Annotated in this window: 33 protein-coding genes, 1 tRNA gene and 1 pseudogene (2 of these 35 cut by a window edge); 18 read left to right on the top strand and 17 right to left on the bottom strand. The window is 72.1% G+C overall.

The genetic code is table 11. From position 1 onward, the window contains the following. Both WMF31_RS31125 and WMF31_RS31120 read left to right on the top strand, forming a co-directional pair. Window positions 1-1,164 carry the 3' portion of a 4Fe-4S binding protein gene (locus WMF31_RS31125; RefSeq protein WP_436605417.1) on the top strand. It extends 684 nt beyond the left edge of the window, so only the last 1,164 of its 1,848 coding nucleotides appear in the window; its start codon lies beyond the left edge, outside the window; it ends in the stop codon at window positions 1,162-1,164. A 54-nt stretch (window positions 1,165-1,218) separates the two neighbouring features. Next, a complete protein-coding gene (locus tag WMF31_RS31120; RefSeq protein WP_436605416.1) occupies window positions 1,219-2,421 on the top strand; it encodes a hypothetical protein in 1,203 nt (400 codons plus the stop codon). A 186-nt stretch (window positions 2,422-2,607) separates the two neighbouring features. Here the strand turns inward: WMF31_RS31120 and WMF31_RS31115 are convergent, their stop codons facing one another. Then, window positions 2,608-4,284 carry an ABC transporter permease gene (locus WMF31_RS31115; RefSeq protein WP_436605415.1) on the bottom strand — a complete coding sequence of 559 codons (1,677 nt, stop codon included), beginning with the start codon at window positions 4,282-4,284 and terminating at the stop codon, window positions 2,608-2,610. Between the two features lie 180 nt (window positions 4,285-4,464). Between WMF31_RS31115 and WMF31_RS31110 the strand changes: the two genes are divergently transcribed. The 4 genes from WMF31_RS31110 to WMF31_RS31095 all read left to right on the top strand — a co-directional run bounded on the left by WMF31_RS31110 (window position 4,465) and on the right by WMF31_RS31095 (window position 10,163). Further along, a complete protein-coding gene (locus WMF31_RS31110) occupies window positions 4,465-6,369 on the top strand; it encodes a protein kinase domain-containing protein (protein WP_436605414.1) in 1,905 nt (634 codons plus the stop codon). A 52-nt stretch (window positions 6,370-6,421) separates the two neighbouring features. Next, on the top strand, window positions 6,422-7,804 hold the full coding sequence (locus WMF31_RS31105) for a CCA tRNA nucleotidyltransferase (RefSeq protein ID WP_436605413.1): 1,383 nt from the start codon (window positions 6,422-6,424) through the stop codon (window positions 7,802-7,804). Between the two features lie 648 nt (window positions 7,805-8,452). Beyond that, a complete protein-coding gene (locus tag WMF31_RS31100; RefSeq protein ID WP_436605412.1) occupies window positions 8,453-9,766 on the top strand; it encodes a vWA domain-containing protein in 1,314 nt (437 codons plus the stop codon). Window positions 9,767-9,896: 130 nt separating this feature from the next. Next, window positions 9,897-10,163: a hypothetical protein gene (locus tag WMF31_RS31095; RefSeq protein WP_436605411.1), complete on the top strand. Its 267-nt coding sequence runs from the start codon at window positions 9,897-9,899 to the stop codon at window positions 10,161-10,163. On the opposite strand, the gene WMF31_RS31090 is transcribed toward WMF31_RS31095, so the two are convergent. From WMF31_RS31090 to WMF31_RS31080, 3 genes are all read right to left on the bottom strand, one after another. Next, a complete protein-coding gene (locus WMF31_RS31090; protein WP_436605410.1) occupies window positions 10,154-11,440 on the bottom strand; it encodes a guanine deaminase in 1,287 nt (428 codons plus the stop codon). The two genes, WMF31_RS31095 and WMF31_RS31090, sit on opposite strands and share 10 nt — an antisense overlap. Beyond that, window positions 11,437-12,081, bottom strand: a complete 645-nt coding sequence (locus tag WMF31_RS31085; protein ID WP_436605409.1) for an SH3 domain-containing protein — start codon at window positions 12,079-12,081, stop codon at window positions 11,437-11,439. Before WMF31_RS31085 ends, WMF31_RS31090 begins: the two co-directional genes overlap by 4 nt. A gap of 86 nt (window positions 12,082-12,167) precedes the next feature. Then, window positions 12,168-14,555 (bottom strand): sulfatase-like hydrolase/transferase, encoded by a 2,388-nt coding sequence (locus WMF31_RS31080; protein ID WP_436605408.1) that lies wholly within the window; start codon window positions 14,553-14,555, stop codon window positions 12,168-12,170. Window positions 14,556-14,850: 295 nt separating this feature from the next. On the opposite strand from WMF31_RS31080, the gene WMF31_RS31075 reads away from it, so the two are divergent. Beyond that, on the top strand, window positions 14,851-15,438 hold the full coding sequence (locus tag WMF31_RS31075; protein ID WP_436605407.1) for a Uma2 family endonuclease: 588 nt from the start codon (window positions 14,851-14,853) through the stop codon (window positions 15,436-15,438). 203 nt (window positions 15,439-15,641) lie between these two features. On the opposite strand, the gene WMF31_RS31070 is transcribed toward WMF31_RS31075, so the two are convergent. Together WMF31_RS31070 and WMF31_RS31065 are read right to left on the bottom strand one after the other, a co-directional pair. After that, window positions 15,642-16,112 (bottom strand): DUF4345 domain-containing protein, encoded by a 471-nt coding sequence (locus WMF31_RS31070; RefSeq protein ID WP_436605406.1) that lies wholly within the window; start codon window positions 16,110-16,112, stop codon window positions 15,642-15,644. A 29-nt stretch (window positions 16,113-16,141) separates the two neighbouring features. Then, a complete protein-coding gene (locus WMF31_RS31065; RefSeq protein WP_436605405.1) occupies window positions 16,142-16,960 on the bottom strand; it encodes an NmrA family NAD(P)-binding protein in 819 nt (272 codons plus the stop codon). 138 nt (window positions 16,961-17,098) lie between these two features. On the opposite strand from WMF31_RS31065, the gene WMF31_RS31060 reads away from it, so the two are divergent. The 5 genes from WMF31_RS31060 (at window position 17,099) to trpA (ending at window position 23,401) form a co-directional block, all read left to right on the top strand. Further along, the gene (locus WMF31_RS31060) at window positions 17,099-18,091 is read left to right on the top strand and encodes an AraC family transcriptional regulator (RefSeq protein WP_129345907.1); all 993 of its coding nucleotides are present in this window, start codon (window positions 17,099-17,101) and stop codon (window positions 18,089-18,091) included. 673 nt (window positions 18,092-18,764) lie between these two features. Beyond that, window positions 18,765-19,808, top strand: a complete 1,044-nt coding sequence (gene trpD / locus WMF31_RS31055; protein WP_420878034.1) for an anthranilate phosphoribosyltransferase — start codon at window positions 18,765-18,767, stop codon at window positions 19,806-19,808. Then, complete coding sequence (trpCF, locus tag WMF31_RS31050; RefSeq protein ID WP_436605404.1) at window positions 19,801-21,294, top strand: bifunctional indole-3-glycerol-phosphate synthase TrpC/phosphoribosylanthranilate isomerase TrpF; 1,494 nt, start codon at window positions 19,801-19,803, stop codon at window positions 21,292-21,294. Before trpD ends, trpCF begins: the two co-directional genes overlap by 8 nt. A gap of 92 nt (window positions 21,295-21,386) precedes the next feature. Continuing rightward, on the top strand, window positions 21,387-22,580 hold the full coding sequence (gene trpB / locus WMF31_RS31045) for a tryptophan synthase subunit beta (protein ID WP_436605403.1): 1,194 nt from the start codon (window positions 21,387-21,389) through the stop codon (window positions 22,578-22,580). Beyond that, entirely contained in the window at window positions 22,577-23,401 is an 825-nt protein-coding gene (gene trpA, locus WMF31_RS31040; RefSeq protein ID WP_436605402.1) for a tryptophan synthase subunit alpha, read from the top strand. Before trpB ends, trpA begins: the two co-directional genes overlap by 4 nt. Window positions 23,402-23,588: 187 nt before the next feature. Here the strand turns inward: trpA and WMF31_RS31035 are convergent, their stop codons facing one another. Continuing rightward, window positions 23,589-27,188: a POTRA domain-containing protein gene (locus WMF31_RS31035; RefSeq protein ID WP_436605401.1), complete on the bottom strand. Its 3,600-nt coding sequence runs from the start codon at window positions 27,186-27,188 to the stop codon at window positions 23,589-23,591. A gap of 260 nt (window positions 27,189-27,448) precedes the next feature. Between WMF31_RS31035 and WMF31_RS31030 the strand changes: the two genes are divergently transcribed. Beyond that, on the top strand, window positions 27,449-28,252 hold the full coding sequence (locus WMF31_RS31030) for a phosphate/phosphite/phosphonate ABC transporter substrate-binding protein (RefSeq protein ID WP_436605400.1): 804 nt from the start codon (window positions 27,449-27,451) through the stop codon (window positions 28,250-28,252). A gap of 33 nt (window positions 28,253-28,285) precedes the next feature. On the opposite strand, the gene WMF31_RS31025 is transcribed toward WMF31_RS31030, so the two are convergent. The 3 genes from WMF31_RS31025 to WMF31_RS31015 all read right to left on the bottom strand — a co-directional run bounded on the left by WMF31_RS31025 (window position 28,286) and on the right by WMF31_RS31015 (window position 36,362). Next, window positions 28,286-32,740: a translocation/assembly module TamB domain-containing protein gene (locus tag WMF31_RS31025; RefSeq protein ID WP_436605399.1), complete on the bottom strand. Its 4,455-nt coding sequence runs from the start codon at window positions 32,738-32,740 to the stop codon at window positions 28,286-28,288. A gap of 119 nt (window positions 32,741-32,859) precedes the next feature. Further along, window positions 32,860-34,533: an energy-dependent translational throttle protein EttA gene (gene ettA / locus WMF31_RS31020; protein ID WP_436605398.1), complete on the bottom strand. Its 1,674-nt coding sequence runs from the start codon at window positions 34,531-34,533 to the stop codon at window positions 32,860-32,862. A gap of 170 nt (window positions 34,534-34,703) precedes the next feature. Beyond that, window positions 34,704-36,362, bottom strand: coding sequence for a lipopolysaccharide biosynthesis protein (locus WMF31_RS31015; protein WP_436605397.1), 1,659 nt, complete (start codon window positions 36,360-36,362; stop codon window positions 34,704-34,706). A 189-nt stretch (window positions 36,363-36,551) separates the two neighbouring features. Between WMF31_RS31015 and WMF31_RS31010 the strand changes: the two genes are divergently transcribed. Then, a tRNA-Asn gene (locus WMF31_RS31010) sits at window positions 36,552-36,627 on the top strand. Between the two features lie 326 nt (window positions 36,628-36,953). Here the strand turns inward: WMF31_RS31010 and WMF31_RS31005 are convergent. Further along, window positions 36,954-38,798, bottom strand: a complete 1,845-nt coding sequence (locus WMF31_RS31005) for a GmrSD restriction endonuclease domain-containing protein (RefSeq protein WP_129345925.1) — start codon at window positions 38,796-38,798, stop codon at window positions 36,954-36,956. Window positions 38,799-38,806: 8 nt separating this feature from the next. Here WMF31_RS31005 and WMF31_RS31000 point away from each other — a divergent pair, with 8 nt between their 5' ends. The 4 genes from WMF31_RS31000 to WMF31_RS30985 all read left to right on the top strand — a co-directional run bounded on the left by WMF31_RS31000 (window position 38,807) and on the right by WMF31_RS30985 (window position 43,751). Continuing rightward, window positions 38,807-38,962 carry a hypothetical protein gene (locus WMF31_RS31000; RefSeq protein WP_436605396.1) on the top strand — a complete coding sequence of 52 codons (156 nt, stop codon included), beginning with the start codon at window positions 38,807-38,809 and terminating at the stop codon, window positions 38,960-38,962. Between the two features lie 56 nt (window positions 38,963-39,018). After that, a complete protein-coding gene (locus WMF31_RS30995; RefSeq protein ID WP_436605395.1) occupies window positions 39,019-39,948 on the top strand; it encodes a hypothetical protein in 930 nt (309 codons plus the stop codon). Between the two features lie 247 nt (window positions 39,949-40,195). Then, window positions 40,196-41,182 carry an AAA family ATPase gene (locus tag WMF31_RS30990; RefSeq protein WP_436605394.1) on the top strand — a complete coding sequence of 329 codons (987 nt, stop codon included), beginning with the start codon at window positions 40,196-40,198 and terminating at the stop codon, window positions 41,180-41,182. Between the two features lie 22 nt (window positions 41,183-41,204). Further along, window positions 41,205-43,751 (top strand): S8 family peptidase, encoded by a 2,547-nt coding sequence (locus tag WMF31_RS30985; RefSeq protein ID WP_436605393.1) that lies wholly within the window; start codon window positions 41,205-41,207, stop codon window positions 43,749-43,751. Window positions 43,752-43,901: 150 nt separating this feature from the next. On the opposite strand, the pseudogene WMF31_RS30980 reads toward WMF31_RS30985, so the two are convergent. The 6 genes and pseudogenes from WMF31_RS30980 to pglX form a co-directional block, all read right to left on the bottom strand. Next, a pseudogene (locus WMF31_RS30980) lies at window positions 43,902-43,955 on the bottom strand (transposase domain-containing protein); the annotation flags it as partial. Window positions 43,956-44,185: 230 nt separating this feature from the next. After that, a complete protein-coding gene (locus tag WMF31_RS30975; RefSeq protein WP_129345931.1) occupies window positions 44,186-46,330 on the bottom strand; it encodes a DEAD/DEAH box helicase in 2,145 nt (714 codons plus the stop codon). Next, window positions 46,327-47,640, bottom strand: a complete 1,314-nt coding sequence (brxD, locus tag WMF31_RS30970) for a BREX system ATP-binding protein BrxD (protein ID WP_129345933.1) — start codon at window positions 47,638-47,640, stop codon at window positions 46,327-46,329. The genes WMF31_RS30975 and brxD overlap by 4 nt, the downstream gene beginning before the upstream one ends. Then, window positions 47,637-50,411 carry a BREX-2 system phosphatase PglZ gene (gene pglZ, locus WMF31_RS30965; protein ID WP_436605392.1) on the bottom strand — a complete coding sequence of 925 codons (2,775 nt, stop codon included), beginning with the start codon at window positions 50,409-50,411 and terminating at the stop codon, window positions 47,637-47,639. Before pglZ ends, brxD begins: the two co-directional genes overlap by 4 nt. Continuing rightward, window positions 50,408-54,106 carry a hypothetical protein gene (locus WMF31_RS30960; protein ID WP_436605391.1) on the bottom strand — a complete coding sequence of 1,233 codons (3,699 nt, stop codon included), beginning with the start codon at window positions 54,104-54,106 and terminating at the stop codon, window positions 50,408-50,410. Before WMF31_RS30960 ends, pglZ begins: the two co-directional genes overlap by 4 nt. Next, window positions 54,103-57,671 carry the 3' portion of a BREX-2 system adenine-specific DNA-methyltransferase PglX gene (gene pglX, locus WMF31_RS30955; protein ID WP_436605390.1) on the bottom strand. It continues 268 nt past the right edge of the window, so the window shows 3,569 of its 3,837 coding nt (coding positions 269-3,837); its start codon lies beyond the right edge, outside the window — the gene reads right to left on this strand; its stop codon occupies window positions 54,103-54,105. The genes WMF31_RS30960 and pglX overlap by 4 nt, the downstream gene beginning before the upstream one ends.

The following is a 57,671-nucleotide window of genomic DNA, read 5'->3' as shown; positions in this document are numbered from 1 at the left end:
GGCGTGGTGACCGGCGCCGCGACCTCGACCGGGAGCCGGCCGGTGCAGTTCGCCGCGGATCACGCGCAGGACTTCCTCGCCACGAGCGTCTGGCAGACCAGGCAGTTCTATTTCCACCAGACCTGGTTCATCGGGATCCTGCTCGTCGCGATCCTGTTCATGAACCGGTTCATCCCGCGCTTCTGGTGCCGCGTGCTCTGCCCGCTGGGCGCCTTCCTCGGCGTGTTCGCGCGCTTCGCGCTCTTCGGGATGCAGAAGGATCACGCGAAGTGCACCGACTGCAACCTGTGCCTCGTGCACTGCCAGGGCGCCGACTCGCCCCAGGGCGGGGTGAAGTGGCGGCAGGACGAGTGCCACATGTGCCTCAACTGCGAGAACGCCTGCCCCGAGGACGTCATCAAGTTCCGGTTCCTCCCGAGCCGGACGAGCGCGATCGTGAAGCCCGACACGGGCCGCCGCACCGCCCTCGCGACCGCCGCGGCCGGCGCGGTGATCGTCCCGACGGCGCGCATCGCGGACGTGCTCGACGCGAACTACGACCACCGCGTCATCCGGCCGCCGGGCTCGGTGGAGGAGCGCGAGTTTCTGGAGCGCTGCATCCGGTGCGCCGAGTGCATGAAGGTCTGCCCCAACAACGCGATCCACCCCGCGTTCTTCGAGGCGGGCATCGAGGGCATCTGGACGCCGATCGTCATCCCGCGCATCGGCTACTGCGAGCACTCCTGCGTCCTCTGCGGCGACGTGTGCCCGACCGGCGCGATCCAGAAGATCACCGAGGAGCAGAAGATGGGCGTCGGCCAGAAGCCCATCTCGATCGGCACCGCGTTCTACGACCAGGGGCGCTGCCTGCCGTGGTCGATGAGCGTGCCGTGCATCGTCTGCGAGGAGTTCTGCCCGACGTCGCCCAAGGCGATCTGGGTCGAGGAGGTCGATATCCCGAAGCGCGAGCCCGTGGCCGCGGAGCACGGCAAGGAGCCGCCGATGAAGATGGTGCACGTGCAGCGCCCGCACGTGGACCCGTCGCTCTGCATCGGCTGCGGCGCGTGCGAGAAGGTCTGCCCGGTGCAGGACAAACCCGCGGTCTACGTGACGAGCGTGGGAGAGACCCGCTCGAAGACGAACGTCATCCTTCTCGAAGACACGGATTATAACAAGCCCTCGTGAGCCGGACGCGGGGAGGACCCCGCGCGGCGGACATCACGACAGGAGGCTGCTCGGGTGCGCACGCTTTGCTTGGTTGGGAGGGCCCTCTCGCTGGCCGCCGTGTGGGCCGGGACGGGCTGCGGCGAGCCGTTCACGGCGGCCCCCGCGGGCGCCCCGTCGACGTCGGCGAGCTCCGGCAGCGGCGGTGCGGGCGGCGACGGTGCGGGCGGCGACGGCGGTGCGGGCGGCTTCGGCGGTGCGGGCGGCTTCGGCGGCGCCGTCGGTGCGGGCGGCGCCCCGGCGACGTCGTCGTCCTCCTCGACCACCTCGTCCTCGGCGTCGGGCGGCGGCGGCCAGGGTGGCTGTGACGCCTGCGGGGAGGGGGAGTTCTGCACGGGAAGCAAGACGTGCCTGCCGTGCAACGGCCGCAGCGGCGCGCTGTCGTACGGCGAGCTGACGGAGATCGCGCTCGAGGGGACCGCGCCCTCGTTCCCGCGGGTGCGCGCGGAGCCCGGCGAGGACGGGGCGGCTCTGCGGCTCGTCTACGTGGCCCGCTTCGGCTCGGGCGGCACGGGGATCGGCACGGCCACCGGGCGGCCCTGGAGCGCGGGCGCGGTCATCCCGAGCGAGGACGTCGGCGCCTCGGAGTCGGGTCCGCTCCTCCTCCCCGTGGACGTGCGCTCGCCGGTCCGCGGCGACCCGCCGGGGGCGCTGCTCTTCGATCGCCCGCACCCCGGGCGGGATCGCGCCCGGCGGCTGTTCGCCGCGGCGACGCTCGAGGCGACGGACTGGACATCGCTCGGCGCGCTCAACGTGGGCGTCGCGAGCTACTCGGTCGCGGTGGCCCACGCCGCGCGCCCGTACCGGTACTGGTTCATGAACGAGCAGCAGGAGGGGGGGCAGCAGGTCATCCGGCTCGTCACCAAGCTGGGCGAGGTCGGGGAGATGCGGTCGCTCCGCATCAACCTGCCGGGCGGCTGCCCGGCGCAGGGCGACGATCTCGCCCCGTGGGTGACGCCCGACGGCCGCGTGCTCTTCTTCCAGGCGCCCTACAACGCGCACGGCGACTGCGCGCAGGCCGCCGTGCTGCGGAGCTTCTACGTGAGGCTCGGGCCCGACGGGCTGCCCGCGGACGACGGGCCGGCGACGATGCTCCTGCCGAACCTGGCCCCGAGCATCGCCGTGCAGACGCCGTCGCTCTCCCCCGACGAGTGCACGCTCTTCGTCGCGTCCGACAGGGACGGGCAGCAGAAGATCTACTCGGCGATGCGGCGCTAGCGGTCCCACGTCACCAGGGGCCGTCCCTGGGCGCGCGGAAGGCCTCCTCGGGCCTGCGGATCTCGCGGAACCAGGGAAGGCCCCCGGCGAGGGGGCCGGGCAGCCCGGCGAGGCCCCACCTCCGCCGAGGCATCGGCGGCACACCCCCCCGGGGCTCTCGCGCGCGAGCCCCGGCGAGCGCCCGGATCACTGCGAGCGGAAGCCCTCGGCGGGGCGCAGCCGGGCCGCGTACAGGCTCGGCACGATCGTGGCCGCGAGGCAGATCAGGATGGCGATGGCGCCGGTGATCAGGAACTCCTGCGGCCGCGCCTGCACGGGGAGGCGGGAGATGAAGTAGACCTTCGGGTCGAGCGGGAAGCCGTAGACCAGGAGCCCCTTGCACACCGCCACGCCGAGCAGGAGCCCCAGCGTGGTGCCGGCCAGGCCGATGATGCCGCCCTGGTAGAGGAAGATGCGCAGGATCGCCGAGTCCGTCGCGCCCATCGCCTTGAGGACCGCGATCTCCTTCTTCTTGTCGAGCACCACCATGATCAGCGTCGCGATCACCGTGAACGCGGCGACCACGATGATGAGCGCCAGCACCGCGCTCATGCCGATCTGCTGGATGCGCAGCGCGGTGAAGAGCCCGTGGTTCAGCTCCTCCCAGTCCATCGTGTAATAGAGCCCGTTGCTCAGCATCTTGCTGATGTCGCGCGCGATGCTGCTGGCGTTGTCGATGTCGTCGACCTTCATCTCGACGCCCGTCACCGTGTCGCCGTGATCGTAGAAGGCCTGCGTCTCGTAGAGATCCGCGTACGCGAGCTTGGTGTCGTACTGCTCGAACCCGGCCTCGAAGATCGCGATGACCCGGAACCGCTTGGCGACCGGCGGCTTGATGGCGCCGTTCGAGACCGAGAAGCCGATCGTCGGCGAGGTGACCGTCACGCACTCGCCGATCTCGAGCGACAGGTTCTTCGCCAGCGCGGCGCCGACGACGATGCCCGGCATCCTGGCGATCTGCTCCTTGTCCGCGCAGGGATCCGGATCGACGTCCGGCGGCAGCACGTCGTCCTCGGGGAGCACGCTGTCGTAGCCCCCCTCCGGCTCGATCGCCCCCCGCGGGGCGCCCTCGTCGAGCGCGCCCTCGGCCGCCGCGACCGCGCCCTCGCCCTCCGCGACCGCGCCCTCCTCGGCCCCGGCCGGTCCCCCGAAATCCGCCCCCTGCGCGGCGGGCTCGTCCGCGGCTCCCCGCTCGGCGGCGGCGCGCTCGTCCTCCTGGATCCGCGCCTCGAGCGCCCGCAAAAGATCGAGGTTCCGGCCCTCCTCGTCGCGCTCCGGCTCGAGCGCGCCGCGCGCGCCCGCGTCCTGCTCCACGGGCGGGACGGGCGGCAGCGCCGGCGGCGCCGCGCGCTCGGGAGGCCGGGCGCCCGGGCGCCGCAGGCCGCTCAGATCGCCGCCCGGGAGGATGTGACGCGGCAGATCGAGCACGGGCGTGACGGCGCCGTCCGCCCCCACACCGAGGCTCCTGGCCGGGTCAACCCCCTTGACGAGGACGCCCGTCGCCGTCGCGTCGCCGTGCGTCAGCATCATGGGGTTGATGCTGAAGGGCGCCGCGCCGACCACACCCGGCACCTTGGCGACCTGATCCATGATGGTCCGGTATTCCCGGAAATCCGTGGAATATTTGATCACGAGGACGTGGGCGTTGACGCCCAGGACCTTGTCACGGAACTCGGCCTGGAAGCCCCCGGTCACGCTCATCACGGTCGCGAGCGCCGCGACCCCGAGCGCGACCCCGAGGATCGCGAACGTGGTGCCGACCGAGATGAACGCCCGCTTCTTGGAGCCGAGATATCGCAGCGCGACCTCGATGGGGTAGCTCATCGCGGTGCCCTCCTAGCAGAACGCGGCGCGCGCGGCACCCTGCCGGTCGCGAGGGCGACGGCGCGGTCTTTCTCGAGGCGCCCTCGCACGATCTCGCTTCCCGGACGGGACGCCTGCTAGAATGCACTTCTGCCGCAAACGACGGCGGTGTGGCGTGCACCTCATGCCCGCGAGCCTTTCATGAGCGCCACCAAGAACGAGCACCAGACCGCGCGCAGGAGAGCTGGGAACGACGACGCCGACGACGCGCTCGACGAGGCGCCGTCGTCGCGCCGGCCTGTCGAGGGCGGTCTAGATCGCTCGTCGGTCGTCAAGGCGGCCGTGAAGGCGGCGTCCTCGACGCCCGCGCAGCCCGAGGGCGAGGACGATGACGTCCCGGTGGAGCCCGAGCCCCGCCCGTCCCGGTCGGGCTGGGTGGAAGGGCCGGCGAGCGAGGAGATCCCGAACCTCGCCGCGCCGCCACCGCTGCGCCAGAGGGGCCCGCGGCTCGCGGGCCAGAGCGAGCCGGACGCCGACGAGATCGGCGCGCGCGTGAGCGCGCCGCCCATGAGCGAGCCGTCGCTGGAGATCCCGCCGCCGGACGAGGTCGAGCCCCGCGAGCGGCGGCCGCCCGGCGCCAAGGACCCGTACATCGGCACGACGTTCGACCACCGGTACAAGATCGAGCGGCTCCTCGGCGAGGGCGGGATGGGGTTCGTCTACCTCGCCCGCCACAAGGTCATCGACAAGCGCGTCGCCGTGAAGGTGCTCCGCGCGGAGCTCGCGCGGGATCGCGAGATCTTCGAGCGCTTCGTGCAGGAGGCCCGGGCCGCGTCGAGCATCGGCAACCCGCACATCGTCGACATCTCCGACTTCGGCGACCTGCCGGACGGCTCGACGTACTTCGTGATGGAGTACCTCGAGGGCCTGAGCCTGGCGCAGATCATCGACTCGCCGGACGAGCTGCCGATGGATCGCGTGTGCCACATCGCGCTGCAGCTCTCGGCGGGGCTCGCCGCCGCGCACGAGGCGGGCATCATCCACCGCGATCTCAAGCCGGACAACGTCTTCGTGGTGCCCCGCGGCAGCGATCCGAGCTTCGTGAAGATCCTCGACTTCGGGATCGCGAAGGTGTCGACCAGCACGACGACCAAGCTGACGCGGGCCGGCGCGGTGTTCGGGACGCCGCACTACATGTCCCCGGAGCAGGCCGCGGGCGCGCCCATCGACCACCGGACGGACATCTACTCGCTCGGCGTGATGCTCTACGAGCTCGTGAGCCGGCAGCTGCCGTTCAACGCCGACAACTTCATGGGGATCCTGACGCAGCACATGTACAAGGCGCCGGTCCCCATCCGCGCGCTGGTCGGCGGCCCGGACTGCCCGCCGGGGCTCGAGGCGGTGATCCTGAAGTGCCTCTCCAAGAAGCCGGAGTCGCGCTACCAGACGATGAACGAGCTGCACGCCGACCTGGAGCGCGTGCGGTCGGGCGGCGTGCCGGACGCGGTCGCGGAGATGATGGCGCGCTCGGGCGGCTTCAACGTCCCGCACGACTACTTCAAGACGTCGAAGGTGATCGTCCCCGCGGCGCCGCCGTCGCCGCCGCGCTCGCCGTGGCCGCGCTACGTGTGGGTCGCGGGCGCGGCCGCGGCGGTGGGGATCGTGACCGCCATCTTCGTCATCGGCGCGAACGGGGCCGCCAGCCACAACCGTCCGGCGCAGGCCCCGGCGCCGAAGCCCGTCGCGGCGCCCTCGATCCAGGCGCCCGTCGCGCCCGCACAGGTCCAGGTCCAGAAGACGACGGTCGCGCTCGCCGCCGTGCCCGAGACGGCGGTCGGCTACCGCGACGGCGTGCCGTTCACGCTGCCCGCGAGCATCGACGTGGAGCAGGGGCAGACGATCACGGTCGACATCCGGGCCGAGGGGTATCATCCGAGCACGGTGGTCCTCGACGGCTCGGAACGGAGCAAGCTCGTGAAGCTCGTCGAGATCGAGGACAAGGGCAGGGCGAGGCCCGTCGCGACGAGCCGGCCCCCCGTGGCGCCGGCCCGGACCACCAAGGGCACGGACGTCCGGGATCCCTGGGAGAAGCAGAAGCCGAGGTGAGCGATCGCTCCGGGCGCCTCCCGCGTCGCCGGCGCCGTGATAAGCCGCGGGGGTGAACCGGATCGACCACCTCATCGACCTCGTCCCCGAGGACGTGCTCGGCATCTGCCGCCGCCTCCGCGAGCGCGGCAAGCGCGGCTGGATCGTCGGCGGCTGCGTGCGCGACCTGCTCCGCGGGGAGCCCGCCAAGGACTGGGACGTCGCGACCGACGCGCGGCCCGAGGACGTGATGGCCGCGTTCCGGAAGGTGATCCCGACCGGGATCCAGCACGGGACGGTGACGGTGCTCGTGCGCGGCGTGCCGTACGAGGTCACGACCCTGCGCGGGGACGGGACCTACAGCGACGGCAGGCGGCCGGACCGGGTCGAGTTCGTCGACGACATCACGGCCGACCTGGCGCGGCGGGATTTCACGATGAACGCGATCGCGATCGATCCGGTCGACGGGCACCTGATCGATCCGTTCGGCGGGCGGAAGGACCTCGAGGCGCGGGTCATCCGGGCGGTCGGGGATCCGAGCGAGCGCTTCGCCGAGGACGGCCTGCGGGTGCTGCGGGCGGCGCGCTTCGCCGCGACGCTGGAGGGGACGCTCGATCCCGAGACCGAGCGCGCCATGAGCACGGCGCGGTCGCACCAGACGTTCCGGTGCGTGAGCGCGGAGCGGGTGCGCGACGAGTGGCTCAAGGCGATGCGCGCGCGCCGCCCGAGCGTGGCGTTCGAGATCATGCGGCGCACGGAGCTGCTGGCGATCACGTGCCCGGAGATGCTCGAGTCGGTCGGGTGCGAGCAGAACCGGTGGCACGCGTACGACGTGTGGGGGCACGCGATGGCCTGCCTCGACGCGTGCAGGCCCGATCCGGTGCTCCGCATCGCGGCGCTGATGCACGACATCGGCAAGCCGAGGACGCGCGCCTTCTCCGAGAAGACCCGCGACTACACGTTCTACGAGCACGAGCGGGTCGGCGCCGAGATGGCCGAGCCGATCCTGAGCCGGCTGCGCTTCTCCAACGACGAGCGGGCGCGGATCGTGGCGCTCATCCGTCACCACCTGATCTGCTACGACGATAGCTGGACGGACGCCGCGGTGCGCCGCTGGCTCCGACGGGTGACGCCGGCGCTGGCGCCGGATCTCTACGACATTGGGGTGGCCGACGCGATCGGGAAGGGGCGCGACGCGTCGGAGGACATCGCGTCGATAGGGCGGCTCCGGGCGCGCGTGGAGGCGCTGCTCGCGGCGGGCGCGGCGCTCTCCGCCAAGGATCTGGCCGTGAACGGCAGCGTGCTGATGAAGGAGCTCGGCATCCCGCCGGGACGGCTGGTCGGCGAGATCCTGGAGCGGCTCGTCGAGCTCGTCACCGAGGAGCCCGAGGCGAACACGAAAGAGCGCCTTCTGGCCGCGGCGCGCGAGATCGTCGCCTCGAAGCGCGCCGGGTAGGCCAATGGGCAGGTCGAGGTCGCCGAGGGGGCCCTGGTGTGCGCGCGGGGGGTTTGGGTGAGCTGCCCGGCCCGAGGAGAGGGGGGCGTCGCGCGGGGCGGGGCGCCGCCGAACTCGCCTGAGCCATCCCTCCTCCGGCAGCGTCGGAGGAGAGATGGAAAACGGGCTCAGACACGGCCCGTCCCCGCCCCGCGCGACGACCCCCCTCTCCTCGGGCCTACCATGGACTCCATTTCAACCGGACATGAAGCCGTCCCCACGTCGCGCTCGCAGCTCGGGCCTACCGTGGACTCCATTTCAACCGGACATGGGGCCGTCCCCACGCCGCGCTCGCAGCTCGGGCCTACCGTAGGCTCTTGTCCAACCAGACCGGACATCGGTCCTCACCGCGCTCGCATCGCCGCGCTCGGCACACCCTCGCTCCGTATGGAGGCGCCAGAGCGCGAGTCGATCGGTCGTGGACAAGGTACATGGACCGACAAGGGTGGTTCGTTGTCTACCTCCGGTCGGGCTCGAATTGTTCATGATGTCTGGATCGTCGTGAGGTGTCTCTGGTAACATCTCTCGTTGCGCACTGTCGCGCCCCCCAACTGGAAGGTCCATTTGAAGCTCTCGACGAAGACGCTTGTTGCGCTGTGTGGTCTGGGTGTGGTTGCGGCGGCATCCCTCGGAGGATGCTCCGGCGGCAATGGTGGGGAGAGCTCCGGAAACGACGCCTCTGGCAGCGGCAGCGGGGGCGACGGCGGGGGCGGCGGGACCACCGGGAGCGGTGAAGGCGCCGGGGATCTGGGGACCGGCGGCGGGCTCGACATCGGCGGGACGAGCGGGACCGGAGGGCGGCTCGACGAAGGATCTGCGTGCGTCGCCACGAAGCTGCAGGCCAACTACGAGCAACGGCCGGCCGACATCATCTTCCTCATCGACAACTCCGGGAGCATGACGGAGGAGATCGAGAGCGTTCAGCGGAACATCAACAAGAACTTCGCCGACATCATCGAGGCGAGCGGGATCGATTACCGCGTCATCATGATCTCGCAGCACGGGAGCCACTCCGCCACGCAGTCCGTCTGCATCGAGGCGCCCCTCGGCAGCGGCCCGTGCGATCCCCTCCCGGCGACGCCGAACTCCAATCCGCCGCATTTCTATCAGTACAACGTGGAGGTCGAGAGCCTCAACTCGCTCTGCCTGGCGCTCGATACCCTGAAGGGCGCGATCCAGCCCAAGGGCGAGGCGGTGCCGAACGGCTGGTCGGAGTGGCTCCGGCCCGACTCGCTGAAGGTGTTCGTCGAGATCACCGACGACGGCGTGCAGTGCGAGACGACGTCGCTCGGCGAGAACAACATCGCGCTCGAGGATGTCTATGACGACGAGAACCAGGACGTCGAGGGAGGGACCGCCTCGGCGGCGCGCTTCGACGCGGCGCTGACGCAGGTCGCGCCGGAGTTCTTCGGCACCCCGGACGCGCGCAATTACATGTTCTTCAGCTTCGTGGGCATCGAGGTGAACACGCCGGCGACCGAGCCCTGGCCGGCGGACCAGCCCGTCACCTGGAGGCAATGCCGGCCTGGCTCGGTCGACCCCGGGACGACCTACCAGGCCCTCAGCGTCATGACGGGCGGGCTGAGATACCCCATCAACCAGTTCGCGACCTACGACGCCGTGTTCAAGGCCATCGCGAACAGCGTCATCTCGGGGGCCAAGCTGGTGTGCGAGATCGAGGTGCCCAAAGCGCCCGGCGGGCACTCGCTCGAGCTGGACAAGGTGCAGATCGAGTTCACGCCGAGCGACGGCGGAACGAAGCAGATCTTCACCCAGGTGAAGAGCCCCGAGGAGTGCTCGGCGATGGCGTTCTACGAGCAAGACGGCGTGATCAGGCTCTGCGACGACACGTGCGTCGCCGTGCGCCAGGACAACGCCGCGCGCATGGAGCTGCTCTACGGCTGCTCGGTCAACCCCGACTGAGCGAAGGGGCGGCCCCGGGGCGCGGCGCTCCGGGGCTCACCACCGGGCGAGCGCAGGCGGAGCGCGGGAGGCGGGCTCCCGCGCCGGCATCTCCAGCATCCGCTGCTAGGATGGGTGCACGGGGTGGCCGATGCGGGTCGATGTGGCGTGCCGTGCGGGCCACGGCGGTTGTGAGGAGCCGCAGGCGCTCACGCTGGGCGAGCGCCGCGTGCGGGTGACGGAGATCCTCGACCGCTGGCCGGGCGTCGATCACCTCTACTTCAAGGTGCTCGGTGACGACGGGGCACGGTACATCCTGCGGCGCGATCTCGAGATCCCGGCCTGGGAGCTCGAGGTCTACGAGGCCGCGGAGGGGAGCCCGGCGTGGGCTGGCGGGGACGGTCCGCTTCAGGGATAGACCAGCTTGCCGCGCACGAAGACGCGCTGGATCGCCGCGGCCTCGGGCGCGAAGACGAGGTGCTGCAGCGTCTCCGCCTCGCCGTGCACGTACTCGGGGAGGCGGATAGCGAGGAAGTCGGCCTCCTTCCCCGGATCGAGGCCGCCGATGACGCGCCCGAGGCCGATGGCGTCCGCGGCGCCCTGCGTGGCGGTGACGAACAGCTCGGCCGGCGTCACGCGGTCGCCGAGGCAGAGGGCGTTGTCGAAGGCGCTCGACATGCTGCGCCGCATGTCGAAGCTGCGGCCCGCGCCGACGTCGCTGCCGAGCGCGACCGGCACGGCGCGGGCGCGCGCCTCGGCGAGGCGCATGCGCCCGCTGCCCAGGAAGAAGTTCGAGTCGGGGCAGTGGACGAGCGCCGCCCCCGCCGCCGCGATGCGGTCCCACTCGCGCGGCGAGAGGTGGATGCCGTGCGCGAGCACGGCGCGCCCCGTGAGCAGGCCGACGCGGTCGTAGATGTCGATGTAATCGCGCGCCCACGGGTGCTCGCGCAGCGCCGCCTCGCCCTCCGCCGGGGTCTCGGCGACGTGCGTCTGCACGAGCAGCCCGTGATCCGCGGCGAGCCTGGCGGCCGCCTCCATCAGGGCGCGCGAGCAGGTCGGCGCGAAGCGCGGCGTGATCGCGAACTCGAGCAGGCCGGAGCCCTCGCCGTGCCAGCGCTGCGCGAGGTCGCGGGCGGCCGCGATCGCCTCGTCGCGCGGGACGCAGAGCTCCGCCGGGCAGCGCTGGTCCATCAGCGTGAGGCCGGCGATGCCGCGGAGGCCGGCGCGCTGCAGGGCGCGGAACAGGCGATCGGTCGCCGCGGCGTCCGAGCTGGAGAAGACGACGCACGTGGTCGTGCCCGACGCGAGCAGGCGACCCGTGAACTCGCCCGCGACGAGCGCGGCATAGCCGTCGTCGCGGAAGCGGGCCTCCTCCGGGAAGACCGACCGCTCGAGCCACTGGAGCAAGGGGCCGCTGGCGCTGCCGATGATGCGGGTCTGCGGGAAGTGGACGTGCGCGTCGATGAAGCCCGGCATCAGCACCGCGGGGCGCAGGTCGAGCACCGGCCCGGCGAACGCGCCCGGCGCAAAGGGCGCAACCCGCACGACCCGACCGTCGCCGCCCACGACGAGCAGCGCGTCGTCCAGGTAGCGGACCTTGGCCCCCGGGGAGCCGGCCCCGTCCGCGGGCGCGGCGGCCGGGGTGAGCAGGCGACCGCGGTAGGCGCGCGGCGACTCGGGGCGCGGCGCGCTCATCGGACCGCGATCTCGCTCCGGCGCGCCCAGCCCATGACGAGGCTGTCGCCGTGGTGCTGCGCGACGAGCGCCCACCCGCCCGCCTCGCGCACGATCATCACGAACTCGCCGGCCGCGATCGCGCCGACCCGGGAGCCGTCCGCCCGCGGCTCGTCGCGCAGCGTGATGCCGCGCGCGGCGATGCCGAGCTGCAGGCGGCCGGTCGTGCCCGGCTCCTCGCCCTCGTCGTCGAGGCCGGGGAGCTCCGCGCCGGGCGACGGCCGGTCGTCGGTGTCGGCGCCCTCGTCGAAGCGGAAGCGAGGAGCCGCCGGCGAGCGCCGGTCGAGGAGGTGGGCGAACCGGCTCGCGCTCGGCATCGGCGACCGCGTCCCGCCCACGCCCGCGGCGCGCAGGAGGGCCGGCGCCGCCGGGAACAGCACGATCGCCGCGGCGAGCAGCAGCAGGAGCCCGGTCAGCCGATCCAGCCGGCGCGCGCGCCCCGGGGCAGGGGCGGCGTCCGGGGCGGCGGACGACGGCTGCGCCCGCGCGCCCGCGCGGCGCGCGTCGGCGGGCGGCGCGGCGGCGGGGCCCGCGTCGGCGGGCGGCGCGCGGGTGTCGCGAGGGCCGGGCGAGGCGTCCTGTCCGGCGGGGGGGTCGACCATCAGCGCAGAGGATACGCGCTGCCGGGAGCCCGGTCGACCGCATGAGATCCGCCGGCCGGCGCGAGGCGCCGGCGTCGCGCGGCGATCTACGGCGCGGGGGACTCGAGGGCGGACATCTTTTCCCGGAGGCGCGCGAGCGCGTCGGGGCGCTCGCCGGACAGGTCCCGGCGCTCGCGCGGATCGGCGGCGAGATCGAACAGGAGCAGCCGGTCCCGCTTCTTCCGCTTGAGCGCGATCAGCTTGAGATCGCCGTCGATGAGCGCCGCGCGGCGGGCCGTACGGGCGAACACCGGCCCGCGGGGCGCGCGCCCTTCGCCGGTCGCGATCGCGACGAGGGACTCGCCCTCGACGTCGGCGGCCTCCGCGCCGCCGAGGCCGAGGACGGTGGGCGCGATGTCGGCGGTGCTCACCGGGTGCGGGTAGCGGCCCGGGGCGGCGCCGGGGAGGGCGACGACGAGCGGGACGCGGATCGCCTCCTCGTAGAGCTCGAGGCCGTGCCCGAGGGAGCGGTGCTCGCCGAGCGCCTCGCCGTGCGAGCCGTGGACGAGGATCGCGGCGCGGCCGGCCCGGGGGCCCCTGGCCACCGCGTCGAGCAGCGCGCCGAGCTGCCGGTCGACGTAGGCGATCTCGCCGTCGTAGGCGGCGGTCCTGCCGTCACCGAAGTGGATGCCGGGGTGCTCGACGTAACGCTCGTGGGCGTCGAAGAGGTGGAGCCAGAGGAAGATCGGCTCGGCGCGCTGGGCGTGGCCGTCGAGGATCTCGATGGCCTTCCTGACCGCGAGGTGGCCGGTCGCCTTGCGCTCCGCGTGGGCCAGGTCGTAGACGGTCTCGAAGCGGTCGAACCCCTGGGCGAAGCCGCGCTCCGGGCTGATCCAGGTGAACGAGCTCACGGCGGCGGTGAGGTAGCCCGCGCGCTTCAGGCGCTCGGCGAGGGTGTCGTTCTCGGGCAGCAGCGTCGGCCACGCGCGGCGGTCGCGCGCGGCGCGGCTCAGGCGCCGGCCGGTGACGAGGGGCGCGATGGACCGCTGGGTCTCGCTCGAGGTGGCGTAGGCGCGCTCGAACACCACGCCGCGGGCGGCGAGCTCGGCGAGCCGCGGGGTCGTGTCGCGGCGATAGCCGTAGGCGGAGGTGTGGTCGGCGCGGACCGTGTCGAGGGTGACGAGGAGGATGTCGGGGCGGTGCTGGGCCGGCGAGGCGGGCGCGGCGGCCGGGGCGCGCGAGGCGGAGGCGGCCGCGGCGGGCGAGGCGGAGGCGGGGGGGCGCGTCAGCGCGGCCGGGACGACCGCGCCGCGATCGTCCTGCGCTGCAGGCGCGGACGCGACCGAGCGCGCGGCCGGTGCGGCGGCGGCCGGTGCGGGCGTGGCCGGGGCGCGCGCGGCCGCCACGGCGAGCAGGATCGTGCCGCCCCCGAGCGCGCCGCTGCAGTCCTGATCGACGCCGCCGCCCGCGACGCTCGGCGCGCCGGGATACCGGGTCGGGTCGCCCTCGTCGCAGTCGAAGCCGCCGAAGTGCGAGCCCGTCCCGTCGCCGTCGCGGTCGGTCCATCGCTCGAGCGCGCCGAAGAGCGTGGCCGCGAGCCCGCCGCCGGCGCGCAGCGCCTGGCCGAGCGGGGGGAACGACTCGATCCGCGCGGTGGCGGCCATGAGGACCAGGGCCGCGAGCGGGACGCCCGCGAGGCTGGCGACGCGCCCGACCGCGGCGCCGAGGTCGATGCTGGAGACGAGCGCGGTCGCGACGAGCGCGATGGCGCCGTCGACGAGGGCGGCGCGCACGGCGGCGCCGGCGTCCTCGGTGGCGCTCCCCGCGAAGGCGGCGAGGGGCGCGAAGGCGGCGATGAGGGGCAGCGCGCCGATGGCGGCGCCGGCGACGGCGAGGATCCACGGCTTCACCCCGCGGGCGGCGAGGCGGTCGCCGAGCGCGACGAGGCGCTGGGTGAGGAGCGCCGCGGCCGCGACGCCGGCCAGGCCGAGGACGCCGAAGGTGGCGCCGGCGAGGCCGCGGTGGTGCGTGGCCGCCTTGAGGAGGGCGGCGAGGGCGGCGAGGACGGGCACGGAGACGCCGATCCACAGGGCGATGCGGAGCACCGCGAGCCGCTCGGCGCCCGCGCCGACGATGCCGCGGAAGCCGCGGCCGGCGGCGCGGGCGAGGATGAGCGCGAGCGTGACGAGCGGGAGCAGGACCGCGGCGCCGACGAGGAGGCCATCGAGGAAGGACGCGCCGGCGCGGGCGGTGCGCAGCGCGGTCGGGACGGCGGCGAGCGCCGCGACGCCGAGGCCGAGCACGCAGGCCTCGCCGAGGCGGGTGGTCCAGCCGCCCGGGCGCGATGGCGGAGGGGCGGGGCGCGACGGCGGGGGGACGGACCGCGCGGGCGGCGCGCTCGATCGGGCAGGCGGCCCGCTCGGCCGCCGGGGCGGGACGCTGTCATGGGAGCCGGCGGCGCTCGGCGGCGTGGGACCTGGTTCGGCGATGATCATGGGCACACTGGGAGGGCCGCGCGGGGGCCTCGCGAGGGGCCGGTCGCGCCTGGCCGCGAGGTCGTGCGCCCTGTGGGGAGATGAAGGGCCTACCATCGGCGTGCGGGGTCGCAAAGTATCCGGCGGGCGGAGCGGGGGGCCGGAGCGGGGGAGCGAGCGCGGCGCGCCGGGCGGGGGCGCGGCGGGCTCCGTGGCGCGCCCGGCCCTGAGGTCGACCGCGGGGGAGGGCGGGGAGGGGGCGTCGCGCGATCGCGCGCTGGCGGGATCCGGGCGGCCGCGGCACCATGGAACGGCCGTGTCGCTCCCTGCGCGCAAGCTCGCCACGATCGCGGATCTGCTGGCCATCCCCGAGGCACAGCGCTTCCATGAAATCATCGACGGCGCGCTCGTCCCGAAGGCGATGCCCTCGCCGAAGCACGGCGCCGCCCAGGCGTCGCTCGCCGGGATCGTGTTCCGGCCGTACAACCGGCGCCCGGGAGGTCGTTGGCCCGGCGGGTGGTGGTTCGCCACCGAGGTCGAGGTCCTGTTCGAGCAGCACGAGATCTACCGCCCCGACGTGGCGGGCTGGCGGCGGGAGCGCCTCCCCGAGCTGCCCGAGGAGACACCGAGCGTCGTGCGGCCCGACTGGGTATGCGAGGTGCTGAGCCCCTCGAACACGCGGCATGATGTCGTGAAGAAGCTGCGCACGTACCAGCGCTGTCAGGTGCCTCATTACTGGATCATCGATCCGATGAACGAGGTGCTCACCGTTCATCGCTGGATGCAGGATGGATACCTGAACGTGCTCACCGCAGAGCGGGGCGAGCGGGTCAGCGCAGAGCCGTTCGATGCGATAGAGCTGCCTGTCGGGGTGCTCTTCGGGGACGATCCGGACGAGGAGTAGCGGAGATCCTCCGCGGCCTGGCCCGACGATCGCCATCGGCCGACGAGGGAGAAGACAGCAGGGGCGCAAGGGACACAGGGAAGAGGAGGCCCTCTCTGTCCCTCGCGCCCTTTGCGGTCTCTCTTCCTCCGGCATCCGCGCGCCTTCCGCTCCCTCACCGGCGGATCCAGCGGGCGACACGACCTGTTGAATCTGGACGAGCTTCAACCCATGCGGCGCTCTTCCTTGGGCCGCCGTTCGCGACGCCAGACGAGCGCCGCCACACACGAGAGGCCGAGAACGAGCTCCACGACGGTCGCCAGCACGAGCGCCTGCGCCGGCATTCCGTCGACGGCCATGCTGAGGAGGCGAGAGAGACCGTAGGAGACGTACGTCACCGCGCCCACGATCGTCGCGGTGAACGCCAGACGCGAGGCGAATGCACCGAGCATGATCAGCACGCCGGAGCCCAGGAGCGAGCCGCCCGCGGCCCGTGTCTCGCTGAGCAGGCTGCGGCTGTCGCCGAGCTCGATCCCGCTGGTCGCATGGAAGGCGGCGGGCGCGAGGAGCGTCGCGCCGCCGATCCCGAGGAGCACCAGACCGGCGATGAGCAACGTGACCGTCTCGACCCGCCAGCGCTGCATGCTCGCCGTTCCCTTCGATACGGGCGTCGTCACGACCTCGGGCGCGGTCATCCCCGGCGCCGCTCGGCCAGGAAGGCGCGTCACTGCCACACACCGGACGCCGCCGCGGCACGGCAGAAGTCGCCGAAGTCGCGGGGCTGCCGGCCCAGGGCGTCGAGGACGCCGCTCCCGAGCGACGCGTTGCGGCCGTCGAAGACCTCGACGCAGAGGTTCGTGAGAAGGTCGGCGTAGTCGGGCCCGACAGCCTCCGTGAGGGCGGTACGGAATGCGTCCGGTGAGAGGGCGACATAGTCGACCTTCCGCCGCGCCGCGGCCGAGATCTCGGCCGCCGCCTGGCCGAACGTCAGGAGGCGCGGTCCGGTGAGCTCGTAGAGCCGGCCGGCGTGGCGGTCGTCGGTGAGCGCGGCGACCGCGACGTCGGCGATGTCGTCGACGTCGACGAACGGCTCGTGGACGTCGCCCGCAGGCAGGGCGATCACGCCCTGATGAACCGATTCGAGCAGGTGGCCCTCCGTGAAGTTCTGCGAGAACCAGCTTGCTCGGAGGAGCGTGAAGCTCGCGCCCGACGCCCGCACGATGCGCTCGCACCGCTCCGCGTTGGCCTCACCCCGACCCGAGAGCAGCACCAGCCTCGTGACGCCCGCGTCGACCGCCGTCGACGTCAGCGCCTCGATCGCCGCCGTCGCGCCGGGCGCTGCGAGATCCGGGAAGTATGAGATGTAGACGGAGTGGATGCCCTCGAGTGCCCTCCGCCACGTGGACGGGTCTTCCCAGACGAACGGCGGGTCCGAGCGTCGCGAAACACCCGTGACGGGGTAGCCTTGCTCCGCGAGCCGGCGGACGATCCGCCGACCGGTCTTGCCGGTCGAGCCGATGACGAGAACGGGATCTGAACGCATGGATAGGGTCCTCCTGGGCGGGTGCCCAATCCACCGTGCGGCGTCCGCATTGGACTGACAATCATCGAGCGTCCGGCAATCTTTGCCGATCGTCCAACCCGGCTGGACGCAGGGTCGAGACACGGCCATGCTGGAGCGGTGTCGAGCGCATGCAACCTCGCTCCTGCCACGGACCCGCTCGGCGAGTCGCTGCACCTCCTGCGGTTGACGGGCATTCTCTACTGTCGCGCCGAGCTCTCCGCGCCGTGGGGCGTCGACGTGCCCTCGCTCGAAGGGTTGATGACGCTCCAGGTGATCACCGCGGGGCAGTGCTGGATCGAGGTCGACGGGGCTCCCCCGCGGCGCCTCCAGCAGGGGAGCCTCGCGCTGATCCCTCACGGCACGCCGCACCGCCTCCGCAGCAGCGTCCACGCGCGCACCGAGCCGCTCTTCGAGATCCCGGTGGAGCAGGTCAGCGATCGATACGAGATCATGCGCCACGGCGGCGGCGGCGAGGTCACGCACGTCACGTACGCCGCGATGCGCGTCGAACACTTGGTCGCCCGACGTCTCGTCTCGCAGCTTCCGGACGTGCTGCAGATCGACACGTGGGACGACGACGACGCGGGCTGGATCCACAGCACGCTGCGCCTCATGTCGCGTGAGGCCCTCGCCCTCCGCCCGGGCGGGGAGACGATCATGACCCGACTCGCCGACGTCCTCGTCGTCCAGGCGATCCGGTCATGGCTCGTCTCGGCGCCTGAAGCGGGCCGGGGCTGGCTTGCCGCCCTGCGCGACGAGCACGTGGGACGGGCGCTGTCCGCGATACACCGCTCGCCGGAGCGCGCGTGGAGCCTCGCGTCGCTCGCCCGCGAGGCTCGCATGTCCCGCTCGGCGTTCGCGGCGCGGTTCACCGAGCTGGTGGGCGAGCCCGCCATGCATTACCTCACCGAGTCGCGGATGCAGCTCGCCCGCACGCACCTCCAGCAGACGTCGGAGCCGCTGGCGGACATCGCGCGGCGCGTCGGCTACGGGTCCGAGGCAGCGTTCTGCAAGGCGTTCAAGCGGACGTTCGGCGCGCCGCCAGGCAGCGTGCGTCGCGCCGCGACGACGACGCCGGAGCACGCGCCGAGCGCAGGTGCCCGACCGTGAGCCGATGCGTCGCGATGCGCAGAGAATCCTCACCCGGATGCACGTTACTCTTGAATCAAGGCGTCTGCGCGGGCAGCACGATGCCTCGTCGTCCGCCGATCAGGGCATCGGGCAATCGACAGGTCGTGTCTGGCCACGCAGCCGCTGACGCTGAGGGCGCTCTGTCCCGCTCACCCGCGCATCGACCGCGCGGCCCTCCGTCCGGGCACCTGGCGCCCGGCGCCGGACGGGCGACAGAACAGCGCCGCGCAGCCGCCGCGCGCCGGCGGCCAGTCCGGCAGAACTGGTAGAACCCGCCAACGAGAAACGCCGCGAACCCGCTTGACCCCCCGCGCGAGCGCAAGCTATGTTCGCCGCATGCCCCGCGCGCTCCCCGCGCCCTGCGCTCGCTCCCTCCGCTCCGAGGCGGTCATCCTCGGGAGCGTCGAGCGTATCGCCGCTCAGGTGGGGTTGCTCGCGGCTGGGTTCTGCTGGTGGTGCTGGTGGCTTACCGCGGCGGGCCCCTACGACGGGTGACGCGCCTCCCCCGCGGAGGCCGACCTGGAAGGAAGAAAAGGAGGCCCGCCGAACAACGGTGGGCCTTTTCGTTTTTGTCCGCTATTCAGGGCGCCGCAGATCGAGTCTGAAGGAGCAGTGTTTGCCAGAACGGCCGTGAGATGAGGAGCGAACCATGATGCATGCCGTGATCGATGCGCTCTGCGCGGGCGTGGACCTCTCCGTGGAGCAGGCCGAGGCGCTGTTCCGCGACGTGGTCGCCGGGGCGCTCACCGAGGTCGAGCTCTCGGCCCTGCTCGTCGCGCTCAAGGCGAAGGGCGAGACCCCCGCCGAGATCGCGGGCGCCGCGCGCGCGCTCCGGGCGGCGTCGGCGCCGTTCGAGCGGCCCGCCTACGTCTACGCCGACTGCTGCGGCACCGGCGGCGACGGGCAGCGCACCGTCAACGTGTCGACCGCGGTCGCCTTCGTGACGGCCGAGGCCGGCCTCCCGGTCGCCAAGCACGGCAACCGCTCCGTCTCCTCCCAGTGCGGCTCCGCCGACGTGCTCGAGGCGCTCGGCGCCCGGCTCGACCCGCCGGCCGACGTCTCGCGCAGGGCCCTCGACGAGGCCGGCTTCTGCTTCCTCTTCGCGCCGCAGTACCACGCCGGGCTCCGCCACGCGATGCCGGTGCGCCGCGCGCTCAAGGTGCGCACCATCATGAACCTGCTCGGGCCGCTCGTGAACCCGAGCGCGCCGTCCATCCAGGTGATGGGCATCTACGACCCGGAGCTCGTCTCCCACGCCGCGCGCACGCTCGGGATGCTCGGCTGCCAGGCGGCCCTCGTCGTGCACGGCGGCGGGCTCGACGAGATCGCGCTGCACGCCCCGACCCGCGCCGCCCTGCTCCGCGACGGCGTCGTCGAGGAGCTCACGCTCGAGCCCGCGGACGCCGGCGTCACGCCCGCGCCGATCGAGGCGCTCCGCGGCAGCGGCCCGGCCGCGAACGCGGCGTGGCTCCGCGGCATCCTGGAGGGGCGCGGGGAGCCCGCGCACATGGACGCGGTCGCGATCAACGCGGGGGCGCTGCTCTGGATCTCCGGGCGCGCGGCCACCCTGCGCGAGGGCACGGCCGCGGCGCTCGACGTGCTCAGGTCGGGGCGCGCAGGCGAGCGGCTCACGCGGTTCGTGGCGCTGAGCCGCGAAGGCGCCCAGGACGCGGCGAAGGAGGCGAAGCATGGCTGAGCAGGGCAGCAGCGTGCTCGCGCGCATCGTGGCGCGGAAGCGGGTCGACGTGGCGGAGCGCGAGCGGCGGACCCCGCTCGACGCCCTCCGCGCGAAGGCCGCGCCCACCTCGCGCAGCCTGCGGCGCGCGCTCGCCGCGCCGGGCGCGCGGTTCATCCTGGAGTGCAAGAAGGCCTCCCCGTCCGAGGGCGTGATCCGGCCCGACTTCGACCCGCACGCGGTCGCCGCGGCGTACTACGGCGTCGCCGACGCGGTGAGCGTGCTGACCGACGAGCCGTTCTTCCAGGGCAGCTTCGCGTACCTCCAGGCGGTGCGCGAGGTCGTGGACGTCCCGATCCTCTGCAAGGACTTCGTCGTGACCCCCTACCAGGTGGTCGAGGCGCGGGCGCACGGCGCGGACGCGATCCTGCTGATGATGTCGGTGCTGGACGACGCGACCGCGCTCGCGTGCCTGCGCGTCGCCGAGGAGCTCGGCATGGACTGCCTCGTGGAGGTCCACGACGAGGCGGAGCTCGACCGCGCGCTCGCGCTGCCGGCGCCCGTGCTCGGCATCAACAACCGCGATCTGAAGACGCTCAAGGTCGACCTCGCCGTGTCCGAGCGGCTCGCCCCGCGCGTGCCGGCCGACCGGATCGTGATCGCGGAGTCGGGCGTCGAGTCGCGCGCCCACGTGGAGCGGCTCTCCCGCGCGGTCGACGGCTTCCTCGTGGGCACGTCGCTCATGCGCCGCCCCGACATCACCGACGCCGCGCGCGCGCTGGTGACCGGCCGGGTGAAGATCTGCGGCCTGACCCGGCCCGGGGACGCGCGCGAGGCGGAGCGCCTCGGGGCGCGCTTCGGCGGCCTCGTCTTCGCCGAGGCGTCGCCGCGGCGGGTCACGCGCGCGCAGGCCGAGCCCGTGATCGCCACCGCCGCGGGCCTGCCCTTCGTCGGCGTTTTCCTGAATCAACCCGCGAACTTCGTCGCCGACACCGCGCGCGGCCTCGGGCTCCGCGCCGTGCAGCTCCACGGCGACGAGGACGCCGCGTTCATCGAGGCGCTGCGGCGCGCTCTGCCCGAGGGGTGCGAGGTCTGGAAGGCGGTCCCGATGGCGCCGTCCGGCGAGGCGACCTCCGGCGAGGCGACCGACGCCGCCGGAGCTCCGGGGGGGGCCGGGGCGCTCGCCGCGGCCCCGGGCGGCGCGGACCGGCTCGTCTTCGACACGCGCACGGCCGAGGCGCGGGGGGGCACCGGCCGGACCTTCGCCTGGAGCGCGATCGAGGGGCACCCGGCGCGCGACCGGAGCCTGCTCGCGGGCGGGCTCAACCCGGGCAACATCGCCGCGGCGCGCCGGGTGGGGACCTGGGCGCTCGACGTGAGCTCGGGCGTCGAGCGCGCGCCCGGCGAGAAGTGCGCGGACCTGCTCGTGCGCCTGTTCGACAGCGCGCGCGGCCCCTCGCGCCACGACCCCGCCCCGGCGGCCCCGGCGGACCGCGCTTCCCCCTGACGGCATCACCGAAGCAACCGCATCATCGAAGCAATCGAATCACCGGCGTACCGACGTACGCACCACGCACAACGACGATCGAGGCAATCACCATGCAGCAAAGCGGCCGCTTTGGCGCCTTCGGCGGCGCCTATGTCCCGGAGATCCTCGTGCCCGCGCTCGAGGAGCTCGAGCGCGCCTACCTGGACGCGCGCGGCGATCCGGCGTTCACGGCGGAGTTCAACGCGCTGCTCGAGCGCTACGCGGGCCGGCCGACGCCGCTCTACCGGTGCCGCAACCTGACCGGCGATCCGCGGGTCCGGGTGTACCTCAAGCGCGAGGATCTGCTCCACGGCGGCGCGCACAAGACGAACCAGGCGCTCGGCCAGGGGCTGCTCGCCCGGCGCATGGGCAAGCGGCGGCTCATCGCCGAGACCGGGGCCGGGCAGCACGGGGTCGCGACCGCGATGATCGGGGCGCTGCTCGGGCTCACGACGCGCGTCTACATGGGGGCGAAGGACGTCGAGCGGCAGCGGCTCAACGTCTTCCGGATGCGGCTCATGGGCGCCGAGGTGGTGCCGGTGGACTCGGGCTCGCAGACGCTGAAGGACGCCATCAACGAGGCGCTGCGCGACTGGGCCGAGAGCTACGAGGACACCCACTACCTGCTCGGGACGGTCGCCGGACCCCACCCGTTCCCGACGATCGTGCGCGATTTCCAGTGGGTGATCGGCCGCGAGGCGCGGGCGCAGATCCTCGAGGACGAGGGGCGCCTGCCCGACGCGGTGCTCGCGTGCGTGGGCGGCGGCAGCAACGCGATGGGCATCTTCTCCGAGTTCATCCCGGACAAGGACGTGGCGCTCATCGGCGTCGAGCCCGCGGGGCACGGGCTCTCGACCGACAAGCACGGGGCGACGCTCCTCAAGGGGCGCCCGGGCGTGCTGCACGGGTCGGAGACCTACATCCTCCAGGACGAGCACGGGCAGGTCGCCGAGACGCACTCGGTGTCGGCGGGGCTCGACTACCCGGGCGTGGGGCCGGAGCACGCGCACCTCATGACGTCGGGCCGGGCGAGGTACGTGGCGGCGAGCGACGCCGAGGCGCTCGACGCGTTCCAGGAGCTCGCGCGGAGCGAGGGCATCATCCCGGCGTTCGAGTCGGCGCACGCGATCGCCCACGCGCTGAAGCTCTCGGCGGAGGCAGCGCGGGAGGGGAGGGAGACGGTGCTCGTCGTGAACCTCTCCGGCCGCGGAGACAAGGACATGGAGCAGGCGCAGAGGCTGCTCGATCCCGGGAGGTCGACATGAAGCGGGAGACCATCAAGACGCGCTACGATGGCGCATTCGAGCAGCTCGCGAGGCGGAAGGAGGGGGCGTTCATCCCCTTCCTGATGCTCGGGGACCCTGATCTCGAGACGAGCGCGCGGCTGCTGCGCGCGGCGGTGGAGGGCGGCGCGGACGCGCTCGAGGTCGGCATCCCGTTCTCGGATCCGATCGCGGACGGGCCGACGATCCAGGCGGCCGCGGTGCGGGCGCTCGAGGCGGGGGTGCGGCCGGCCGACTGCATCGAGCTCCTCGCGAGGCTCCGGGCGGACGCGAAGGACGTGCCGATCGGCATCCTGACGTACGCGAACCTCGTGAAGCACCGCGATTTGAAGGGGTTCTACGCGTCGGTGGCCGCGGCCGGGGTCGACAGCGTGCTCGTCGCCGACGTGCCCGTGCGGGAGTCGGAGCCGTACGTGACGGCGGCGCGCGCGGTGGGCGTGGCGCCGGTGTTGATCGCGCCGCCCAACGCGCCGGAGGCGACGCTGCAGATGCTCGCGGAGCGGTGCTCCGGGTACACGTACTGCGTCGCGCGCAAGGGCGTGACCGGGGCCGACGAGCAGGTGCAGCTCGGCCACGGGGCGCTCTTCGAGACGCTGCGCCGGTTCGGCGCGCCGCCGCCCATCCTGGGGTTCGGGATCTCCAAGCCGGAGCACGTGCGCGCCGCCCTGGAGGCGGGGGCGGCGGGCGTCGTCAGCGGGTCCGCGGTCGTCCAGAGGGTCGCGGCGCACCTCGGGGATCCCGAGGCGACGGCGCGCGCCGTGACGGGCTTCGTCCGGGAGATGAAGGCGGCCACGGCGCGCTGAGCGTCAGGCGTGCGCGACGCCCGCCCCCTCGCGGGGGGAGGGGCCCGCAGGGGGCTCGCCTCCGGGGCTTGCGTTCCGGCGAGCCCCTGTCGTGGCTCGCCTCCACTCCAGCCCCTCCGGTGAGCCCCCTGCGGGCCCCTCCCCCCGCGAGGGGGCTCGACCTACATGCCGTCTTCGTGGGCGCCTGTCAGAAGAGGCCCACGGAGAAGTGGAGGGCGCCGGTGCCCTCTTGCAGTTCCTCGCGGGGGACCAGGTTGAAGCCGTAGTCGAGCGCCAGGGGGCCGATGGGGGTGTTCACCCGCAGGCCGGCGCCGAGCGCGTAGCGGAGCGTGCGCGGATCGAGGTTGACGTTCCTCGCCCTGACCCAGAGGTTGCCCGCGTCGAGGAAGAGACCGAGCTGCAGCAGATCGGTCAGCGGGACGCGCAGCTCCGCGCGCGGGTTCAGCACGACCGTGCCGCCGCGAGGGATGTCGTAGAGCTCGACGTTGCCCCCAGATCCCACGGCCCGTCGCGCCTCGTCCAGGCCGTCCTCGGGGTAGAGCGACTCGGCCAGGTGGGAGCGGAGCGAGTCGACGCCGCCCAGGAAGAACAGGCGGTCGGGGTAGGTCCCGCTCTCGGCGACGAGCGGCTGGATGTACCCGCCGGACAGGCTCAGCGCCAGGACGAGGCTCGGCCGCTCCGTGAACGGGATGTAACCCGACACGCGGCCGGTGAACCGCAGGAAATGGCTCTCGCGGAAGGCCGCGCCGGTGTCGTCCCGGTCGAAGGCGTCGACGTGCTCCACGCCGCCCGAGAGGAGGAAGCCCTCGGTCGCGGCGAAGGGGCTGTCCCGCGTGTCCCAGGACGCGTCGAGCCGCTGCGCCAGGGCGATCGTCTTGCCTTCCGGCATGCGGAGCTGGTTGAGGATGTCGCTCTTCTTCTCGCGGTCGGTGTCCTGGAAGAAGCCGACGTCGTTCAGCTCGGTCGACACCGCGAGCTGCGTCGTCACGGCGCGACGCGGCCGGTACGTGATCGCCGGGATGAGCGCCTGCTTCGTGAAGCCGAAGTCGAGCTGGTTGTCGCGCACGTCGATGCCCGAGAGCGACAGGCTGACGAGGGGGCCGAGGCCGATGTCCGGGAGCGTGATCGAGACGGTGTTGCGGCGCTCGAGCTGCAGGTCGCCGCTCAGGTTCTCGTAGTGGCGGCGCGCCGTGGCGTCCGGGATCATGAACTCGAACAGGTAGCTGAGCTGGATGCGCATCGTGAGGCCGATGGCCAGCCCGCCGATGTTGCGGTGCCCGTACTCGAAAGCGAAGCGGATGCCCTCGCCGGTGGAGAAGCCGATCTGCGGGTTGAGGTACTGCGGGAGCTGCTCGACCACGCTGATGATGACCCGCTTGTCCTTCTGCGGGACGTCCGGGTCCTCCAGCGCGATCGAGACGCTGGAGAAGGGGCCGAGCGTGGCGATGCGCTCCTCGCTGAGGCGCGCCTGCGACTGCCGGAACGGGGCGCCCTCGCGGAGCAGGACGCGGCGGAGGATCAGCCGCTCGTCGGTCCGGGTGGCCCCCTTGACGACGAGGCCCTTGACGGTCACCCGGTCGCGCTCGGCGATGATGAACCGCGCGCGGGCGCGCGTGCGGTCGGGCGACGGCTCGATGTCGGTGCGGACCTCGGCGAACGCGTACCCGAGGTCGCGGTACGCGTCGAGGATGCGCAGCCGCGCGGCGTCGAGGGCGAGCGTCGAGAGGGGCTGGCCCACCTCGAGATCGGCGATGGCGCCGAGCCAGCGCTCGCTGAACGGCGCGTCCTCCGCGCAGAAGCGACGGTCGCGCGCGTTCAGGTCGGCCTGGCCGCAGAAGCCCTTGTTGCCCTCGAACGCGAGATCGTAGAGCTGGGTCTGGGGGCCAGGGTGGACCGGGATGCGCAGCGTCACCTCGGGGGCGCACGTGATGTGCTTCGCCGGGTCGGGGCGGCACGTGAGCGCGGGCGGGACGGGTGGCTCGGGGAGGGGGAGGCCGAGCGCGTCGGTGCGGCACTGGGCCGTGACGCGCTCCTTGACCGGCTCCGGGAGGCAGGCGCCCTTCGGCGAGCGGCGCGCGCAGGTGGCGCGGAGCACGGAGACGGGGCCGACCACGGCGTTGAGGTAGCCCTTGCTGAAGTAGAGATCGCGCAGGTGCTTGAGGGCGCGATCGTACGTCTCCTGGACGTACGTCATCGCCGGGTTGAGCTCGATCGGCCTGGACCGGCCGCCGGCTCCCCGGGTCGGGCCGAAGAGGTCCGCGACGACGCGCGGGTCGGGGATCGAGAAGCCGTCGGCGCCGGGCAGGTCCTCCTCGAGAAAGCTCTCGATCTCCTGGCCGAGGTCGTCGGCGCTGAGCTCGCCCGTGAGGCAGGGGAAGACGCGCTTCGTGACGCGCACCTGCTCGTGCTCGCGGATGGTGAACATGAGGTAGCGGACCGGATCCGCCGGGGTGCCGCCGAGGGAGGGGGTGACCTCGGCGTCGAGGAAGCCGCGCTCGATGTAGAAGGAGCGGAGCCGATCGGCGAGATCGCCCGGCCGGGTCGCGGTCGCCTCGCCGAGCTCGAGCGCGGCCTCGAGGGCGTCGTCGTCGAAGGCGCGGTTGCCGTCGAAGGCGGGGACGATGCGCGAGCCGGGATCGAGGTAGACGTAGAGGTAGTTGTTCGGGCCGACCGCGAGCACGCGGTGGGAGACCTCGGCGTAGTGGAAGCCGTTGCGGCGGAGCAGGTCGGCCATCTCGCGGTCGGCCTCGGCGAAGGCGGGCTCGTCGATGCGGGCGCCGACGCCGAGGCGGTAGCGCTGCTTGAGCGCGCCGAGCTCCCGGTCGGCGCGCGGATCGACCACGAAGACGCGCTGGGAGACGGTGCGCGGGGCGCCGGCCTCGATGTCGAGGGCGAGGACGATCTGGGCGCCGTCGTCGGTGTCGACCGCGCGCACGGCGACCCGCGCCGCGGGGTAGCCGTGCTGCGCGTAGAAGGCGCGGATGCGGGGGGCGACCTCGGCGAGGCCGGGGGCGGTGATCTCACCGCCCTCGGAGACGCCGGCGGCTTCCAGGGTGTCCTGCCGGTCGAGGGCGCTGCCGGTGATCTGGATGGTCGCGATGCGCCGGCGCGGCAGGACGCTGATCCGGAGCACGGCGCCGTTCGCCACGAGGTGCGCCTCGGCCCACGCGCGGCCGAAGCGGCCGCTGCCGAGCAGCTCGCGCATGGCGCGGCGCGCGGCGTCGGCGCTGAGCGGCTCGCCGCGCTTGACGCGGGTGATCGGCGGGGGCGCGGCCAGCCAGCGATCGCCCTGGACGACGATTTCGATGTCGACGATCGGCTTGCCGGCGAGCGGGCCAAGGGCGATCGGCTCGCGGAGCGCGGGCACGTCGGTTGCTTCGGTCGGCGCAACCTGGGTGGGGGTCGGCGCAACCTGGGTGGGGGTGGCCGCAACCTGGGTGGGTCTGGCCGCAACCTGGGTGGGGTTGGTCCCAACCTGGGTGGGGTTGGCCGCAACCTGGGTGGGGTTGGCCGCAACCTGGGTGGGTCTGGCCGCAACCTGGGTCGGGTTGGTTCCAACCTGGGCGGGTCTGGCCGCAACCTGGGTGGGTCTGGCCGGGGTGGGTCTGGCCGCAACCTGGGTCGGGTTGGTTCCAACCTGGGTGGGTCTGGCCGCAACCTGGGTGGGGTTGGCCGCAACCTGGGTCGGGTTGGCCGGTCTGGCCTCCGCGCGCGCGGGGAGGGCGGAGGCGCCGAGCGGCGCGAGGCCGAGCAGCAGGGGGGCGAGGGCGTGGCGGAAGCGAGCCATCAGGCGCGGAGCGCCGGGGGACGGAAATAGAGCGAACCGGCGCCGGCTTGCACGAGGTGCGCAGCGTAGCCCGGTTGGGCGGCCATTTGGCAAGAGCCCGTCCGCGCGGCGCTCGCCCCAGGTGTTTCCACGCCTTCCCGCCTCTCCGCGAGCTCCCCCCGCGGACCGGTTCACCCCCGCGCTCGGGAGGCCGATGTGCGCGACGTGGGATCTCGGCGACCGAAGCTCGTGCTAGCGTCGCCGCCCGTGCGAGGCACAGGATGAAGGACCTGGCGATGCTGGTCGGCGCCGTGGCGCACGACTCCAAGGTGGTCACGCTGTGGGAGAGCCTGCGCGAGCACTTCCGCGAACATGGAATCCTGATTGATTTCGCGCTGTTCTCTACGTACGAGCGCCAGGTGGAGTCGCTGCTCCGCGGGCACATCGACGTCGCCTGGAACAGCGCCATCTCCCACGTGCGGGTGAAGCGGCAGACCGAGGGCCGCTCCCGCTCGCTGGCGATGCGCGAGATCGACCGCGACTTCCACAGCAAGCTCCTGGTCCGCCGCGACGCCGAGGTCGGGGCGCTGAGCGACCTCGAGGGCAAGCTGCTCGCCGTCGGGAGCGCCGACTCGGCCCACGCGCGCATCCTGCCGCTCCACTTCCTCCGGCAGGCGGGCGTGGCGGTCGACAAGATCCAGCTTTTGCCGTTCGAGGTGGACCTCGGCAAGCACGGGGACACCGCGACCAGCGAGGTCCAGGCGCTCGCCGCCCTGCACGAGGGCAAGGCGCAGGCCGCGGCGGTCGGGGGCGCGGTGTGGCACGCCGAGCAGGCGAACGGCCACATCGACCTCCGCCGCGTCGATGTGCTCTGGACCACGCCGGCTTACGACTTCGCGATGTTCGACGCGCTGCCGACGCTGTCCGAGGCGAAGGCCGAGGCGTTCCAGCGCGCGCTGCTCGGCATGACGTGGAAGAACCCGAAGCACCGGCGCATCTTCGAGATGATGGGCCACAAGCAGTGGGTCTCGGGCCGCGACGACCGCTACGGCGCCCTCGACGCGGCGCTCGCGGCCGCCTCCTGAGCCCCGGCGGGCCCCGCCGTTGCCGGGCGCCCGCTACTCGAACTCGAGGCGCCACCGCAGATCGGCGCCCACGTTGCCGAGCGGCGAGCTCGCCGCGTCGTTCGCGTTGTCGTAGGACCCCTGCACGCTCATGCGATCGCTGAGCTTCACCTCCACGCCCGCGCGCACCTGGCTGCCCTGAGAGAGCCCCGTCGTCACGTTGGCGCGGACCGCGTCGGTGATGCGCTTGCCGAGCGTCACCGTCGGCTCCGGCGCGCCGGTCTTCGACGAGTAGCCGGTGCCGAAGCGGAACTCGTCGATGATGGGCACGATGGTCTTCACCGCCTTGTCGGCGCCCGTCAGCGACGACAGCGCCTCGAGCCCCACGGTCTCGCCGATCGACGACATGAGGCCCTGGTTGAGCTCGGCGCGCGTCACGCCGAGCGTCAGGAGCAGGACGATGTCCTCCTGGCTGAGCGGGGGATCGCTCGTCAGGTTGAGCCGGAGGTTCTCGGCGTCGCCCTGCGCGTGCAGCTTGATGCGCCAGTGCCCGCCGGTGCTCGCGCTGGCGCTCAGGCCGGCGCTCGCGGGCTCGGCGCCCGGGTCCGCCGCCGCGGCGCTGCTCGATGACGTGTAGCGGCGGTACTCGCTCTCGGCGCGCACGTCGACCTTCGGGGCGATGCGGAACGGGTCGTCGAAGCGGACGAAGCCCTCCCGCACCTCGAACTCCGTGCTCCGCAGCATGAGCTTCGACGCGGGCAGGATCCGCAGCGTGCCGAGCGCGCCGAAGCGCTGGTTCGTGCCCGCCAGCTCGAGCCCGCCGGGCGAGACCTCCAGCCGCATGTCCGCCAGGTTGTTGGAGAAGCGCAGCGGGTTCGGCGACACCACCGTGACCTCGAACCGGACCAGGTCGGCCGCGGGATCGTACGTCTGCACCGACGTCCGCTGGCGACCCGTCAGGTCGCCGAGGTCGACGCTCATGACGATCGGGCGCGTGTAGTTGAACGACGTGAGCGTGATCCTGCCCGTGACGCTCGGGAGGTTCCGCTCCCCCATCCCGTCGTCCTCGATCCCGGGCTGGAAGGTCGCCGTGAGGTTGGCGTTCGCGGTGAGGTTCACCCCGTCCGCGATCGGCAGCTTCACGCCGGTCGCGAGGATCGAGGCCGTGGCCGTGCCGAGCGAGAGGCCGCGCACCGGCATGCGCCCCGACGCGGTCACCCGGCCCGAGCCGACCGTCGCCTCCGCCCGCGTCAGGCGCACCATGTCGCCGCCGAGCTCGATCTCCGCCTCGACGTCGTCGAGCGAGACCGGCAGGCCCACGAGGTCGAGCTCGCCCTCCTTGAGCGTCGCCGAGCCTGTGTAGCGCAGCCCCGACAGCGGCCCGGTCACCTGGACCGCGGCCTCCACCTTGCCGCGCGCGCGCATGTCCGCGCCGACCTGCGACACGTCCGTCGGGCTGAGCCGCAGCGCGACGTCGAGGTCGGGCGCCGTGAGCGCCTTCTTGACCGCGCCGGAGGCGGTGAACCTCGCGGACAGGCCCGAGGCGGCGCCCTCGAAGCGGAGCTCCGGGAGCGTCACCGCGTTGTCCGCGAGGCGGATCGGCCCGCTCGGGCTCGCGAGCCGGAGCTGCTTGCCCTGCCGCTCCAGCTCGAGCTCCGCGATGGCCAGCGTGAGGGCCGCCTGCCGGGGATCGGCCATCGGGAGCCGCTCGACGTCGAGCGTCGCCGTGAGCTTGCCCTTCGGCGGCGCCGCCGCGAACGGGACGCCGGGGATCAGGTTCGCGAGGGTGCCGAGGTCGAGCGCGTGGATGCGCACCCGGCCGTCCACGATCTTGCGCCGCTGGCGCGTGGTGCGGAGCCCCTCGAGCGCGATCTGCCCGCCGAACAGCGAGCCGTTCGCCACGAACGACCCGTCCGGCAGGTCGCGCTCGAACTCCGCCGGATCGAACGGCGCGCCCTGCGGGTTGCCGCACCGGGTCGTGCCGAGGACCCTCGGCGGCTTGCCCTCGGGCAGGATCGCGACCTCGACCCGCGACGGGGGCAGGCTCGCGTTGTGGATGCGGATGCGCGAGACGTGGACGTCCGCCACGCCCGCCATCCGGCTCACCGTGCCGCCGAGGCTCGCGACGCCCGACACCGAGCCGTCGAACAGCGGGCCCGCCGGCCCCAGCGCGTCGAGCCGCCGGAGCGGGATGCCGCTCGCGATCACGCTCCCCTTCAGCGCGCCGCCGTGGCGCACGGACACGGACGCCAGCACCGAGCCGGTCCCCTTGCGCAGCGACGCCGAGCGGACGTCGAGCTGCATGCCGTCGGCGCCGGCGGTCTGGTCGTCCCACACGAAGTCGACGTCGACGTCGCCCTCGTCGAACCGCTCCTCGAGCAGCTCGATGTCGTCGAGCCGCATCCCGGCCTGCACGGACAGGTAGCCCCCGCCGCACCGGTCCTTCGGGCCGCCGAGCGCGAAGTGGGCCCGCGCCGTCCCGCTCGCGACCGCCTTGTAGCCGGCGAACCGCGGGTCCTTGTCGAGGCGGAGGATCTCGAGCAGGTCGCGCGCGGCGAGGTGCGGCGCCTCGCGTGTGTCGACGGTCGCGTCCACGACGACGACCCCCGCCGCGCTGTCGAGCGAGCCGCCCCTGGCCAGGCTGTTCGACGGGTCGAAGTCGATCTTGATCGACGGGACCCGGGCCCGGCTCGCGCCGTGCCGCACCCGCGCGTTCTCGAGCGAGAGCAGGAGCGGCTCGAACGCGACCTTCGACGGCTCCACGTCGCCGATCGGGAACCCCGCGAACACGAACTTCTCGATGCCGACCTCGCCGGTGAGCTTCGGGTGCGCGTACGGGCCGCGCAGCGTCGCCCTCAGCGTGGCGACGCCGGCGAGCTCGAGCGCGCTGAGCGGCGAGATCTCCGCGAGATCCACCCGCGAGCCCGCATAGACGTCGACCCCGAGCTGGTCGTTGAAGCCGAGCGAGACGCTGGTCTCGATGTGCGAGCTCGGCGTGTCGATCTCGAAGCCCGAGAGCACGACCGCGGTCGGCCGCACCTGGAACTTGCCGCGCACCGTGCCCTCCCGGACGCCCATCATGCGCTGGCGGGCGGGGTCATGGGTGGGGCGATCGAAGATCTCGAAGCCGCGCGTGTCGACCTCGAGCGGCCCCTCGAGGTCGAGCGGGACCAGCGTGCCGCCGAAGCGCGCGAAGCGGCCCTCGCGCAGCGTCCACGCGACGTGGGCCCGGGGGTGCACGGCGAGGTCGCGGAGCAGGCCGGGCAGCTCGACGCCGAGGACGTCGATCGGCCCCGCCTGGAGCGGCAGGCCCTCCTCGAACGGCCTGAGCTCCGCCGTGGAGATCTTCAGCTTGCCGTCGGCCCAGGCGACGTCGGCGTTCGCGAGCCGCACGGCGTCGGGGGTCGTCGAGATCTCGCCCGAGAGCCGCGTGACGAAGACCCGGCCGTCGAGGCCCGGCTGGTCGAGGACGACGGTGCCCTGGCTGCGGGGGAGCGCGAGGCCGAGCGGGGCGGCCGCGGCGTCGTAGTCGGCCTCGACGTCGAGCGAGACCGAGCCGGACGCGGGCGGCAGATCCACGAAGCGGTGCACGACCGGCACCGGCAGGCGCGCGCGCACGCGGCCGCTGAGCCGGGAGGGCATGCCGCCGCCCAGGCCGACGGCGCGGAGGGCGCCGAGCTCGAGCTGCACCCGCCGCCAGTCGCCGTCGGGGAGCGCGCACGGCGGCGCGGTGCCCGGATCCGGGTCGAAGTCGGCGGCGCCCTCCAGCGTCAGCCGGCGGACGAGCGCGCGGTCGGGCTCCAGGCGGACGCGCGTGTCGAAGCGGCAGACGACGTCCTCGTCGACGCTGTCCTCCTCGGCCTCGCGGCCGGGCGTGGGGTGGGTGTGGACCACCGAGATGAAGCCGGCGCGCATCGCGAGCTCGAAGGCGTCGGACGGCTCGGAGGAGACGTCGACGTCGACCTCGCGCGCCTGGACGCGGACGTTGTCGATCGTCAGATCGAGCCACGCATCGGTGATGGCCACCGAGGAGAGCGGCGCGCGCTCGATCGTGCCGCCGCCGCCCTCGCCGGGGGTGGGCAGGGCGAGGTTCCTGAGCTCGCCGTCCTTCACCACCGCGCGGACGCGGGGGCCGAGGATCTCGACGTCTCCGGCGTCGAGGTGCCCGGCGAGCAGCGAGAAGAGGCGCGGGCGGATCGCGACGCGCTCGAGCTCGAGGAACGGCGCGCCGCCGTCCGAGGACTCGACGACGAGGCGGTTCAGGGCGACCATCAGGGGCCAGGCCTGCACGCGCACCTGGTAATGCGCCGTGATGCCGAGCTCGCGCTGGAGCAGCGCGGCGGTCTCGCGCGCCGCCCACGCGCGCACCGGCGCGGTCCGCACGAGGAGGCCGAGCGCGAGCGGGATCGCCCCGATCACCGCGAAGACGACGCACACGACGCGCACGACGAGGCGCCCGAAGTCGCCGCGGGCCCGCGGCGGCGCGCCCTTTCTCCTCGTGCCGTGCATCGGGGCGAAGCTTAGCTGATGCGCGGGCGAGCGCTTACGTGGGCGGGGTAATCCCGTTCACGGAAAATTCGCCCTGTCGTGGACCCCGCGCGGGACGACCTGGCGGCGGTCGCGGGACGTCAGCCCTCGGTGAGCTTGCGGTAGCGGATCTTGCGGGGCTCGGCCGCGTCGGCGCCGAGGCGGCGCTTCAGGTCGGCCTCGTAGTCGGCGTAGTTGCCCTCGAACCAGACCACCTTGCTGTCGCCCTCGAAGGAGAGGATGTGGGTCGCGATCCGGTCGAGGAACCACCGATCGTGGCTGATGACCACGGCGCAGCCGGCGAAGTCGAGCAGCGCCTCCTCGAGGGAGCGGAGCGTGTCGACGTCGAGGTCGTTGGTGGGCTCGTCGAGCAGGAGCACGTTGCCGCCGCGCCGGAGCAGCTTGGCGAGGTGCAGGCGGTTGCGCTCGCCGCCGGAGAGGTCCTTGACCTTCTTCTGCTGGTCGCTCCCGGCGAAGTTGAAGCTCGCGACGTAGGCGCGCGAGCTCACCTCGCGCTTGCCGACGAGCAGCCGGTCCTCGCCGCCCGAGATCTCCTGCCAGACCGAGTGGTTCGGATTGAGCGCGTCGCGCGACTGGTCGACGTACGCGAGCTCCACGGTCTCGCCGATGCGGAGCGCGCCCGCGTCGGGCTGCTCCAGGCCCATGATCATGCGGAAGAGCGTGGTCTTGCCGGCGCCGTTCGGGCCGATCACGCCGACGATGCCGCCGCGCGGGAGCGAGAAGCTGAGGTCGTCGATGAGCATGCGATCGCCGAAGCCCTTGCGGAGGTGCTCGGCCTCGACGACCACGTTGCCGAGCCGCTTGCCGGCGGGGATGTGGATCTCGGTCTCCTCGACCTTCTTCGACTTGTCCTCGGCGAGCAGCGACTCGTAGGCGGCGAGGCGGGCCTTGCTCTTGGCCTGGCGCGCGCGGGGGGCCATGCGCACCCACTCGAGCTCGCGCTCGAGCGTGCGCTTGCGCGCGCTCTCCTGCTTCTGCTCGAGCTCGAGGCGCTTCTTCTTCTGCTCGAGCCAGCCCGAGTAGTTGCCCTCGTACGGGATGCCGTTGCCCCGGTCGAGCTCCAGGATCCAGCCGGCCACGTTGTCGAGGAAGTAGCGGTCGTGGGTGACGGCGACGACGGTGCCGGCGTACTCGTGGAGGAAGCGCTCGAGCCACGCGACGCTCTCGGCGTCGAGGTGGTTGGTGGGCTCGTCGAGGAGCAAGAGGTCCGGCTTCTCCAGGAGCAGCCGGCAGAGGGCGACGCGCCGGCGCTCGCCGCCGGAGAGCTTGGCGACGTCGGCGTCGGGCGGGGGGAGGCGGAGCGCGTCCATGGCGCGCTCGACGACGCGGTCGATCTCCCAGCCGTTCGCGGCGTCGATCTTGTCCTGGAGCGCGGCGTACTCCTCGAGGAGCGCCTCCATGTCGGGCGGCGACTCGCCGAGCTTCTGGCCGATCTCCTCGAAGCGCTGGACGAGCGAGCGGACCTCGTGCACGCCCATCTCGACGTGCTCCTGCACGGTCTTGCCGGCCTCGAGCTGCGGCTCCTGCGCGAGGTAGCCGATGCGGATGCCGTCGGCGGGCCTGGCCTCGCCGAGGTACTCCTTGTCGACGCCGGCCATGATGCGGAGCAGGGTGCTCTTGCCGGAGCCGTTGATGCCGAGGACGCCGATCTTCGCGCCCGGGTAGAAGGAGAGCCACAGGCCCTTGAGCACCTCCTTGTTGGGGGGGTGCACCTTCCGGACATCCTGCATCGTGAAGATGAATTGAGGCGCCACGATCTCTCCTGCGTGTGCGGCCCGGCGCGGGGGGGAGGGGCGCGCCGCCCGGTCTTCCGGCGCGGCGGCCCGGCCGCTTGCGGGCATCGGGGAGACCGGCCTATGCGAGATTGCGGGCTGCCGGTCAAGAGGGGTCGACGGGTCACGCGGGGCGGGTCACGCGGGACGGGTCACGCGGGGCGGCGGCTGCGCCCGAACGCCTGGCGGAGGGTGGCGAGGTCGTCCCGGCCGAGCTCGCGCGTCGCGACGAGCAGGGCGATGTAGACGAGGCCGACGAGGAGCGCCTCGCCGAGCACGGCGATCTTGCCGAGCCACGGGAGCTGGGCGCCGAGGGCGATCGCGGCGGCCATGGCGGCGAGGACGCGGAGCGCCGTGCGGGCGGCGACGAAGCCGCCGGCCACGCGGTGGAGCAGGGCGCCGGCAACGATCGCGGCCGTGGCGAGCGCGAGCGAGGTGGCGACGGCCGAGCTCACCAGCATGTCCGTGCCGAAGGGGGCGCGCGGGACCGCGAGGGAGCAGCCGAGCGCGACGAGGGCGACGGTGGAGGCGGTGAGGGCGGCGGCGACGCGCTCGCGGCGGAGGCTGGTGAGCGCGGCCGAGGCGACGCCGAGGACGGCGAACGCGCCCATGCCGAGGGAGAGGACGCGGAGGGCGCCGCCGCCGCGGCTCCAGATCTCGACCGGGAAGGCGAAGCGCAGCACGTGCGGGGCGAGGCCGGAGATGGGGGCGACGAGGAGGCCGGTGAGCAGGAACGAGAGGCGGACGCCGGTCATGGTGTAGCGGCGGACCGCGGCGCGATCGCCCTCGGCGTGCGCGCGGGCGAGCATGGGGAAGAGGATGAAGGTGATGGAGAAGAGGAGCTGGTAGGGGAGGAACGCGAAGAGCTGCGCGCCGCGGTAGACGCCGATGAGGTCGTCGGCGGCCTTCTGGCCGAGCGCGAGGGCGTCGGTGGCCTGGCCGAGGAAGCGGCGCAGGAGGAAGAAGTCGGTCTGGAGGAGGAAGTTCAGGAAGGTCTGCGAGACGGCGAGCGGCAGGAGGAAGACGAGGTGCTCGCGGGGGGTGGGGCCGGCGCTGCCGCGCCGGCCGAGGCCGGTGCGGGAGAGGGCGAGCGGGACGATGATGCCGGCCGCGGCGACGAAGCCGGCGATGGCGCCGAGGACGCCGCTCTGGCCGGCGCGGAGGAAGAGGATGGCGCCGGCGGCGATGGACGCGGTGCGGAGCGCGCCGTAGGCGATGTCGAAGCCGGCCTGGGTGAGGAAGCGGCGCTGGCCGTTGAGGGCGCCGACGAGCGGGGCGTAGAGGCCGTAGAGCAGGACGACGGCGGCGGCGAGGCGGAGCGGGGTCGCGATGTGCGGCGCGGCGGAGAAGGAGGCGATGGAGCCGGCGAGCAGGGCGAAGCCGGCGGAGACGACGACGGCGAGCACGGCGTGCAGGGCGAGGGTGCGGCGGAAGGCCTCGGCGACGTCGCGCTCGGCGACGCTGGAGACGGCGCGCGAGACGCCCTGGATGCCCGTGGCGACGATGACGTTGTTGACGACGCCGACGCCCGCGAGGACGACCGAGACCTCGCCGTAGCCGTCGACGCCGAGCAGCCGGGGGAGGATGAGCTGCTGGACGAAGCCGAAGAGGATGAACGAGACCTTGGCGAAGGCGATGGCGAGGCCGCCGCGGCCGGCGGAGCGGGCGGCGGTGGGGCCGGCGGGGGAGGGGGCCGGGGTGGGGGGAGAGGGAGCCGGGGAGGGCTGCGAGGGATCCACGGGGGCCGAGGCGGCCGGGGAAGCCGGGGCGTCCGGCGGCTGCGGCGGGAGGGGCACGGCGGTGCGCTGCACGGCGGCGTTCTCGCAGAAGCACGCCGGGCGGGCAATCTCGCGCGCAGCGGGCGAGCGGGGCGCGAGAGGCGGGCGTGCGGCACGCGGAAGGCGGGCGGGCTCACCGGCATGAAGGAAGATCGGGACGGCGTGCGGATTCGCTTGACGGGAAAGTCTCGCCGACTATTCTCGCGCCCGTCTCCGACGCATTCCAGCTTAGCTCAGTTGGTAGAGCAGGCGGCTGTTAACCGCCGGGTCGCTGGTTCGAGTCCAGCAGCTGGAGCCATTCTTCTCTTGTCGCGAAGTTCAGGCGAGAGCCAGTCAACAGGAGCCCCCGAGGAGAGATCCTAGGGGGCTTCGCTGCTTCTGCGCAGAATCTGGGGCCGTCACGCGCGCCGCGCGTGATGACGCGGCACGCAGGGCAGAGAGCGCGCCATCGCGATCATCTCGCCCGCGGTGGACAGCTTCTCGCCTCTCTCTCGGCATCCGCCGGGGAGAGAGGCGCTGAGGTCGATTGACCGGGGCTACTCAACATGAGCCGCGAGCGCGCGGGGCTCGCGGGTGCATGGAAAGCGAGCGGCACTGATGACGATCCACCTGCTGACCGGGGGCTCAGGCGTCGCTCTCGCCCTCGTCGTCCTCATCCTCGTCGTCCGCGGCGATCGGCAACGCCTCGGTGGGGGCCTTGCCCATGGCCCGCTCCACGAGCCCGAGGAGCGCGGCTTTGCGGGCTGCATAGAAGGCCTCGAACGAGTCGGCGCGCAGCAGCGCGGGAGCGATGACGTGGCTCTTCAGGATGGCGTCCATCGCGGCGTCGTCGAGCTGCACCTGCGCGTGGGACTGGATCTGCGCCAGGTACAGCGAGGGCGCCCGGCCGCCGATCATCCTGTTCGCCTTGTATGAGATGGCCGTCTTGTTGACGATCGCGTTGAAGATGCGCGGCGGGATGCCGCGCTCCTCACACCACTTCTTCGGGAAGATGTGGTGGATGTCCAGCTTCACATCATCAAGGTCGAGATCGACCATCCGCGCCTTCCAGAAGAAGTCACAGGCCCCCTCGCGCTGGAGCAGCACGTACAAGCCGCGGTAGGCCGCGCTCGTGCGCGAGCGGAGGGTATCGAGTCGGTTCGGGTTGAACCCCGCGGCCTGGACCGTCGCGGGCTCGGGCGCCGACGCGTCTTCGATCCACGCCATTAGCTGCTGGACATCGAGCGCGATGCGGGTCTCCACCGCCCCGCCGTACAGCTCGCCCAAGACGCCGCACCAGAACCAGCGTGCGAGCTTCGCCTTGATCTGTGGCTCGAGCCATCGCTCGCCGAGGCGCGCGAGCACGGCCGCGAGCGGCGTGAGCTGCGTGCGGTACGGGAGGAACTTCGGGTGATGAAACCCTTCGCTGCGAAGGAAACGCTCGGCCTGCTCGAAGCCCTTGGTCAGTAGCTCCGACCACTTCTGGTAGGCGGCGAGCGGCATCTCGAGGATGTGCTCACGCTTGGCCGTGACGCCGGTCGCTTCCTTGGCTGAACGTCCTGCTGCGAGGTCCTCGGCACGGCGCTCGGAGGAGTGCAGGAGCGACACGCCCTGAAGGAAGTCCGTCGGCTGGAGGTCGCGCAGAAGCGGCCGCTTGCTGAGACGAGCATGCCGGCCCGCGTGACCGCGGACGCCGAACCAGTCGTCGCGAAGGTTGAACCCATCGGCAGCCCACGTCGCCGTGACGAGCTCGAAGACCGAGAGCGGAACGCCCCCGGTGTTCACCTTCTCGAACACCAGGCAGACCGCTTCCTTCGAGGTCTCCTTCTTCAGGCTGATGACCGGCAGCATGTAGCTGCGGAACGGTTCGACCACCTGGCGCCGGAACTTCATGAAGCGGACGAGCCTCTCTGGAGCCTTCTCCGAGAGGAGCTGCTCCCAGTCGTCCGAGTTCAGGATCTGGCTACACGGGAAGTGGAACGCCTCGAGCTCCTTCTCACGGGTGCTCAGGTCGAGGTCGATCTTGCGCCCGAACTCACTTCGCAGGGTCCGCTGCTCGTCGACGGCAACGATCGCCTCCGCCAGGGACTCAGGGCCCTCGAGCGCCTTCTCGATGTTGAAATAGTAGTGAAGGCGGAGTTCCTTCTTCTTCGCGTCGCGCGTCGCAACTGGCTTGTCGAGCTTCAGGACCTGGGTGAGCGAGGTGAGGCGTTGCTGCCCGTCGAGGATCAGCTCTTCGGCGAGGCGCGCGGATTTGGGCGGCAGCTCGACGCCTTCGACCGGACGGACCTGGAACCGGGTTTCGCCCCCGGTCTCGAGGAGCATCACCGCGCCGATCGGGAAGGAGCGCGCGATGGAGACGAGCAGGGACCGAATGTGCTCGTCATCCCACACCCACCCCCGTTGGAAGTCGGGCAGCTGCAGCTTGCCCTCCACCACCCTGGAAAGGAGCACGCTGAGCTGGGTCTTGGTCGAGTCGAACGTGGACATGAGCACCGATGGCGGACGGCCGCGCCGCGAGGGCTCGAGAATACCCCAGGAACCAGTCGGAGTACACTGACGACGCCCGCAGCCGCGTGTACCTCGAGCTCGCCGACGCGACGCCGGCCGACTCCGTGCGCGGGGTGGCGCTCCTCAAGAAGGTGGTGGGCTGAAGCTCGCGGGCCCCCACGCGCCCCCCGGTGACGAACCTGTGGGGTAGAATGGCCTGATGTCGACGCCAATCATCGCCAACGAGATCGAGCGCTACGTTCGCACCGGCGACGCCGATATGGATGCTTGGGCGTGGCCAGGTGACTTCATGGAGCGCGGCCGCCGCCAGCACGCCGACCTTCGCGGCGCGCTCGTCGAGGAGGTCCGTCGGCTGGCGAAGGGGCGCTCGCACGAGCCGGTGCCCGCAAACGTCGGCGTCGAGTTCACGCGCGCCAAGGTGGAACCGATGGTGCGCGGGCTCTTCGCGCGCGCCGAGCAGGACGTCGTGCTCGCGACGTTCGAGAAGTCCGTCGTCTACGTCACGAGCGACACCATCGAGCCGATCATCCTGAATCACAGGTGGGATCGCTCCGCGTGGGACATCGCGAACCTGTACCTCCTCAGTGTCGGCGCGAAGCTGCTCGGCAAGAAGGCCGCGCGCATCGTCGGGCTGAGCGAGGAGACGACCTGCTATGTCTCTCCGGAGTACTTCGCCGAGGACGATCCGTTCGCCGACTTCATCGTCCACGAGGCCGCGCACATCTTCCACAACTGCAAGCGGCGCACGATCGGGCTCCGCGAGACGCGCAGGAAGGAGTGGCTGCTCGACATCGAGTTCGGGCAGCGCGAGACGTTCGCCTACTCGTGCGAGGCCTACGCCAGCATCGCCGCGCGCGCGAAGAGCCCCGCCGAGCGCCGGGCGCTGGCGGCCGAGTACGGCTCGAAGCGGCGGATCTCGGAGGAGCGCGTGGACCCGGCCGAGGTGGCGAGCATCGTCGCGGAGGCGGCGAGCGCGAGGAACGGCTGGAAGGTGATCCTGGCGCGGTGCGCGCCGACCAGGAAGCCGCGCTCGGCGCTGCAACTCGCGCGCGAGATGATCGCCGCTTCGGACCGTAGCGCGTCTGCAGATGCCCTGCGCTCACGCAAATCTGGTTATCGCCGCCCCTGAAGTCCACAACGAGATCCTGTTCCTCGAGCTGCCCCAGGCCCCAGCCGATCAGCGAGCGCGGCCTGCGTGAGATGCGGCTCGGGACCACGGATTGGCAGGAGTCGCGTCAGCGACGGGAGGGGCTGAATGTGGGGCTGCCGGCCGGGCCGGAAACGCACGATTCCTTGACTTCGGGAGCAGAATCCTGTAGCCGCTGCGCGCTTTCGATGGCTCCGGTCGGGGGCTCGGGGTACAAAGTAAGGACGTCGTGGCCACCGCGGACCAGGTCAAAGCGCTCATCCGAAGCCACGCCGATGGCGACGACACGCGCTTCTACGCGATCGCCATGCAGGTGGCGGCGCAGGCGGCGCGGAGCGGCCACGGCAAGTTCGCGCAGGAGCTGCGCGAGCTCGTCGACCAGGTGAAGGCGCGCGCGAAGGCGACCGAGCCCGTCCGGGGGCCGAAGCCCGTCCCGCTCGCGCAGCCCCGAGGCGAGCTCGCCGGCCTCCTCACGGTTAGCTACCCGAAGACGCGTGTGCGCGACATGGCGCTGCCCGCCGCGCTCCGCACGCGCCTCGACCGGGTGCTCACCGAGCAGCGTGAACGCGACCGTCTCCGCCAGCATGGCTTCTCGCCCATGCGGAAGCTCCTCCTCGTTGGGCCACCCGGAACCGGCAAGACGATGACCGCGGCGGCGCTCGCGGGGGAGCTTGGCTTGCCGCTCTTCAGCATCCAGCTCGACGGGCTCATCACGAAGTACATGGGCGAGACGGCCGCGAAGCTGCGCGTGGTCTTCGACGCAATCCAGGCCACGCGCGGCGTGTACCTGTTCGACGAGTTCGATGCCCTGGGTGGCGAGCGCGGCAGCAAGAACGACGTCGGCGAGATCCGCCGGGTGCTGAACTCGTTCCTGCAGTTCCTCGAGCAGGACGACTCGGACAGCCTCGTGCTGGGGGCGACGAACCACGTCGGTCTGCTCGACCGCGCGCTCTTCCGTCGCTTCGATGCCGTGCTCGAGTACGCCCTTCCCACGCAGGAGATCGCGACGCGCGTGATGCGCGGTCGCCTCGCGCTCCTCGACACGAGCAGCGTCGACTGGAGCGCCGCGGCTCACGCCGCCGACGGGCTGAGCCACGCCGAGATCGCGATGGCGTGCGAGCAGGCCGCGAAGAACGCCATCCTCGACCACTCCACGACCGTGCGCGACGCGGAGCTCGTGGCCGCGCTCGAGGAGCGACGCAACACGCACGCGTAGCGGGCACCGGGGGGACTGACGCGTGGCCGCTCCTCGCAACCGCAAGCACATCCTCGTACCCGGTCATCCGTCGACGGAGGCCTACAAGCCTCACCCTCGGAGGATCGAGGCGACCAGGCCTGCGCCACCCGCGAGCCGCACCAGGCACGGCAAGGCGCTCGCTCGCGCGCTGAAGACCGCCGTCGCGGAGGCCGACCAGCGCCGCCGGGACGCGGGCACCGCGGTGCACGGCGCCGAGCCGGGCCTCTACGTGCAGTTCGAGAGCCAGCCGGGCGCCCCGCTCCAACTGAGCGCGCTCGAGGATGCTCGGCAGGGCATCGAGCTCGTTGCCGTGAGCCACACCAAGACGGACGAGCCCGAGCCGCGCCGCATCGAGCGGGCCACGGTGTTCGTGCCCGACGGGAAGGTGAAGCACTTCCTCCAGCGCTTCGAGAGCTACGCGAAGACAGCTCCCAAGAAGAAGGGCGAGCGCCGGCACGAGGACATGCTCGACCCGGTGGCGACACTGCGGCTCGCGACGCTGCGCGGGCTGTGGACGGACGCGGTCGAGGCCTATCCCGACGAGCATGAGGTCATCTGGTGGGAGGTGTGGCTTCGCCGGCAGGATGGCGACGAACTCGCGCGCCTGCTCGAGTTCGCTGGGCTGAAGCGACTCGACGTTACGCCCCGCCGCCTCCAGTTCGACGACCGCATCGTCACGCTGTTGCGCGCCTCACCGTCGCAGCTCGCGGCCTCCGTGGACGTGCTGAACGACCTCGCCGAGGTGCGGAAGGCCAAGGAGACGGCGACGGTCTTCGTCGACATGGGCCCGGACGAGCAAGGCGACTGGGTGAAGGAGCTCGTCGCGCGAACGACGCCGCCCCCCTCGGACGCGCCAGCGGTGTGTGTCCTCGACACCGGTGTGAACCGCGGGCACCCGTTGATCGAGCCAGCGCTCGATGCCGCGGATTGCCAGGCCTGCGACCCGTCCTGGGCTACCCACGACCACGACGGCCACGGCACCGAGATGGCGGGGCTCGCTCTCTACGGCGATCTCACGCCGGTGCTCGCTGGCTCGGCGCCGCTGCCGCTCCGGCATCGCCTCGAGTCGGTGAAGATCCTGCCGCCGAACGGCCAGAACCCGCCCGAGCTCTACGGCGCCGTCACCGCGGAGGCAGCGAGCCGCGCCGAGATCCAGGCGCCTTTGCGGAGCCGCTGTTTCTCGATGGCGATCGCTGCCACCGACGAGCGCGATCGAGGCCAGCCCACCTCCTGGTCCGCCGCCGTCGACGCGCTCGCGGCGGGCCGCGCGTTCGACGCGAGCACGCGCGGGCTCGTCTACCTCGACGGCGGCGACGAGGCTGCTCGTCGGTTGTTCGTGCTGTGCGCGGGCAATGTCGATGCGAACGCTCTCCAGCCGACGCACCTCGACCGGAGCGACACTGACCCGATCCACGATCCGGGGCAAGCCTGGAACGCGCTCACCGTCGGCGCCTTTACCGAGATGGCCGTCATCGCGGACCCGAGGTGGTCGAGCTGGCAGCCGGTGGCCCGACCGGGGGACCTCTCGCCCTGGAGCACGACGGGTGTCACGTTCGCCGAGGCGTGGCCCATCAAGCCCGATGTCGTCTTCGAGGGTGGCAACGTCGTGACGAACGCCAAGGGCGAGGTCGACTTTCCTTGCCCCGACCTCAGCCTGCTCTCGACGCACTACCGGCCCTCCGAGAGGTCCTTCGTCCTGAGCTGGGCGACGAGCGCGGCGACCGCACAGGCTGCCCGCATGGCCGCGATGATCGCCGCCGAGTACCCGACGCTGTGGCCCGAAGCGGTGCGCGCGCTCGTCGTGCACGCGGCCGAGTGGACGCCGGCGATGCAAGCGCACCTGCGCGGTGCGAGCGGCAAGCGGGAGCGAGCGAGACTCGTTCGGCGCTACGGCTTCGGCGTGCCCCGCCTCGAGCGTGCGCTTCGTAGCGCGAGCGACGCGCTCACCCTCATCGCCCAGGCCCGCATCTGCCCGTTCGTGCCGAAGCCCAGCAAGCCCAACGAGCGGCAGATGGGTGACATCCACTTCTTCGAGCTGCCCTGGCCGCGCGAGGTCCTCCAGGGCCTCGGCGAGACGGCGGTGCGGCTGCGCGTCACGCTCTCCTACTTCATCGAGCCGAACCCGGGGCGCCGCGGCTGGAAGAGACGCCACCGCTACGCGTCGCACGGCCTGCGCTTCGAGGTGAAGGGCCCGACCGAGTCGATGGACGAGTTCCGCAAGCGCCTCAACCATAAGGCGCTCGAAGAGGACGAGGAGAAACCCACGACTGGAGGCGACTCCTCCGAGTGGTACCTCGGCGAGCAGGCTCGCAATCGCGGCTCGATCCACTCGGACGTCCTCTCCGGCTTCGCCGCCGACCTCGCGGAGCGCGGCGTCGTCGCGGTCTACCCTGTGAGCGGCTGGTGGAAGGACCAGCCCAGGCGCGATCGGAGCCACCTGGGCGCGCGGTACGCGCTGGTCGTGAGCATCGAGACACCGGGCGTCGAGACCGACATCTGGACGCCCGTGGCCCAGCAGGTCGGCGCGCTGGTCGAGATCGCGGGCTGACGGCGTATTCGGCGCTCCTCGGCTCTTGTAGGCAGAGTCCGCTTCCTGCATTCTTCCTCTCGTCGACGACGAGCAGGGCGCGGGGGCGCGCCCAGTAGCTGGGGCGAGATCGCGGTAGCGCTCGCGCGGCCAGCAGGGCATCACGCGGATGACGTCGGCCAGGTAGGCCTCGGGGTCGAGACCGTGGAGCTTGCAGCTCGCCACGAGCGAGGAGAGGTTGGCGGCGGCAGAGGCGTGGTCGTCGCTGCCAAAGAAGAGCCAGGACTTCAGCCCCTCCGGTGAGCCCCCAAGCGAGGTCACCACCGTCGCGTCGGCAAGCTCGAGGTACACGCGCCCACGCGCGCGTCGTACAAGCTCTCGGTCTGGAATAGCCTGCTCGGTAACAGCCTAAACCAGATATCTCAGGGCGGAATCGGCCGCGGAGAATGGCGCCATCATACCTCTCCCTCCTGGCTCGTCGCACCGCGTCTCCACGCCGCGAGGGTCGCGTTCGCGTCGTCGACGTTCATCGTCTCGCGGGCGATGAGGCCGTGCTCGATCTCCGGCGGAAGGCACGGCTGGAACTTCGACACGCGCGAGCGCTGGCCAGGATCGACGAGGCGCGCGGCGTCGGCCCAGCCGAGCGGCGCACGGGCGGCGAGCGCGTCGATGGCCTGCCGGATCGCGACCGCGCTCTCGGCGGCCCCCTCGGCGAAGGTGATGAACGTGTTCCCGGGCGAGACGCGGGCGCCGAGCTCCAGCTCCAGGAGGCCCGCCAGGACGCGGTTGCCGGCGCCGCCGCCAAAGGTCCACCAGCGGCAGCGGCCATCGGGGTCTTCTTCGAGGGGTAACGCGCCGTCGTCAAGGAAGGCGTGCGATTCGCGTTGCGCCTCGAGCGCGGCGACAGCGCGCTTCGACCATGATGGATCGGAGTCGTTCCCCGCCAGAACTCGGCGCATCGCCTGGCACAACGAGCGCTCGAGGCTCATGGGGTGTCCGAACCAGCGCGGGTACCCGCCCGCCTCTGCGGGCTCGACGGAACATGTGCCGCCCCTCCAGTCGACGCCGACAATGCGCCATGGGCGTCCGGCAAGGACGAAGTTCGGGCTCTGGCGCTCCTTGTCCTGGAGGAACGAGGCATCGACGACGCCGACCTCCGTCTGGCCGTGCGTCACGCGCAGCACGCGGGGTGTCGAGAACACCGCGTACAGCTCGAGGAAGTTCCGCGCGCCATAGAGCCGCTCGCCCCTGGCGCCGAGCGCGAGCCGCGCGTCGGCGTCGACGAGGATGTCGCTGTCGACCATGTGGCGGACGATGCTCTCACGCTCCTCTGCGGAGACATCGCGGAAGGCGGCGCAGCCTTCAAGCCAGCTCCACCACCCGTGCGAGGCCGAGCCCTGCTCCTGCATCGAGAGCGCGATGGCCTGGTGCGCGAGCACGTGGGGCGCCCACGCCGAGGGGCTCGCGGGCTCCACGTAGCCGCGCCGGAACAGGTCGATGATGGCGGCCGCGCGCAGGAGCGCGTCGTTGTCGGTCGCGAGGAAGGTGCAGTTCGCGGTCGAGCCCGCCCGTCGACCCGTTCGGCCCATGCGCTGCAGGAACGACGAGACGCTGCTCGGCGCGTCGATCTGAATCACGTGATCGAGATCGCCGACGTCGATGCCGAGCTCCAGCGCGCTCGTCGCGACGATGACGCAATTGGTGCCCTCCTCGAACGCCTTCTCGGCGGCGGTTCGCTCGGAGAGCGCCAGCGACGAGTGCGATAGATAGACGTCCACGCCGCGCTGCGAGAGCCGGTGACCGAGCTGCTCGACGCGCCTGCGGCTGTCGACGAAGACCAGGCGCCGCGTGCCCGGGTCAAGGCGGTCGATGAGGAGCGCCGCGTTGTCCAGCGTGCCGACGAAGTCCAGGTGCAGGTCCGGCGGCTTGCGTGCGCCGCCCGGGTCGACGACGCGCTGGGGCCTCAGGCTGCTGCCGCTGAGCCACGTGACGATGACCTCGGGATCACCGACGGTCGCCGACAGGCCGATGCGCTGGATGTCCGCCTCCGCAATGCGTGAAATGCGCTCGAGCAGCGCGACGAGGTGAGCCCCGCGATCGTCGCCCGCGAAGGCGTGTACCTCGTCGACCACCACGGCGCGCACATGCGCGAGCAAGCGGCGCGCGGGCGTGCGCGTCGAGAGCAGCATCGCTTCGAGCGACTCGGGCGTGATGGACAGCACGTCGGGCGGGTCGCCGACAAGGCGCTTGCGCGCGGGCTCCTTCACGTCGCCGTGCCACTTGCCGGCGCGCCTTCCAATGAGCCCCGTGAGCTTCGAGAGCCGCGCCTCCTGGTTGTTGAGGAGCGCGCGGATCGGCGCGACGTAGAGCACCGAGACGCCGCGCCAGTCCTCGACATCCATTTTCGAGAGGAGCGGCAAGAACGCCGCCTCCGTCTTGCCGCCCGCGGTGGGCGCGAGCACAACGCAGTTGGCCCCGTCGAGGATTGCCTCGGTCGAGAGCGCCTGGACCGGACGAAGACCGCTCCATCCCAGCCCGTTCGCGATCTGGTAGCGAACGGCGGGGCTCAGGCGGTCGATGACGTCCGGGCGCGTCGTCACAGGTCGAGCTCGATGTCGTCAGGCTTCCTGCCGGCGGCTGCGGCCTGCTCTTCGAGCGTGAGCTCCTCGGCGTCGATGCGGATATCGAGGTCCCTGGCCGGGTCGAAGTCGGGGAACAGGTCGACCCGGTCCAGGATGGCCGCGACGAGCTTCCGCAAGAAGATGCGCGGGGCCACGCCGACCTTGCCGCCGAGCTTCCCCGCGACCTGGTTCGCGAGCCCCGTCAGCACCGCGTCGGTGACGCGCGCCGCCATTCGCTCAAGGTGGTCCGTCGGGTACAGGTCCCGCACCCGGCGGCCCACTTCGATGAGCCGCTCCTGGTCGAACGGGAACAGGCGCACCTGGACGTCGCGCGGGTTGTCCCACTTCGGGTCGCCCGAGAAGTCGACGTGCAGACGCTGCGCGAGCGGCGGCAGGCGCTTCACGCCGTTCGGCCCGTCGAAGAACGCGGGCGTGCCGGTGATGAGGATGTAGAGCCCCGCGAAGCGACCGCCGTACAGATCGTCGATCAGCTTGCGGATCGCCTCGAGGCTCCTGTCGCGGCTGTCGGAGCGAACGCGCTGGATGGTCTCGACCTCGTCGAGGACGAGCAGAAGCCCCGGTCGCCCGCACTGCTGCAAGACCGCGAGCAGTCCACGCAAGAAGCCGAGCGCGCCGGTGTGGTCGATCTCGCCCTTGATGCCCGCCCGCTTCTTGATATCCGCGCTGACGTTGGGCTGACCCATCAGCCACGCGATGAGCCCCTCGGCGAGCGCGTGGTCCTCGGCCACCTCGGCGGCGTGATACGCGCGCAGCACCGCTGCGTACTGCGGCTGCACTGCGCTCACGTCCTTCAAGCGCGCCTCGAGCAGGTCGCCGACGCCGTCGGCCAGCGCCTTCAAGTCGTCGGGATCGCGAAGCGTGCGCGAGACCTCTTCTTCGAGGCCCATCAGCCACTGCGAGATGATCGCGCGGAACGCGCCTGTGTCCCACTCGGCCGTGCGCAGTCCTTCCATCGCTCGGCGGTAGACCGTCTCGAGTCGATGCAGCGGCGTGTCGTTCTCGGAAATCTGCACCTCGGCGACGGCGAAGCCTCGCGCCAGCGCCTGTTGCTGGTACCAGCGCGCGGTGAAGCTCTTGCCGCAACCGAAGTCGCCGCGCAGCGCCTTGAACACCGCGCCGCCCGTGGCGCAGCGCTCCAGCTCCTCCTTCAACGAGACTTCGAACCGGTCGGTCCCCACCGCGAACAGGTCGAGTCCGCGGCGTGGCACCGTTCCTCGGCGCAGCGCCTCGATGACGTCTTTGCGGAGCAGCACGCTGGGCTTGCTCATTCCGTCACTCCAAATTGCGACAGCAGCCTCGCCTTGTGCAGAACGACGCGGCGGCCCGCGACGTCGTGCTCGACGATGGCGAATCCGTCGACGTTCAGGACCCCCATGCGCGCGACGACCCCGCCGACCTGGTGGGGCCGCACACCGCACAGCCGCGCGAAGTCGGCGGCGGCCAGGCTGCCGCCCGACTCGACGAGCACGGCGAGCCAGGTGAGCACGCGCTCGACGTCGGGCTTCGGGACACCGGCGACCTGCTGCGTGAAGAGCTTGGACGCGCGCAGGCGCGTCACGAGCGCGGGCTCCGCGGGCGCGGGGGGCCGCGCCGTGGGCGTCCTGGCGGGCTCGACGGGGATGAGCTCGAGCTGCGCCGTCGTGGGCGCCCTGGGCTCCTCCACCGCCGCGGGCGGGGCCGCCGGCCGCGCGATCTTGAGCGCCCACCAGTCGGGCTCCGGCAGGACGCGGCACGAGAGCTCGACGTCCTCGCCCGCGACGCGATCGAGCCACTCGGGCCCGATGAGGAACGCCGGGGCGACCGCCTCGGCGAGCGAGAGCCCGCCGTGCTCGCCGTAACGCGGCGCGCGGTTCGCGAGGGCCGTGTCCCAGAGCGCGGCGACGCCGGCCGCTCCGCGCGGCTTCCACGAGGTCCGGGGCAGGAGCACCTCGCCGTCCTGCGGCTGCTCGCCTTCGGCCAGCGCGCGCCAGCGGGCGCCCCCCTCGCGGCCCGGCGGGATGCGCCCGCTCGCGACGCGCATCGCGTCGCCCGCGACGTGTCCATGGTCCGCCACGAGCAGCACCGCGCGCTCCGCGCCGTCCGCCGCGCTCAGCAGCGCATCGAGCGGGAGGATCGGGGTGTTGCTGTAATCGACGGCGACCTGGAGGCTGCCCTTGAGCTGCTCGTCGATGGCGTTCACGACGACGGCGACGACGCGCTGGTCCCCGGCCACGGCCTGCTTCACCTCGTCGACGAGCTCGTGCCCGGCCTGAATGTCGCGGCGGAAGAACACCTTGAGCGGCTCATCGCCGACCAGCCCGCGTACGTGAGGGTTCGACGCCCAGCGCGCGTCGTCCTTGTCGGTGCCCTGGTCGCCGAAGCGGGGGTCGGCCACGCCCGCGAAGAGCGCAGCGCGGCTCACCTCGGTCAGCGTGGGCGCCGCCGCCAGCACGGGCGGGATCGGGAGCAGCCCGTTCCAGCCGGGCGTGCGCCACGCGATCGGGTTCCAGCGGCGCTGGTCGCGCAGGCGCTGGAGCACCTGCACCGCCGCCGCGTAGCTCATGCCGTCCATCAGAACGAGGAGCAGCCGCCGGTGCTCGCCGCCCTTGAGGAACTGCGCGACGACGCGCTTCGTGACGTGCTCGATGGGCAGCACCTCGTTCGAGGGCTTCCCGGCGTCGACCCACGCCACGTACGCCCCGGCGAAGCGCTGGTCGTCGGCCCGCGCGACCAGGTCGACCGCCTCGCTCAGGCGACGCGCGGCCGCCAGGAGCGCGTCGCCCGCGCCGCGCATGCCTCGGAGGCTCTGGCGAGCCCAGTCGAGGAAGCCGCCCTCCTCGGCGTAGCGGCGCGCGAGGTCGATCGCCGCCTGGTACGGGGTGCCGTGCTCGGCGAGCTGCGGGCGCACCCGGCGCGCGAGGAGCCACGCGGAGAGGCGCGCCGCCATCTTCCGCGCCTCGACGTGCTCCGAGCGACGGATCGCGCGGTCCAGGCGGTGCGCGCTCAAGCGGTCGAAGGCCGCGAGCAGCGCTTCGAGCGCCTCGGGGCTGGGCGCCTCGACGAACCTGGTCAGCGCGGTCGCGACGGCGTCCTCGCGCGCGGCGTGGCCAGCCGGCAGCCAGTCGCTGGCCGCGGCGAGCGCGGACGCGCCACCGCTCACGGCGTGCGCCTCCGCCTCGTCGAGCAGCCGCCGATCGCCGGCCTCCTCGACGGACAGCGCCGCTTCGAGCAGCGCCTGCGCACCGCCGCCGGCATGAACCGCACGGACCTCCCTGGCGAGCCCGGGCGCGATGCTCGCGACCTGTCCGTCCACGAGCCCACGCAGGTAGGCGTCCTCGCTCTGCTCGACGGCCACGAGGAGCAAGAGCGCCTGCAGCGCGCGGTCGACGAGGCCGAGCTCCCACGCGCGGAAGCTGAGCACGCCGACGGCGGGAAGCCGCTCTTCGAGCCAGTCGAGCAGCTCGCGGCGCACGGCCCGCAAGAGGTCGTCGCCCTCGCACGCCTTGACGAACGCCGGGCCCGCGTCGGAGCTGCGCACCCAGCGCAGCCACGCAGCCGCCGTCTCGAGCGCGCCCTCGGGGACGCCGAAGCGCGCCTCGAGCACGCGCTTCCAGAGGTCGTCGCGCGTGAGCCGGAGCCCGGTGATCTTGCGGAGCCCCTCGACGCCCCCCGAGAGCACGAGCCGCGCGAGCGCCGTCGACGCCAGGCCCGGATCGATCTGGCGCGCGCCGAACAGCGCGGCGAGCCGCGCGTCGCGCGCGACGTGATAGATGCGCCCGCCTGCGAGCCGGCACGAGACGTCGAGCGGCAGCGCGTCCTCGGCCCAGTCGACCAGGTACACGCTGCCGGTCGCACGCTGCTCGCCCGGGGCTGGCAGCTTCGCGCGGAGCTCCAGCTCGCATGCCGTCGGAACGATCTCCCACTGGAAGCCGTCGAGCTCGAAGCGCCCGGGCTGCCCTCGACCGAAGAGCGCGAGCAGCTTCGAGCGATGGTGGCGCCGGAACAGCCGCTCCACCTCCAAGCGAACGTCGGCCTCCGAGAGGAGCGGCGCCCCGGTCATTCCGGCCTCCGCTTCCACGCCTTGAGGCGGATCTCGATGCGTGAGGCGTCCCGCCCTTCCGCCTCGAGCCGCTCGGCCAGCTCACGCAGCGCCTTCGCCGCCGCCTTGGCAGAGGCGAGGTCGTTCGAAGCCTCGAGCACGACCTCTTCATCCACACCCACCGGCGGCTTGGGGTCCGTCGGCACACGCAGCAGCTCGTCTGCGCGGCGGGTCAGGTCGCCCAGGCCGTCGGCGAGCATCTTGTTGACCTCGTCCGCGGTGAGCAGCGCGGCGAGGTCCGCGAGGAGCAGCTTCGCACGCTCGCCGCGCTCGGCGTCGCCGAGGAGCCCCTTCACCTGCCGGAACAAGATCCAGCGCGCGTCCTCCTCGAGGAGGTGCTTGCTGGCAGCGGCCGTCTTGAAGTTCCGGGCCATCGCGGCGATCGATGTCTTCGGCGTGAAGCCCGCGAGGTCGCGCACGATGGAGGCGCCGTCGCCGCGCGCGAGCTGCGCGATCAGCGCCGCAGAGGCCCGCGCCGTGACCAGCCGGGGCGCCGCTTCGGGCTCGGCCCAGTCGCGCACCCTCGGCTCGAGCGCGGCGGGCAGCTCGGCAGCGTCGCGCGCGGCCTCGAGCCTTTCCTTCACCTTTTCCGCGAAGGCCGAGAGGTTGCGCGCGCCGAGCGAGCGGCCGCCGATCGCCACGCCGAAGAGCTCGCCGGCGCGGTTGAGCGCCTCGGTCCACTCGGCCTGCGTCGGCAGCTCGGGGCGCAGCAGCTCGACGTCGTCCGGGAGCTGGCCCGGGCGAGGCAGCGTGTAGCTCTTGCCGCCGCGGCGGAAGGTCCGGCCGCTCCACGAGGCGTAGAGCGAGATGAGCACGTCCTCGACCTCGGCGGGCAGGCCGCGCGTGCGCTGCGGATCGAGCCAGCCGCGCACGTTGCCCACGGTCGGCGTGTCGATGCCGGCCTGCCGACGCTGCTGCTCGATCTCCTGGAAGGGGCGCTCGCGCAGCAGCACCGCCACGTCGCCCGTCTCGGTGATGCCGAGCGGATCGGCGTAGGCGCGCAGGTCGTTGCGCTCGCCCTTCTCGACGTTCATGCGGCGGTCGCGCTCGTCGAGCAGCTTCTCGACGAGCGCGCCGACCTTCTCCATGCGCGTCGCCGACACCGTCCCGTCAAAGCGCGGGTGGTGCGGGTACTGCTTCGACAGCACCATGTCGACGACCTGGCGGAAGCCGTCCTTCATCGTGCCGGCGAGGACCGCGCGGATGTCGAGATCCCCGAGCAAGGGGATGAAGTGCTCGTCCACGGTGCGGGACCGGTCGAGGAACGCGCTGTCATTCGCCATCGCGAGGCCGTAGGCCTGCGCCAGCGTGCGCTTCACCAGCGCCTCTTTCTGCGCGCGCAGGCTCGTCAGGTCGGCGCGGGCCGTCGCCTGATCCTCGACGCGCAGGTGCCCGAGGTACTTGCGCGCGTCGCCGTCGAGGATGTGCTCGAGGACGACCAGCTCGCCGAGCTCGCGCTCGAGCGCGTGCGAGAAGAACGTGGGCAGCCACACCACCGTGGGGTTCGGCGGCGCGCCGGCGGGGCGCGTGTCGCGGTAGCGCTCGACGGTGCGCAGGTCCTCGTCGGGGCCGTGGCCGCGCTCGTCGAAGGGGTAGTCGATGATGACCTGCCACTCGTACTCGCGGGGGCAGGTCAGCGTGGTGTCGTCCATCTCGCGGACGTTGCCGAAGCGGGCGCGGCCCTTGCGGCGCGTCCCGTGGAAGGGCAGCTCGGCCTCGACCACCGTGCCCTCGCTGTCGAGCGCGAGCGCCTCGAACAGGAGGCGCCGCATCGCGTTCTTGCGCGCGCCGGTCGTATCGGCCTCGGCGGCGTGCGCGAGGATCGGCTGGAGATCGACGCCCGCGAGGTGGATGCTCACCTCGGGATCGGCCTGCTCTCCGAGGCGGAGCGCGCCGACCTGGCTCACCCAGTCGCGGAGCCGCTTCACGACCACCTGCATCTCGGCGCCGGGGATGGGCGACGCGATGGCGCCGTGGTTCAGGTGCGCGAGCCGCTTCACCGTCAGCCCCTTGAACGGCCTGGCGTCGGGCACGAGCGCCGCCATCAGCAGCGTCTTGGCGAGCCGGTTGTCGTTGCGGCACATGCGCTGCTGGCAGCCGCTGCAGCCGAGGCGACGGTCGTGGTCCTCTCGCAGGCGCTGGCACGCGGCCGGGTTGTCGGTGTCGTGCTGCCGCCGGATGATGGGCAAGAAGCTCTCGCGATAGAGATCGCGCGCGCGATCGAAGCGCGCCTTCATCACCGGGTCGTCGATCGGGTCCTCGCTCTCGGCGAGGGCGTCGAACGCGTCGCCCACGGGCACCACGCGGCCGAGCTCGAGATCCGGCAGGTGGCTGACGAGCAGCTCCATCAGGATGCGGATCGCGGTGCGCTCACGCTGCAGGCAGTCCGAGAGCGCCACGAGCGCTTCGATGAGCGCGGGCGAGAACGGATACACCTTCTTGAAGTCGGCCTCGTCACCCTCGCTGCCGATGAGCACGCTCTGCGCCTGTCCGGCCGCGCGCCACGTCCTGGCGAAATCATCGGCGAGGCGCTGCGCGGCGGACTCGTCCTTCGGGCGCACGACGCGGTGGGCGACGATGGCCGGGAGGTTCGAGTCGGCGAGCGTGATGGTCTCGAAGCGGCCGTCGTGGTGCGAGAGGTTGCGCGACAGCTCGGTCCGCACCGCTCCCTGCGCCTGCTCGCCGAGGAACTGCGACAGATCCCGCTGGCGCGCGATGAAGCTCACGATGGGGATGGCGCGGTCGGCGTCCTGCGCCTCCTTGAGCTTCACCATCTTCTGCACCTCGCGGCCGACGAAGGGCAGATCGCTCGAGTTGCCCGCGAGCCACAGCACCAGCTCGTCGAGGTAGAGCACGAGGGCATCGAAGCCGAGCGACTTCGCGTGGCGGCTCATGACGCCGAGCCCGGTGTCCAGGTCGACGAAGCGCCCCTGCTGCGCGGTCCACGACGTGAAGAAGGTCCGCACCAGATCGCTGAACAGCCTGGCGCGCGGGCTCCGGGCGTCGCGGTCGCCCTCGCCGACGTACTGCGCGGAGGCCGCGGCGTCGAAGCTGGCCGCGTCCCACTCCCGCTTCTGCGCGAGCTTGCCCCAGCCGCTCGCCGCTTGCTGGACGCCGCCGTTCAGCTTGCCGAAGAACACGTCGTCGCCGAGCGTGGCGCGCAGGCGGCGCGCGTCCTCGAAGAGGCCCTGGTCGGCGTAGACGGCGGGCGTCGGCGCGTCGGGGTGGTTCTTGGCCACCCAGGCGACATAGGAGCCCAGGATCTTCGACTCCATGTCCTGCGCGCCGAGCATGTGGATCGGGAGCTGGAGGAGCTTCTTCTTGCCGATCCACGCGTTCTTGCCGCGCAGCGCGTGCAGCTCGCCGCGGCTCCACGGCGCAGGGTGGTCGGCGAGCATCAGGTCGAGCACCGCCATGAAGTGGCTCTTGCCCGCGCCGAACGACCCGTGGAGGTACGCCGCCTGGCTGCGCCCGTCGCGCAGCGCGCTTCCGATGATCGACAGCGCGTGCTCGAAGGTCTGCACGATCTTCGGCGTGATCGCGTAGTCCTTCACCGTGCGCTCGGGCTGCGCGATACCTCCGGTGAGATCCTGCACGAAATCGCCCTTGCGGACGGCCTCCGGCAGGTCGAGCAGGTCGTGGATGCGTGTCGTCATGCTTGGTCTCCCGTGGCCACGTACCGAGCGGGGCGCCCGGAGAGCTTCTCCACCAGCCCGTCGGCGATGAGCTTCTTCAGCGCCCTGGCGACCACCGCCTTGGTGACCCCCACGGCGCTCGCGAGCTCGACGTCCGTCGGTCCCTCGGGGAGCTCGGCTTCCTCGCCGTCGTCCTCGTCCTCTTCGACCTCGGGTTTCCAGCCCTGGAGGGCGGCGAGCACCTCGTTCGGGTCGACGGTCGTGCGCTTCGGCGCGGCGGGCGGCGTCCACGTGCGCAGGTCGTCGGTCGCCTTCGTGAAGTCCACCGCGACGCCCAGCGCGTGCGCTTCCCCGGCGACGAAATCGCGGAAGAACTCGCCGAGCTTCATCCCGCCGAAGGCGTCGCTCGGCTCGTTGTGCCACTGGAGGAGCCACGGGACGCGCTCGGCAATGCCGGCGAGCAGCGGGACGAGGCGGTCCTTCTGCCAGCCGTCCTCGGTCTTGCGGCGCTGGTAGAGGCCGGAGAGCGCCTGCGCGGTCTGCAGGGGGTCCCAGCCCGCCCAGCCGACGAGCGGCGTCGTGTCCTCGTCGGTGTTGCCACCGGGCACGGTGACGAAGCGCTCCTTCGGCACGTCGAGCTTGCCGCGCAGCCCCCAGGTGTGGCGCAGGAAGTCCTTGGGAGCGTACTTGTCGGGCACGGGGATGGCCTTGAGCTTCAGGCGCGCGAGCTCGGGCGCGAGCTTGCCCTCGTCCTCGAGGCGCTGCAGGCGCCAGGTCTCCTCCCAGCTCGCGCGCTTCTCCATGCCGGTCTCGGCGTAGCGGTAGCCGGCGAGGAAGGGCACGCCCTCGGCGTCGACGAGCTCGGAGAGGAGCTTCACGAGGTCGAGGCCGCTCTCCTCGGTGAGCATCTCGTGGGCGGCGGCGACAGCCGGATCGCGCCCGAGCTCCAGGGCGAGCTGGCGTGCGGTGCGTAGCTCGGGCTGCGACTGCTCGCGGAACGACGCCTCGATGCGCTCAAGGAGCGACTTCCGCACGGCGTCGGAGAACGCCTTGATGTCGTCGGGCTGCGACCAGCGGCGCTTCGTCTCCGGCGTCTCGAGCAAACGAAGCTGCTTGCCGTGCTCGGGATCATCGAGCAGGCGCAGCCGCTGGCGATAGAGGTCGGCGAGCGGGCCGCCGACGTCCTTCGGAGCGGCGCGCTTATGGACCCGAAACCACTCGGAGGCGGAGATATCGGTTGCAACCTCGCGCGCCAGGCGCACCTCGAAGGGCCGATGGTTCGGCTCCACGGGCATGCGCACCGCGTCGACGGACGGCGCTTCGATCGTTGGCAGACCGAAGATTCCATAGACGCGCCAGTCCATCTCCTCTTGAAGCGACACGAGGATGCCGCGCAGGCGAGCACGCTCGGCGAGGGTCTTGGTGCGTGCCTCACGAAGTGCGGCGAGCTTGGGAGTCGCTGCAAGAGTCGTCGCCACGACCTTTTCGGGCGCTTGCTCGGCCATCTGCCGGACGATCTCTTCGGCCGCGACGACGAGCTCGAGGAGCTTCGCGCGCAGGTCGTCTAGCTTCGGGACCGGAAGCTGTTGAAGCAGGTTGCCGGCGTACTCGAGGCGGTCTTGCCACGGCGTTTTCGAGAGCCGCGCGCCCTCGCCAACCTGGTCGCCGCCTTTGGGGAACATCACGAGGCGGCACCAGAACGCGACGGTGGACGAGTTTAGGTAGCCGAGGAGGGCCTGGTAGTCAGCTTCGCCGTATTCATTCCGAATGATGAGGACTGGCGCGTGCTGGTTAAAGACGATACCGCCGCGATCCAATGCAAAATGGTTGTGCGTAGAGACATAGGGAAGCGAAAGTCGCATCGCCGCCGAATAGCGGTTCGGTTGCCAACGGTACCAAGCCCAGTGCGGCTCTCCACCGTCCGCTCTGGTCGCACCACCAAAATCCGTCGTCGAGAGGATCGTGGTTCGGAACGACCAGAAGTGACGGCGCGCTTCACCAAGCTGCGGAAGGCCCACGAGCGCATGTGCATCGTCGTACGGCGCCAGCGCAACGGAACCAGGATGAAAGCGCCAGTCGCGAACGGATTCACCACCGACGAAGTCGCGGAGATACGCCGCCGGGATACGGATGTTCCGCCCCGTGTGGGGCGGAACTACGAAGGCGTCGTTCATCCCTGGAAAGGACGCGTAGCCCAGGTCACTCGTGAGCTTCTCGAGCGATTGCGCACCGGACTTATGCAGCAGTGCGTAGAGACTCCGCGCGCCACCGCCCGCGAGAATCCACGGCTGCCGCCGCAGGTCCGAGCGGGTCAATCGCTCGACGGATACGTGGAGACCTTCGAACCCTACCTCGTCGTGGTGGCGGACAAGCTCCGACCACACCGGCGCGTTCGACGGGTCAGCCGGAACTTCCTGCTCGCCGCGCTTCCCGAGGACAGCTATTGCGGGCGCATCGCTCTCAGAGCGATTGCGCCCGAAGAGCAGCAGCGTCGGCGTGCCGTGACCTGGCAGGTAGCAACCCGACGTGTCGATGACCTTCTGCACATCGAGACGCGGAAGAACCTTCTCGATAAGCGTCTTGCCGAAGTCGCGCTTCGCCCAGGCGTTGCTGTTGATGAGTCCTACGTAGCCGCCTGCAACACCGAGGTCGAAGAAGCGTTCCGTAAAAGGCGCGGAGAGCGAGTACTTGCCCGCGGCGCTCTTGTACATGTCGCGGTACTTCTTCCGCTTTAGCGCGTCCTTCTCGGTGATGTACGGCGGGTTGCCGACCACAGCGTGGAACCGTTTGGTGAGCACACGCTCGACGTCACCGCGATTCTCCAGGCGGAAGAGCCTGTCGCCCCAGCGCAGGTCGTCGTCCATCGACATCTGCCCGACGCTGAGCACGCGCTGCTCGAAGCGATGCAGCAGGCTGTCCGCGACGACGACATTCGGCTTGATATCGGGCGCGCGCTCGAGCCGCTTGATGCCCACCGCGTCGAGCACCGCGAGCACGAGGCGGAAGCGCGCGATCGCCACCGCGTACGGATTGATATCGACGCCGTAGACCTGGTCGAGCGCGCGACGCGCGAGGTCCGCGATGTGCTCGGCCGGCGCCTCTTTCTGCCAGCGACCGAGCAGCCGCCGGAACGCGCCGAGGAGGAAGTGGCCCGAGCCGCAGGTCGGGTCGATGAGGGTCACTTCCTTCAGCCCGAATTCCGCGATGGCCGGATCGAGCGTCTGGTCGAGGATGAATTCCTCCACGAACTCCGGCGTCTGGAGCAGCGCGTAGCGCTTGCGCACCGCCTCGGAGAGGTCCTGGTACAGGTCGCCGAGGAAGCGCGTGTCCTCCCCCGCGAACACCAGGGCAGGCGCACCGCTCGCGTCGCGCTTGCGGAAGAAGTCGAGCAGCGCCCGGGCGCCCTCGCTCGACGGCGAGAGCACCCAGACCGGGTTGTGCTTCGTGTCAAAGACGTCGCGTGCGCCCGGCAGCTTCGAGAGCTCGCGGAACACCGCGAGCAGGTACTCGCGCGGCCCGAGGAACGGCGCGACCTGGAGGAAGAGCGCCTCGCGGTCCTCGGCCGCGCGCAGCGCGTCGGCCGTCG

Source organism: Sorangium sp. So ce1036 (genome assembly GCF_051369805.1).
Lineage (GTDB): Bacteria > Myxococcota_A > Polyangia > Polyangiales > Polyangiaceae > Sorangium > Sorangium cellulosum_F.
This window is presented reverse-complemented; position numbering and strand designations above follow the sequence as displayed.

Coding starts and splice junctions, on each gene's coding strand:
- WMF31_RS31110 (WP_436605414.1), top strand. CDS start 4,465: ATGAGCGCCACCAAGAACGAGCACCAGACCGCGCGCAGGAGAGCTGGG.
- WMF31_RS31115 (WP_436605415.1), bottom strand. CDS start 4,284: ATGAGCTACCCCATCGAGGTCGCGCTGCGATATCTCGGCTCCAAGAAG.
- WMF31_RS31025 (WP_436605399.1), bottom strand. CDS start 32,740: ATGCACGGCACGAGGAGAAAGGGCGCGCCGCCGCGGGCCCGCGGCGAC.
- trpB (WP_436605403.1), top strand. CDS start 21,387: ATGCAGCAAAGCGGCCGCTTTGGCGCCTTCGGCGGCGCCTATGTCCCG.
- WMF31_RS31070 (WP_436605406.1), bottom strand. CDS start 16,112: ATGACCGCGCCCGAGGTCGTGACGACGCCCGTATCGAAGGGAACGGCG.
- WMF31_RS31065 (WP_436605405.1), bottom strand. CDS start 16,960: ATGCGTTCAGATCCCGTTCTCGTCATCGGCTCGACCGGCAAGACCGGT.
- WMF31_RS31030 (WP_436605400.1), top strand. CDS start 27,449: ATGAAGGACCTGGCGATGCTGGTCGGCGCCGTGGCGCACGACTCCAAG.
- trpA (WP_436605402.1), top strand. CDS start 22,577: ATGAAGCGGGAGACCATCAAGACGCGCTACGATGGCGCATTCGAGCAG.
- brxD (WP_129345933.1), bottom strand. CDS start 47,640: ATGAGCAAGCCCAGCGTGCTGCTCCGCAAAGACGTCATCGAGGCGCTG.
- WMF31_RS30960 (WP_436605391.1), bottom strand. CDS start 54,106: ATGACGACACGCATCCACGACCTGCTCGACCTGCCGGAGGCCGTCCGC.
- WMF31_RS31035 (WP_436605401.1), bottom strand. CDS start 27,188: ATGGCTCGCTTCCGCCACGCCCTCGCCCCCCTGCTGCTCGGCCTCGCG.
- WMF31_RS31095 (WP_436605411.1), top strand. CDS start 9,897: ATGCGGGTCGATGTGGCGTGCCGTGCGGGCCACGGCGGTTGTGAGGAG.
- WMF31_RS31005 (WP_129345925.1), bottom strand. CDS start 38,798: ATGTCCACGTTCGACTCGACCAAGACCCAGCTCAGCGTGCTCCTTTCC.
- WMF31_RS31090 (WP_436605410.1), bottom strand. CDS start 11,440: ATGAGCGCGCCGCGCCCCGAGTCGCCGCGCGCCTACCGCGGTCGCCTG.
- WMF31_RS30995 (WP_436605395.1), top strand. CDS start 39,019: ATGTCGACGCCAATCATCGCCAACGAGATCGAGCGCTACGTTCGCACC.
- pglZ (WP_436605392.1), bottom strand. CDS start 50,411: ATGACCGGGGCGCCGCTCCTCTCGGAGGCCGACGTTCGCTTGGAGGTG.
- trpD (WP_420878034.1), top strand. CDS start 18,765: ATGCATGCCGTGATCGATGCGCTCTGCGCGGGCGTGGACCTCTCCGTG.
- trpCF (WP_436605404.1), top strand. CDS start 19,801: ATGGCTGAGCAGGGCAGCAGCGTGCTCGCGCGCATCGTGGCGCGGAAG.
- WMF31_RS31000 (WP_436605396.1), top strand. CDS start 38,807: ATGGCGGACGGCCGCGCCGCGAGGGCTCGAGAATACCCCAGGAACCAG.
- WMF31_RS31085 (WP_436605409.1), bottom strand. CDS start 12,081: ATGGTCGACCCCCCCGCCGGACAGGACGCCTCGCCCGGCCCTCGCGAC.
- WMF31_RS31080 (WP_436605408.1), bottom strand. CDS start 14,555: ATGATCATCGCCGAACCAGGTCCCACGCCGCCGAGCGCCGCCGGCTCC.